The following is a 49,901-nucleotide window of genomic DNA, read 5'->3' as shown; positions in this document are numbered from 1 at the left end:
GGAGCGAGCAACTCCCACTCCCGGTCGGTGAGTTCATGGCGACGTATCACCCCACCATGATCCACCACCCGATGATCTTTGAAGACGGACCCTAGGTCAACTGGGCTAAGAACGCTCGCCAGTTCGAGTATTCTGTCGATCTCTCCCCACGCCACCACTCCGTTGGCGTTCTCTTGTCCCGAAACCGCTTCACGCGTCCGAGGCGTTCGCCAGGATGTCGCGCGAACGCCGTCTCGCGGCCCGAGCGCGACGGTACTGCGACGCAAGGAATCGCGCGTATGAGATTTTCGGACATAACGCTTGACTGGACGCTCTCGGGCGCCGCGTGCGTGGCGCTCCTCGCCGCCGCGGCGGTGTTCCTGCGCAACCGCAAGTCCCGCAAGGACGAGGCTGCCCAGGGCGACTCCTGGGAGCGCTCGGAGGAGCGGCGCCGCAAGAAGGAGGCCCTGTACGGCACGGCCTCGTACGTCCTGCTCTTCGGCTGCGCCTCGGTCGCCGCGGCCCTGTCCTTCCACGGCCTGGTGGGCTTCGGCCAGCAGAACCTGGGCCTGACCGGGGGCTGGGAGTACCTGGTGCCGTTCGGTCTCGACGGTGCCGCGATGTTCTGCTCCGTCCTCGCGGTCCGCGAGGCCAGCCACGGCGACGCGGCCCTCGGCTCGCGCATCCTGGTCTGGCTGTTCGCGGGCGCCGCGGCCTGGTTCAACTGGGTGCACGCCCCGCGCGGCGGCGACCACGCGGGCGCGCCGGAGTTCTTCGCCGGCATGTCGCTCTCCGCGGCCGTCCTGTTCGACCGGGCACTGAAGCAGACCCGCCGCGCGGCCCTGCGCGAGCAGGGGCTCATCTCCCGCCCGCTGCCGCAGATCCGCATGATCCGCTGGCTCCGCGCCCCGCGCGAGACCTACGGCGCCTGGTCCCTCATGCTGCTGGAGAACGTCCGCACCCTGGACGAGGCGGTCGAGGAGGTGCGCGACGAGCGGGTCCGCAAGGACCAGGAGGCGATGCGCCGCCGCGAGCACGAGCGGCTGGAGCGCGCGCGCATCAAGGCCATCAACCGGCAGCACCGCATCTGGAACCGCGGTGGCAGCAAGTACGAGCTGCCCAGCGCCAACCCGGCCGGCACGCAGGCCTCCGCGGAGCCTGCCATAGAGCCGGAGAAGGCAGAGCTGTCCTCGCGCTCCCGTCCGGCACTGTCGCCGGTCCGTGAAGAGGCCAGGCGCACCACGATCGACCTCACCGCCGAGGACGACACCATGGCCCTGCCCAAGCTGGACTCCCTGGAGCGCAAGCTGGCGGACCTGGAGCGTCAGTACGGCTGATCCCACCCGTGTTTCCTCGCGTCATGTCACTGCCCCGGCCCGGGACTTCCGGCCGGGGCGGTGCCGTTCCCGGCCCCCTGGGACATGACGCCCCGTCAGGAAGGCGCGGCGTCCAGCTCGAACCACACGACCTTCCCGGAGCCGTCCCCCTCGGCGCGGACGCCCCAGGCGTCGGCGAGTGACTGCACGAGTTGCAGGCCGCGCCCGCTGGTCCCGTGCGTGGAGGGGGCGCGCAGCCGGGGATGGCGGGTGGTGAAGTCCCGTACCTCCACGCGCAGTCGGGGCACAGGGGGCGTGGCCACCGTGGACACCGCGGACATTATGGACACTGTGGACAGCGTGGCGGTGAGGACGGCGCCCCGGTCGGTGTGCCGCAGGGCGTTGGTGACGAGTTCGGTGGTGAGCAGGACGGCGGTGTCGGCGAGTGCGGGAACGCCCCAGTGCGTCAAGGACTCGCGCAGCAGCCTGCGGACGTCCGCCACCGCCGGCAGGTCGGCGTGCTGGAGCGGACGGTGCAAGAGGCGCGCCTCGACGGTGTCCCCGACCTCCCGGTCGCTCGTCTGCGCAGGCTGACGTTCCATCGGCTCCGCTCCGGCAGCTCGCGCCCTTCCGGGGTCGAACATCTACGCGCAATGCATGCCCCGGCGTGGCCACTTCCAGTCATGAGCCGCGGACGCTCCGCTCTTGTATCCATTGCATGCAATGGATACAGTGGCTCCCGTGCAGCAGACGGACACCGCCCATCGGCGGCTGCGGGAACTGATCCTGGACGGGGTGTACGCCCCCGGCCAGCGCCTGACCGAGCTGGAGACGGCGGCGGCGCTGGCCATGAGCCGTACGCCGGTGCGCGAGGCGTTCCGCGCGCTGGTGGCGGACGGACTGGTGCGCTCGGCGGGGCGGGGGGTGAGCGTGGTCGAGCTCGGGCCGGAGGCGCTGCGCCACGCCTACCAGGTGCGCGGCGCCCTGGAGGCCCTGACGGCCGAACTGGCCGCCGAACGGCAGCGGCGCGGGGAGCTGGCACCCGCCCGACTGACCGCGCTGGAGCAGGTCGCGGCGCAGGCGGAGGAGGCGACGGCGGCGGGGCGGCTGGAGGAGGCGGTCCGGCACAACCGTCGCTTCCACAGCGGCATCGCCGACCTGTCCGCGAACCCGGTGGCGGCCGGCACGCTGGACCGGCTGTGGGACCAGATCCAGGTCTCCACCCGTCTCTCCCTCGCCGCCCCGGACCGCCCCGAGCAGGTCGCCGCCCAGCACCGCCGTCTGCTCGCCGCCGTCGTCGCGGGCCGCGCGGCGGAGGCCCACGCGGCCGCCCGCGAGCACGTGGCGGACACCCGCGCCGCCTCCGAGCGGAACGACACGGACGAGAGGACGCGGTAGCCGTGCCCGACATCAGCAAGCACCACACCTACACCACCGAGGTCGTCTGGAGCGGCAACCGGGGCTCGGGGACGAGCGCGTACCGGGCCTACGGCCGGGACCACGAGGTGTCCGCGCCCGGGCTGCCGGTGCCGGTGATCCCGGGCAGCTCCGACCCCGCCTTCCGCGGAGACCCGGCCCGCTGGAATCCCGAACAGCTCCAACTGGCCGCCCTGTCGCAGTGCCACATGCTCTCCTACCTGCATGTGTGCACCGTCGCGGGAGTGGTCGTCACCGCCTACACCGACCGCGCCGAGGCCACCTTGCGGGAAACCGGCGACGGCGGCGGCCACTTCACCGAGGCCGTGCTGCGGCCCCGGGTGGAGGTGGCCTCGGCCGCCATGGTGGACGCCGCCGTCGCCCTGCACGAGGACGCCCACCGGCTCTGCTTCATCGCCGGTTCGGTCAACTTCCCCGTCCGGCACGAGGCGGAGGTGGTCGTCACCGGCTGACCGGGACACCGACAGCGCGGTCAGCCCGGTCAGCGCGCTCAGCGCAGCCCGCGCAGCACGTTGCCCTCCGTGGTCAGGTAGTTGGAGGCGTAGTCGAAGCGCCGGGCCTTGGCGAACAGGAGGTAGTAGTACTTGGCGTTCTCGCTGAACCAGTACGCCGGGGTGAGGTCCGACTGCTTCATCGGCCGCGTCGTCACATCGCTGATCGCCGTGTAGCCGTTGCGGACCTTGCAGTACTTCTTCTGCCGCAGGAACATGTCGCGCGCCCGGGCGCGATAGCGCTCCTTCTTCGTGATCAGCCAGAGGAACAGGCACGAGTCGACGTACTCGGGACGCAGGGGGTACGAGGCGTCGACGGCCCGCAGGGTGGTGTAGTCGATCATCTCCGGGGGCAGGCGGTGGTCGGCGAGCACCGCGGTCCAGCTGTCGTGGTAGGCCTCCCCGTCGGCGATCCGGCCGCTCTGGGCGAGCAGTCCGGCGTAGAAGGCGGTGAGCTCCGACTGGTAGCGGCTGATGGTCCGCCCGGTGGTCATGTCCGCCTGGCGGAACCAGAGCCGGCCGTCGCGCCGCTCGGCCAAGTGGCGGAAGACGCCCGTGGTGAGCGTGTTGTACCAGGTCCGCAGGTCCGGGTCGCGGTACAGCTGCCAGCCGTCCCACAGGTACTCGTAGAAGGAGTCGACGGGCGGGTCGAGGGTGGCGGTGGTGCCGGTCCACGCGCCGGTCTCGATGTTCAGCGCCGTGCCGACCAGGTCGATCCGCGAGCGGCGGTCGTAGACGGCGCGCAGCGCCTTCTTCGCTGCGTCGTAGTAGCGCCGGTCGCCGGTGAGCCGGGACAGCTCGCCGAACTCGGTGATGCACGTGCCGATCTCGGCGAGGTTGTTCTCCTTGCCGCTCACGGCGCCGGTGGAGAGATTGACGTAACGGTAGGGGGCCCCGGTCGGCGACCGGGTGAAGGCGGGCAGCAGGCGGTCGGCGAGGTCGCGTGCGCGGTCGAGCAGGACCGGGTCCCTGGTGGCCAGGTGCCCGGAGAGCAGGCCGCCCACCAGCCGGATGATCGTCTCGAACACCTGGACAGGGGCGTCCTGGTCGAGCACGAGGTCGTTCTTGACCCACTGGACGCCCGCGGCCAGTTCGTCGTCCAGTTCCATCAGGTAGAGCGTGTCGAGCGCCTCGATGATCGTCAGGCCGAGCGTGCTGCCCTGGATGAAGAAGTCGGAGCCCGTACCGCTGAGGGGGCGCAGCTCGTCCCGGCCCCAGGCCAGGCGCCGGTAGGCGTCCCAGGCGCTGCGGAAGGCGGTGACGGCCTCCTGGCCGAGCCCCGCGTAGGGGTCGGGGGCGGCGGCAGCGGCCGTACCGGACAGAGGCAGCGACGAGGTCATCGTGGCAGGGGCGAGAGCGGCGGCGGCTCCGAGCAGCCTGCGCCGAGAGAGTCCGCCGGGACGCGCGAGTTTTCTCATGCCCCGAAAACCCCGTCCGTCTTCCGGGCGTTACGGGACAGCGCCGCATTGACGGGGAATCCATCCGGTGAGCCGACCCCTGAGGAGCTGAGATGCACGACGACCGACTGCTGGTCGAGGGACGTCTGACCAGGGCGATGGGCCAGTTCATCAGGCCCGCGATCTACGCCGACCGGGTGCCGCTCGCCCTGACGGCGTGGCATGTGGACGGCGAACCGGTGCCCGTCGGGGAGGCGCTCAAGGCGCTCTCGGACGGTGCCTTCGAGCCCTTCGCCCCGGGCACGCCCTGGGGGCCGCCCTGGTCGACCAGCTGGTTCCGTCTGGAGGGCACCGTCCCCGCCGGGTGGGCGGGCCGCCGGGTGGAGGCGGTGATCGACCCCGGCTTCGGCAGCGACGGACCGGGCTTCGTCGCCGAGGGACTGGTGTACGACGCCGAGGGCGCGCCGGTGAAGGGCGTCCATCCGCTCAACCGCCATGTCCCGGTCGCCTCGCCGGCGCGGGGCGGCGAGCAGGTGCGGCTGCTGCTGGAGGCCGCCGCGAACCCGGCGGTGCTGCGCGACTGGCGGCCGACCCCGCTCGGCGACGTGCGCACGGCGGGCCGCGAGCCGCTGTACCGCTTTGACACCGCGGAGCTGGCCGTCCTGGACGAGGACGTCTGGCACCTGGTGCTGGACATCGAGGTCCTCGAAGGGCTCATGCACGAACTGGACTTCCACGACCCCCGCCGGCACGGGATCCTGCGCTCCCTGGAGGACGCGCTCGACGCCCTCGACCTGCACGACGTGGCGGGCACCGCGGCCGCCGCCCGCGGCGAACTCGCCGAGGCGCTGTCCCGGCCCGCGCATGCCAGCGCGCACCGGGTCTCCGCGACCGGCCACGCGCACATCGACTCGGCCTGGCTGTGGCCGCTGCGCGAGACCGTGCGCAAGGCGTCGCGCACGTTCGCCAATGTCACCGCGCTCGCCCGGGACTACCCCGAGCTGGTCTTCGCCTGCTCGCAGGCCCAGCAGTACGCCTGGGTCAAGGAGCACCAGCCGGTGGTGTGGCAGCGCATCCAGCAGGCGGTGCGGGCCGGCAACTGGGCGCCGGTCGGCTCGATGTGGGTGGAGTCCGACGCCAACATGCCCGGCGGCGAGGCGCTGGCGCGGCAGCTCGTCCACGGCAAGCGCTTCTTCCTCGACGAACTGGGCGTGGAGACCGAAGAGATCTGGCTGCCGGACTCCTTCGGCTACACCGCGGCGTTCCCGCAGCTGGCCAGGCTGGCGGGGGTGCGGTGGTTCCTCACCCAGAAGCTGTCCTGGAACCAGTCGAACAGGATGCCGCACCACACCTTCTGGTGGGAGGGCATCGACGGCACCCGCGTGTTCACCCACTTCCCGCCCGTCGACACCTACAACTCCCAGCTGGACGGCCGTGAACTCGCCCACGCGGTCCGCAATTTCGCCGAGAAGGGCCGGGCCACCCGCTCACTGGTGCCGTTCGGCTGGGGCGACGGCGGCGGCGGCCCCACCCGGGAGATGCTGGAGCGGGCGCGCCGGCTGCGCTCCCTGGAGGGCTCGCCGCGGGTGGAGATCGAGAAGCCCGCCGCCTTCTTCGCCGCCGCCGAGGCCGAGTACGGGGACCGGGCCCCGGTCTGGTCCGGCGAGATGTACCTGGAGCTGCACCGCGCCACGTACACCACGCAGGCGAAGACCAAGCAGGGCAACCGGCGCAGCGAGCACCTGCTGCGGGAGGCCGAGTTGTGGTGCACGGCGGCGGCCCTGCGCGACCCGGAGGGGTACGCGTATCCGTACGAGGACCTGGACCGGTTGTGGAAGACGGTGCTGCTGCACCAGTTCCACGACATCCTGCCGGGCAGCTCGATCGCCTGGGTGCACCGCGAGGCCCGCGACACCTACGCCGGGGTCCGCGAGGAACTGGAGGGGATCGTCGCGGGTGCCGTGACCGCCCTCACCGGCGCCGGCATCACGGACGCCGGCCGCGCACCGGGCGTCCTCAACGCCTCCCCGTACGCGCGAAGCGAGGTCGTGGAGCTCACGGCACAGGCCCGGGAGGCTTTGCCGCCGGGCACCGTCACGCAGCCGCTGCCGGACGGCGGCGCCGCCGCGGCCGTCGAGGTGCCCGCGCTCGGGGGCGCCGCGGTCGGCGTGTCCGCGCCCGTCACACCGGTCACCGGCGTGCACGAGGGCGGCCTGATCGTCCTGGACAACGGGCTGCTGCGGATCGGTGTCGACGGCGACGGCCTGCTGTCCTCGGTGCGCGACCTGGCCGCGGACCGGGAGGTGCTGGCCCCGGGCGCGCGCGGCAACCTGCTCCAGCTCCACCCCGACCACCCCAACAAGTGGGACGCCTGGGACATCGACCGCCACTACCGCCGCAAGGTCACCGATCTGACGGACGCCGAGTCCGTCGAGCTCGTCGAGCAGGGCCCGCTGCGGGCCGTGGTCCGTGTCGTCCGGGCCTTCGGCGCCAGCCGGATCACGCAGGAGCTGCGGCTGACGGCCGGAAGCGGGCGGCTGGACGTCGTGACGGAGGCCGACTGGCACGAGTCGGAGAAGGTGCTCAAGGCCGCCTTCCCGCTGGACGTGCTCGCCGATCGCTCCACCGCCGAGATCCAGTTCGGCCATGTGCACCGCCCGACCCACGCCAACACGAGCTGGGACGCGGCCCGTTTCGAGATCTGCGCCCACCGCTGGCTGCACGTCGGGGAGCCCGGCTACGGGATCGCCCTGCTCAACGACTCCACGTACGGCCACGACGCGGCCCGTTCCGGCACGGACACGACGGTGCGGCTGACCCTGCTGCGTGCCCCGCACAGCCCCGACCCCGAGACCGACCAGGGCACCCACCGCTTCACCTACGCCCTGCTCCCCGGGGCCGCCGTCGGCGACGCGGTCGCCGGGGGACTCGCCCTCAACCTGCCGCTGCGTCCCGCCGCGCAGGCCGGGTCCGTCCGGCCGCCGCTACGTGTCGGCCACCCGGGGATCACGGTGGAGTCGGTCAAGCTCGCCGACGACCGCTCGGGGGACGTGGTGGTGCGCCTGTACGAGTCGCGGGGCGGCCGGGCCTCGGGCACGCTCGTGCCCGGCTTCGCCCTGGCCGGGGCACGCGTCACGGATCTGCTGGAGCGGCCGGAGCGCGACGCACCACGCGCCGGGGACGGCGTCGCGGTGAGCCTGCGCCCCTTCCAGATCCTGACGCTGCGCCTGACGCCGGCGACGCCTCAGGCGTCCCAGACGGCCACCACGGTGCGGTCGTCGGCGTAGCCCTTGACGCGGGTGCGGGCGTCGCCGAGGAAGGCCGGGAGCCCCGGCGGCTCGGCGGCGCCCCAGCGCTCCGAGAGGTGCGCGACGAGGGCCGGCTCGCCGCGCAGCGGATCGGCGAGGCCGGCGCTGCACAGCAGCAGGGTGTCCCCGGAGCGGGCGACGGAGGCGCGGAAGCGGAAGTCCACCGCCGGGCCGTCCTCGGGCTCCGGCGGCTCCCCCGACCCCAGGGGCTCCAGGTTCTGCCACTCACCGCCGCGGATGCGGAACAGCCCGCCGTCGCCGACGCCGAAGAACAGCCGGATGCGGCACTCCGGGTCGACGGGCAGCAGCAGGCAGCGCAGGCTCACGTCGTACTCGGCCGGATCCAGGCCCAGTTCCTCGCCCTTGCCGCGCAGCCGTCCGCAGCAGCGGTCGGTGAGGCGGTGCAGCCCCGACTTGAGGGAGCCGCGCCGCGAGGCGCGGATGTCCTCCGCGAGGCGGGCGTGGCTGCGGCCGACGGCGGAGGCCATCCACTGGCAGGCGTCGCGGGCGGCGCGGTGAGCGACGGCGGAGGCCCGCGGGCCCGTGGCGACGGCGAACAGCAGCAGGCCGTCGTCGCCCGCCCCGAAGCGCGCGGTCAGGACGGCGTCGCGGCGCGGTTCGCCCCGGTAGCGGGCGGAGTCGCCGCGCGTGGCGGCCGTACGCACCGTCAGCAGGCCGTACTGGGCGCCGTCCAGAACGGTGTCGGGGACGAGGTCGTCGAGCGCCCGGGGATCCGCGAGCGGCCAGGCGGTCGGCTCGGGCGCGTAGGTGGGCGGGCCGTCGCCGAGGTACGCGGTGTCGGGCACCGTGATCGCGGAAGTTGCCGAACTCGCAGGACTCGCCGAGGCGGAGGCGGCGGAGGCGGAGGCGGCTTCCGTGCCGGACGGGCCCGGTATGAGCGTGCCGGGTGCGGTACGGGCCTCCGGGACCCGGGCGGCAGGCGCGCCCTCCCCGGCCGCGGGTTCCGCGGGTGCCCAGCCCGGCGGCAGTCCCGGGGGGTCGGGCGCCGCCGGCGCCTGCGGGCCCTGCTGCTGCCAGGAGTGCGGGACGGACGCCGCGGGCGGCGGCGCCTGCCGGCGCAGCCGCAGGGTGTCCGGGGGGTCGGACTCGGTCCCCGCCGCGTCCGGGCCGGGCGGCCCCGGGTCGGGTTCCGTGTCGTCGCCCAGTGCGCCGACCGCGGACGTGTAGCGGTCGTCGAGGGTGTCGTCCTGCCCACCGGTCCCGCCGGGCCCGGGGTCGGGCCTTCCGTACAACTGCCGCCACCACTCGTCTTCCTGGTGGCGGCCGGTCTCCCCCTGCTGGCTCATGCCCCTATTGTCCACGCGGACCCGCGCCGGGAAACAGACTTCGGGCACGCCGGCGGTCCGACGGGCGGCCGGCCCCCTCCTCGGGCCGCACGCCGGACGATCCGGTGGGGACACCTTGCCAGGACAGGGGTTCGAACAGGGATGATGTCGGCGGGCGGGATTACGCCATGGCTCATTCCCGCCACTTCCGCGTGTTGTCCGTGACCGTTGCGGTGGAACTCCCGGCCGGGCTCCGGGAGCCCCGGGAGAAAGAAAGGGGTGCCCGTGCTCGGCGCCATAGGCCTGGACGATGCCCAGGAGGCGGCCTACCGCGCCCTGGTGGGGCTGGGGGCCGCCGAGGTCGTCGACCTGGCGCACCGGCTCGGGCGGTCGGACGAGGAGACCGTCGCGGTCCTGAGGCGGCTGGAGCGGCAGGGGCTGGTCGCGCAGTCCTCGGCCGGCTCCGGCCGCTGGGTGGCCGCGCCGCCCGGCGTCGCGCTCGGCGCCCTGCTGAACCAGCGGCGGCACGGTCTGGAGCAGGCGGAGATGGCCGCCGCCGTGCTCGCGCAGGAGTACCGCGCCGAGGCGGCCGAGCCGTCCGTGCACGACCTGGTGGAGGTCGTCACCGGTGCGAGCGCCGTGGCGCACCGCTTCGCGCAGCTCCAACTCGGCGCGGAGAAGGAGGTCTGCGCCCTGGTCACGGGCAGCCCGATGGTCGTCAGCGGCACGGAGAACACCGCAGAGGAACGTGCCGTCGAACGGGGCGTGCGCTTCCGCGTGGTCATCGAGCGGGAGGTGATCAGCGGGCCCCAGGGCATGGCCGGGATCACCGCCGCCCTCGGCCGTGAGGAGGAGGTGCGCGTCGTCGACCGGGTCCCGACCAAGCTCGTGGTCGCGGACCGTTCCCTGGCGATGGTTCCGCTGGGGCGCAACTCGGCGGGACCGGCGGCGCTGGTCGTGCACGGCAGCGGCCTGCTGGACTCGCTGATGGAGCTCTTCGAGAGCGTGTGGCGCGAGGCGCTGCCGATCCGCCTCGTCCCCGGCGGCACGGCGCAGGAGGAATCGCCCGACGGGCCGGACGCGATGGACCTGCGGATCCTCTCGCTCCTGCTGGCCGGGCTCACCGACGCCAGCGTCGCCAAGCAGCTCGACCTCGGCCTGCGCACGGTCCAGCGCCGCGTCAAGCGGCTGATGGAGATCGCCGATGTCACCACCCGCCTCCAACTGGGCTGGCACGCCTACGAACGCGGCTGGGTCGCCCGCACCTCCGGCTGACGGCCGCGCGGATCGTCGCCTTCTCCCCGCGGAATCGTCCGGGATCCGTAACAGGCGGATCCCGCACGGCCCGGACTCCGTCCTCCCCTGTGCACGAGCACGACGGCACGGACGACACAGGGAGTGGAGCGGACATGGTGTGGAGCGGGATACGGGGGACGAACGGGCGCCTGCTGGCGGCGGCGGTCGGCGTCGTCTCCGTGACGGCGGCGGTGTCGGCGTGGACCGCCGCCCAGGCGGGGCCCGCCGGTGACCGGGCTGCGGCCGCGACCCGCCCGACCGCGAAGCCCTCCGCGACCGCCGCGCCCCCGGCCAGGCCCCGCCCCATACCGGGGCAGACCTCCGTCCCGGATCCGCAACTCCCCGCCCCGCGCGTCAACATGGACATCGTGCACGCCTCGGACAAGGGCCCCCGCGGGGTGAACATCACCATCGACGACGGTCCCGACCCCACCTGGACCCCGCAGGTTCTCCAGGTACTGAAGGACAACGGCGTGAAGGCGACCTTCTGCATGGTCGGCACGCAGGCCCAGGCGCATCCCGATCTGGTGAAGGCCGTGGTCGCCGCCGGGCACCGGCTGTGCGACCACTCCGTCTCCCACGACACGACGATGAACACCAAGTCGCGGACCTATCAGGCCAAGGAGATCCTCGACGCCGAGCGCATGATCACCGAGGCCTCGGGCGGCGTCGCACCGCTCTACTACCGCGCCCCGGGCGGCGCCTTCACCCCGTACAGCCGTCAGCTCGCCGCGTCCCGCGGAATGCGCCCGCTGGGCTGGAACGTGGACTCCGAGGACTTCAAGCAGCCCGGCACGGCGGCGCTCGTGGGCACCGTCAAGAACGAGATAGCCAACGGCCCGACCGTGCTCTTCCACGACGCGGGCGGTGACCGCGGCCAGACCGTGGAGGCGCTGCGCCAGGTCCTGCCGTGGCTGAAGCAGCAGGGGTACGCCTTCGGCTTCCCGGTGCGCTGACATACCGTCATATCGTTGGCGGGGCCTGCGAGCTGGGGCGGAGGACACTCGGCCCTCCCAGGGGGAGGGCTAGGCTGGTGCCGTCCCGAGAGGAGCCTTCGTTGCCCGACCAGATCTCCACGCCGCGCCCCACGCTGGAAGCCGTCGCCGAACGCGCCGGCGTCTCGCGGGCCACGGTCTCGCGCGTGGTGAACGGCGGGAACGGGGTGCGAGAGGTCCTGGTCGAGAGGGTCCGCCGCGCCGTCGAGGAATTGGGGTACGTGCCCAACCAGGCAGCCCGTTCCCTGGTCACCCGGCGGACGGGGGCGGTCGCCGTCATCGTGGCCGAACCGGAGACCCGGGTCTTCGCCGACCCCTTCTTCGCCGAGCAGTTGCTCGGCATCAGCCGGGAACTGGCCGTCCACGACTCGCAGCTCGTCCTGCTGCTGGTGGAGGGCACGGCCGACTACGAGCGGGTCGGCCGCTACCTGTCGGGCGGTCACGTCGACGGCGCGCTGGTCTTCTCCCTGCACGCCGAGGACCCGCTGCCGGGCATCATCCACCGGATCGGCCTGCCCACCGTCTTCGGCGGCCGCCCCGGCTGGCCGGGGGCGGACGGCGACAGCGGGATACTGTACGTCGACTCCGACAACCGAGGCGGCGCGCGGGAGGCCGTGCGCCATCTGGTCTCGCTGGGGCGCGCGCGCATCGCGACCATCACCGGACCGCTCGACCAGACCGCGTCCGTCGACCGCCTCGACGGCTACCGCGACGTGCTGCCGGCCGCCGACCCGCACCTGGTCGCGGTGGGCGACTTCTCGGCGGGCGGCGGCGGGCGGGCCATGGCCGAACTCCTGGAACGTGCCCCGGCCCTGGACGCCGTCTTCGTCGCCTCCGACCTCATGGCCACCGGCGCGCTGCGCGTGCTGCGCGACCACGGCCGCCGGGTGCCGGAGGACGTGGCGGTCGTCGGCTTCGACGACATGGCCTCGGTGGCCGCGCTCGCCGACCCCCCTTTGACCACGGTCCGCCAGGAGATCGAGGAGATGGGCCGGCTGATGGTGCGGCTGCTGCTGCACGGCCTGGTCCGGCACCCCGAAGCGGGCAACGGCGGCCGGCCGCCCTCCTCCGTCGTCACGCCGACCCGGCTGGTGCGGCGGGCCACCGCCTGACCCGCCGCACCCGCCGGACCGGGCTCAGAACTCCCCCTGCTCCTTCATCACACGGCGCGCCTGGGCGAAGAGCATGCCCACGTTGACCGAGCGACGGCAGACGACGACCGCGACGACGTCCTCGCTGGTCGTGTTGCGCAGGAACAGGTGCGTGAGGTTCTCGCTGTTGACGAGGATCTCCTGGAAGTAGTGCTGGTCGGTGGTGACCCCGCGGCGCTCCTTGAAGACGTCCTCGATCATCACCACCGTACGGCCCTGGAACAGGTCGAGGGTCGCGGCGGCCAGCAGGTCCAGTACCTCCGGGGGATGGCTGTCGACGGTGTCGACGGACAGCAGCATGCCGGTCGCCATGTCGACCACGCCGGCGGCGAGGCACTCGGGAACCTCCTGCCGCAGGCTCTTCACCAGCATCATGATCTGATCGGCCATGTTGGTGGCCGGGCGCTTTCCGGTGGTGCTCACAGCACTCCTTCTTCGGGGGTCATCCGAGGACTCCCTCGGGGTCGGGCGCGGGCTCGACGGCGGACTCGGGGGCTGGTTCGGTGTGCAGGAGGATCGCCGCGATCCGCTCGACGGCGGTCCGGGCCTCCAGGTGGAGCTGGGGGACGTTCATCCCCTCGTCGCCCACGACGATCAGCAGGGCGGTGTCGTCCACCGCGTAAACGGCCGTGTAGCCACCGCTGCTGCTGGTCACGGTCCTGCGCAGGGAGCCGCGCAGGGCCGCGGACGCGATCCGCTGGGACAGCCCGAGACTGGCGGCGGCCAGCGCGGCCAGGCCGTTGGGGTCGATGGCGTCCTCGGTGTCGGCGGCGATCAGCAGACCGTCGACGGCCGCCACGACGGTGTCGGTGATGCCGACCACCTGGTCCCGCAGAGCACGCATCTCGGCGACCAGGGCGTCATGATTCATGCACGTGCACCTCTTTGAATTCGTTGCGGAATGGATGATGTGCCGTCAGTGCCGGGTGAATTGACGTCAGGGGGAATCCGGCCGGCCCCGTCCGCGCGGCCGGAGAAATCCCTTCCAGCCCGACGGCGGGCGGGAGGCCTCCAGCGCCTCGTGGATGCCACTGGCACCGGGGAGGCGGCGCGGCAGTCCCTCCTCGGTGACGGCCGACGGCCCGGGGCCGGGACCGCACGCGGCCGGGGGCCCCGGCGGATACGGCGGCGGGGGCGGGGACGGATCGAAGTCGGGAGCGGGGTCCTGGGCGGGAACGGGGTCCGCGTCGGGGTCCGGTTCCCGGAGGCCGTCGGTTCCGGGGGCGGGCACGGGCGCGAAAGGCCGGGGAACGGGCACGGCAGGAGGCACCGGCGCGGACACGGTCTCCACCAGGCCCTCCGCGAGCATCCGGGAGACCTCGACCGTGACGGTCCAGACCCCCCGGCCCAGCTGGAAGGCGATGTCCCTGGGGCTGCGGCGGCCGTTGGCGTACTCCAGGATGTCCCGCCGGGCGGCGGGCAGCGTCTCGTCGTTCCCGGCGCCGACGAGGGCGATCACCCGGTCGCGGTCCGGCGAGACCTGGCGGGGCAGGGCTGCCAGCGCCGCGATCCGGCGGCCCGCCTCGACCAGCAGTTCCTCGGGTTCGACGCCGCGTCCGACGGCCGGCACGAGGGCGGGCACCGGGCCCTCGGGCCGCACCGGGTCGAGGACGCAGTTCTCCAGCCGGCCGGCCAGGACGGCGAAGACCGCGTCCTGGGCGGCCATCATGTGGATCACCTGGAACTCGGCGTTCCCCAGCCGTCCGGCGCCGGCGAACGCGACTCCGGGCCAGGCGCCGGTGGCCGCCGCGTCGTGCGCGGCGCCCCATTCGGCCTCGTCGATGCGCCCGGAACGCAGCAGCAGCGTGCCCACCCCTGGAGAGCCGGGGCTCTCCACGGCGACGACCGCGCCGCCGAGCAGATGGAAGGCGCCGCCGGGGCTCCCCTGCACTCTCAGCACGCCGCTGACCCCCTCGTCCCGGCATCTGGCCAGCGCACGGCCGAGCAGATCATGGGCGGCATTCCGGGTGGGCACGGAACCGGACGGTGCCGAGGTCATCGCTCCCCTTGCTGCGCGCATGCGGGCATTCCGACAGGGCGCCGAAATGCCGTACACGTGCACGATCAATCGCGCCTGGGGGTAATTCCTATCAGCGCCCGGCGGGACCCCTCGGGGATTCCCAGGAGATGGCCGCGGAAGAGTATTTGAGTATTTTCGCTGCCACTATCGTGCGCATCCGCGACCGTTCCTGTGGCATGTGCGCGGCGCGGCCCTCCCCCGGCCCGGGATGTCAAGGTGCCTGTGAGTTCTGTGAGTTGACCCGCATCGCGTGTGGGGAGGTCCGGTCACGGGAAGGTCACGGGCAGACAGCGAAGGCAAAGGCGCGGTAAACGCGTCCCGAACGGGCTGGAGGAGCCATGGTCTACTCGATCGTCCTCGGCGTCGTGATCGTCGCGCTCGGGCTCGGCAGCATCGTCTACACCTTCTGGCACGAGGGCAGTCCGCTGACCCTGCGCCGCCGGCACCGGCACAACGGCGCCGGATGACCGCCGGCCCGGCTCCCCCTGGGGAACCGGGCCGGGTACCGGCGCACCGGGCTCCGCGCACGACCGTCAGTACACCTTGCGGTGCCCGCCGCCGCGCTTGCGTTCGTACATCTCCCGTCCCGCCGCGGAGCGTTGCTTCCATTCGCGGCGCATCTCCGCCCGCAGCCGGGCGTCGGTGCGGGAGGCGATCCACGCGTTCTCGCGCAGCAGCTTGCGGTAGCTGTCCAGCCGCCGGTACGCCAGCAAGCCGTCCTCCAGCGCCGCGAGGACCGCGCAGCCCGGTTCCGCGGTGTGCGAGCAGTCCTGGAAGCGGCACTGCCCGGCCAGGTCCTCGATGTCGGAGAAGGCCTGGGTGAGTCCGGCGTCGGCGTCCCACAGACCGACCCCGCGCAGTCCCGGGGTGTCGATGACCACCCCGCCCCCGGGCAGCGGCAGCAGGTCGCGGGTGGTCGTGGTGTGCCGCCCCTTGCCGTCGCTGTCGCGGATGGCCTGCACCTCCTGGGCCTCGCGGCCCAGCAGCGCGTTGGTCAGCGTGGACTTGCCCGCGCCCGACTGCCCGAGCAGCACGGACGTGGCGCCGGACAGCGCCCGCGCCAGCTCCGCGACGCCGTCGCCGGTCGCGGCGCTCACGACGCGCACGTCCACTCCCGGCGCGGCGGACCTGGCGTCGGCCAGCAGATAGGTGGTGTCGGGGACGAGGTCGGCCTTGGTGAGGACGACCATCGGCTGCGCGCCGCTGGTCCACGCCAGCGACACGAAGCGCTCCAGCCGGCCGAGGTCCAGTTCCGCCGCGATCGACACCGCGATCACCGCGAAGTCGACGTTGGCGGCCAGGACCTGGCCCTCGGACCTCTTGGAGGAGGTGGAGCGGACGAAGGTGGTACGGCGCGGCAGCAGGGCCCGTACCGCCGGTCCGGTGACCGGAGCGGTGTCGACGGCGGCCCAGTCGCCGGTGCAGGCGACCCGCATCGGGTCGCGGGTGAAGACGTCCTCGGTGTCGGCGCGCACGGTCCGCGTGCCGTGCGTGCCGCCGGTGCCCGCGGGGACGACGACGTCGCACAGTCCGCGGTCGACGCGCACCACGCGACCGGGGACCAGGCCCCGTTCCGCGTACGCCGCGAAGGCGGAGTCGAGCAGGGAGTCCCAGCCGTAGGCGGCGAGCGCGGAGTACGGCTGCGGGACGGTTCCGTTCTTCAACGGGGAAAGCCCTTCGGGAGGGCGGTCGCACGCGGCGCCGCGCCGTCAGGGCGTACGGGACGCCGGGACGGGCAGGGTCAGCCGGGGACCGCCGAGGTGGTGGGGGTGACGCTCTTCTGGATGCGGGCAGTGCCCGGCACAGTGACAGTCATCGCTCCAACACCTCCTCGATCGCTCGCGGTCCGACGGCGAAACCATAGCCCGGCCCCCCGACAGGCACGCAACTCCTTTTCCGGGGGCCGCTCAGACCGTCTCGGCGTAGCGCTCCCCCGCGTACGCCCGCAGGACCGGGACGACCGCCTCCGCGCCGCCGGGCAGGCGGTCCAGCCGGACCAGCGCGAAGGCCTGGTGGCCGTCGACCAGGTACGTGGGGTTGGCGCCCGGCGTGGTGCCCGGCAGCGGCCACACCACGAGCCAGGGCCGCTTGTCGCTGGTCGCCTCCGATTTGCCGACGGTGACGGCCGCGATTTCCGGCCAGGGGAAGTGCTGTTCGTCCTCGGTGACCTCGCGCATGCTGATCCCGTTGGGGCCGATCCGCAGCCGCAGCGGCTTCCGCCAGCGGCGGTAGGAGCGGAAGGTGAGGTAGGAGCAGCCCATGGCGCCCAGCGGCCCGAACGCGCCGAAGGCCTCCGGGCCCATGAAGTCGCCGTTGATCAGTTGCCAGAACGAGTAGGCGCAGATCACGGCAGCCGCCGCCCAGATCAGCGCCCAGATGCCGGACCGCTGTGCGTCGACGAAGACGCGTTCCCCTCCCGGCACGCTCAGTTCGGGCCCCGACACGCTCACCGGGATCGGCGGGCGCACCGCGCGCGGCGCCGTCTCGAAACGGTCGCCGGCGTTCGCGGCGAGGGCGTTCGACATCTCGGCGACGGACTGGTCCAGGTCCTCGCAGTCCAGGAGGGTGTAGCGGCTCCGGCCGTCCCAGGTGCGGTCGGCCCTGCGCGGCAGCGTCACGCCGGACACCGTCCACAGCGTCAGCCGCGGCTTCGGCGGCGTCAGATTCTCGCTGTCCTCACCGGTGCTGGGGAGGTGCCACAGGGAGACGGCGTCGATCTGCTCCCACGCGACCTCCGCGTCGTGCAGCGTGATCCCGAACCCGTCGATCCGCAGCCGGAACGGCCGATCCGCCTTGCGCAGGTCCTGCCAGCCCCGGTACGTCGCCACCAGCGACAGGAACATGAGGATCAGCGGCACCTGGACACTGCCGGCGCCCCCCACGGCGACGACCAGCCAGACCAGGGCTCCCGCCGTCACGACGGCCCCTCCCGTGACCCACCGCCGGCCGCGTCGTCTCAGCGTCCGCTCAACCGTGAATTCCACTGCTCCGTACCCCCCTTTTGTCATCCCCGCCCAGCACTCATCATGCGGCTCGGCCGACCCGGCTCCCAGCCCCTCCGGCGCGGTGGTTGCCCAACCGTGACGCCAGTGGGACAACACCGCCCGGGGGCCGCCCGGCCGCCCCCGGCCGTTCACCCGCGCGCCCCCGACCGGTGGGTTTCCCCGGAACCGGGCGCACGGTCGTCCGGGCGTCTTCCCGGTGCGGCGGTGCGGTCCCACCATGGCGTCATGACCGATGTCTGGGACGCGATGAGCGCGGTGGGCACATGCGGGGCAACCGTCGTCGCACTGGCGATCGCCCTCCGCGACGCCGGCCGCAGCCGCCGGCTGGAGCGCGAGCGGTCGCTGCTGGAGGCCGACCGGCACAAGGAGAAGGCCCGCACCGTGGTGTCGGAGGTGGCATCGGACCTGCGGACTGTGGTCGTTCACAACTTCGGCGGCCATCCCGCGCTGAACGTGGAGGTGCTCGGCGTCCACATCACCGTCACACGGGAGAACGGCGACCAGGAGCGCCTCTGGTGCCCCCGTTCCGAGAGCGAACCATTCGGCTGGCAGGTGCTCGCGCCCGGGGCGTCGGCGCGGGCCGGCGCGGACATCAGGGGGCTCGTGCGCGTGGCGCCCGGGCCGGAGGGTCCACGAGGTCATGCCAAGACCGTGCGCACGGACATCGACGGCCGGGTCCGGAGGCGCGTCGGGGACCGGCAGCCCGAGCGGGTCACGGATGCGGCACGGCAGGTGCCGGGGGCCGTGGGGTACCGGGGGGGCGCAGACGTCCGATTCGTTCAAGACCGCGCGCGGGAGGGCTGCGTACGGTGGCGGCATGACAGTGCGTATCGGATTGATCGAGATCGTGGTGGCCGACATGGGGGCGTCGCTGGCGTTCTACCGGCGCCTGGGACTGGAGATCGCGGAGGGGGTGGAGGGGGAGCCGCACGTGGAGGCCGAGTTGCCGGGGGGCTTGCGGATGGCCTGGGACACCCGGGAGACGGTGCGGTCCTTCGACCCGGCGTGGACGCCGCCGGGGCCCGGCGGCCACGGCACGGCGCTGGCGTTCGCCTGCGACGACCCGGCAGAGGTGGACGCGGTGTTCGCGGAGCTGACGGCGGCCGGGTACGAGGGGCACCTGAAGCCCTTCGACGCGGTGTGGGGCATGCGGTACGCCACCGTGCGCGACCCGGACGGCAACGCGGTGGACCTGTACGCGCTGCTGTCCTAGGGGTGTTGCGAAGGCACCGCCCCCCCACTGCCTTCCGGGTGCGGTGCGGTCGGCGTGGTCGGGCTCCTCGGGCGATGCGACGCCCCCGGGCCGAAGACCCGGGGGCGTGCCGTGCCTGGGGACACCTCCCAGCGGCGCCAGGAGCCGGTGAGGGCGCGCACGTCCCGGGCGAGGTGAGCCTGGTCCGCGTACCCGGCACGCCCGGCGAGTTCGGCGAAGGACAGGCCGCCGCGGGCCGGCCGCAAGGCACGCTGAAGGCGCAGGACATCGGGGCCGTAGCCGAAGGCCCTCCCGGCGGAGCCGGGGACACGCCCTCGGGGTTACGGCCCCAGGAGCCGGCGGAGCGGCACGCCGGCGAGGGCGCGCACGTCCCGCGCGAGGTGAGCCTGGTCCGCGTACCCGGCGCGCCCGGCGAGTTCGGCGAACGGCAGGCCGCCGCGGGCCAGCCGCAGGGCACGCTGAAGGCGCAGGATCCGGGCGAGGGTCTTGGGGCCGTAGCCGAAGGCGTCGAGGCAGCGGCGGTGCAGTTGGCGCTCGCTGACGCCGAGGTCCGCGGCGACGTCAGCCACGCGCGCGCCGGCGGCCAGGCCCGCGGCGGTCTCCGCGGCGTAGCGGACGGGGGGCCGCGGCGGGCGGCCGAGGACGGCGGCCTCCAGGGCGGCGCCGGGGTCGGCGGCGGACGCCACGCGCTCGGTCAGGCGGCGTGCCTCGGCGCCGGGCCAGAGCGCGTCCAGCGGCACGCGGCGGTCCCGCAGTTCGTGCGCGGCGACCGCGAGCACGGCCGGGCCGGTCCCGGGCGCGAAGCGCAGCCCCGCGTAACGGGTGCCGGGCGGGCTCGCGGTGAGATGGGCGCGGGTGTCGGGCCCCGCGGCGAAGAGCCCGGTGCCCTCGCCCCAGATGAGGTCGACGCAGCCGTCGGGCAGCACCCGGGCCGCCTCGGCGCCCGCTGTCCTGGTCCACAGCACGGCGCCATGGACGACAGAGGCGCGTTCCCGGTACATGCCCCCAGGATGGCACCGTCCTGCGACAGCGGGCTCACTCCGCCGGCGGCGGCCCGCTCTTCCCGCGGAGGCGGCGGCCGCGCAGCCGGCCCCTGACGTCGTCGGGCGGCAGGAAGCCCGCCCAGCGCTCGGGGAATTCGGCGGGCGGGTCCTCGGGGCCCACCTCGTCGTCGGGGGCGTCGTCGAAGGCGGCCCGGCGCGCGGCGGCCTCGGCCAGCCGGTCGGCGGCCTGGAGCTGGCGCACCCGGGCGTTCTTCTCGCGGGCCGCGGCGGTCTCGATGGACGGCCAGACCCGGTCGATCGCGGCATTGACGGCCGCGCCGACCAGTACCGCGAAGGCGGAGACGAAGATCCACAACAGGACGGCGACGGGCGCGGCCAGGGATCCGTAGATGGTCGGTCCCTCGACGGTGTGGGTGAGGTAGATGCGCAGCAGGAAGCTGCCCAGGACCCACATCAGCAGGGCGACGGCGGCTCCGGGCATGTCCTCGTACCAGGGCGACCGCACCGGCACGGACACGTGGTAGAGCGTGGTGAGGAAGGTGATCGACAGCAGCAGCACCACGGGCCAGTACAGGATGCGGATGACCCACTCGCTCCACGGCAGGAACGACACGACCGCGTCCGGCCCGACGACCAGCAGCGGCATCACGACGGCGCCGATGACCAGGGCGACCACGTAGAGGAGCAGGGCCAGCAGCCGGGTCTTGACGATGCCCCGTATGCCCTCCAGCCCGTACATGATCGTGATGGTGTCGACGAAGACGTTCAGGGCCCGCGAGCCCGACCACAGGGCGATGACGAAGCCGATGGAGATCACGTCGGGCCGGCCGCCGCCGAAGACGTCGTCGACCAGCGGCCGCATCAACTGGTCGACGCCCTTGTCCGACAGGACGGTGGCCGCCGCGGTGAGGATGTTGCGGCGGATGTTGTCGATGGTGTCGGTGCCGATGACCTCGTCCACGTAGCCGATGGCACCGACGAGGCCGAGCAGCAGGGGCGGCAGGGACAGCAGCACGAAGAAGGCGGCCTCGGCGGCGAGACCCGTGACGCGGTACTCCAGGCAGGAGTTGACCGTGTCCTTGAGCAGCAGCCATCCGACCTTGCGTTTGGAGACGTTCCGGTAGAGGGACCGCGCCTGGAGAAGCCGGCCTTTCCGGGGCCGCTCGGGTGTTTCGTCTGCTGCCTGCACGCGCCTACGGTAGCTGTCATGAGCGCCCCTACACACACCGTGACCAACCAGCCCCCGCCGCTGGTCGGGTATGACGTGTACGCCGCCGACGACGCCCTCGTGGAGGGGGTCGCCCGGCACGCCGCGCCCGAGCGCCGGCAGGAGATCGACGTGGAGCTGGGCGAGATCGGCCGGTCGGCCGGCTCGGTCCAGGCACAGGCGTGGGGGCAGGAGGCGAACACGCACTCCCCCGTGCTGCGCACCCATGACCGCTACGGCCACCGCCTCGACGAGGTGGAGTTCCATCCGTCCTACCACCGGCTGCTGGGCCGGGCGGTCTCGTCGGGACTGACCGACGCCTGGTCGCGCCCCGACGGCCACCTGCGGCGCGCGGCGGGCTTCCTGGTGTGGTCGCAGGTCGAGCAGGGGCACGGCTGCCCGGTCTCGATGACGCACGCCGCGGTGCCCGCCCTGCGGGCCGATCCGCAGCTGGCGGCGGAGTGGGAGCCGCGGCTGGGGTCGCGGGTCTACGACCCGCGGCTGGTGGCGCCGGGGCAGAAGCCGGGCGCGCTGTTCGGGATGGGCATGACCGAGAAGCAAGGCGGCTCGGACGTGCGCGCGAACACCACGCGGGCGGAGCCGCTCGCGGAGGAGGGCGCGTATCTGCTCACCGGGCACAAGTGGTTCTGCTCGGCGCCGATGTCGGACGGCTTCCTGGTGCTCGCGCAGGCGACGGGGCCGGCCGGCGGCGGCCTGACCTGCTTCCTGCTGCCGCGCGTCCTGCCGGACGGCACCCGCAACGTGTTCCGCATCCAGCGGCTGAAGGACAAGCTGGGCAACCGCTCCAACGCCTCGTCCGAGGTCGAGTTCGACGGCACCTGGGCGCGCCGGGTCGGCGAGGAGGGGCGGGGGGTGGCGACCATCATCGAGATGGTGGCGGCCACCCGGCTGGACTGCGCGACCGGTTCGGCGGCGGTCATGCGGCAGGCGGTGGCGCAGGCGGTCCACCACACCGCGCACCGCAGCGCCTTCGGCGGCCCGTTGATCGACAAGCCGCTGATGCGCAACGTCCTGGCCGACATGGCGCTGGAGTCGGAGGCGGCGACCACAACCGTGCTGCGGCTCGCGGCGGCGTACGACGCGGACACCGAGCAGGAGCGGCACTTCCGGCGGCTGGCGGTGGCGGTGTCCAAGTTCTGGATCACCAAGCGCACTCCCGCGGTGGCGGCCGAGGCGCTGGAGTGCCTGGGCGGCAACGGCTATGTGGAGGAGTCGGGCATGCCGCGGCTGTTCCGCGAGTCGCCGCTGAACTCGGTGTGGGAGGGCTCCGGCAACGTCCAGGCGCTGGACGTGCTGCGGGCGCTGCAGCGCGAGCCGCAGGCGCTGAACGCGTTCCTCGGGGAGATCGGCCTGGCGCGCGGCGCGGACCACCGGCTGGACGGGGCGATCAAGTCGCTGCTGACCGAACTCGCCGACCTGGAGGGCATCGAGGCGCGTGCGCGGCGGGTCGTGGAGCGGATGGCGCTGGTGCTGCAGGGGTCGCTGCTGGTGCGCTTCGCGCCGGCGGAGGTGTCGGACGCCTTCTGCGCCTCCCGGCTCGGCGGCGACTGGGGGGCCACCTTCGGCACGCTGCCGCGCGGGCTGGACCTGGAGGCCGTGGTGGAGCGGGCGCGCCCGGTGGCGTGAAGCGTCGGCGCGACGGCGGTCCCCCGTGCCCCCGAGGAAGGACCGGGATCACCGGAGAAACGATCCGCCGCCGCGCCGCGCGGAAGGTGGTGCCGCGCCGACTCGGCACCACCCCCGGTCTCCAACCCCACCGTCGCACGGATGGTGTTCCGTACGAGTAGCGTGATGCGCCGTCACTGTCCGTCGGGGGCGTGCATATTCGCAACCGTTGCAGACCGTTGCAAGCTATTGGCCGGATATGCCGCCGGAACCCGCTCCGCGGCGGCACCATATGCACAGGGTGTGGTCGCCAATGCGCCGTCGCGATCACTGCCGGGCGCACAGCGCAGACCAGCGCACACGCACGCGGGGAGAACCATGAGCCAGGTTCCGTTCGACTCCCGGTCGTTGTCGGCACAGTCGGCCCAGGAGACACGCCGCTCGGCACGCCTGCTGGGCGGGATGAGGGAGGCCGCACTCGGCGGTGGCGGCAAGGCCGCCGCGACGGTCCCCCGGCCGATCATCCAGGACTCCTGGCGGCGCGCCCTGGACCTCGGCGTCGACCCCGACAACGGCAGCCACAACGCGATGCTGACGGCGGACGAGATCGAGCAGCGCCGGCGCCGCACCCCGCTGGTCGAGGTGATGCCCGCCCTGCGCGACGGGCTGGTCTCGGTGGCCGACGAGGCCCGGCACATCATGGTCGTCACCGATCCCGAGGGACGGGTGCTGTGGCGCGACGGCAGTGTCGCCGTCCGCAAGAGCGCGGACCGGCTGGGCTTCGCCGAGGGCGCCTCGTGGGCCGAGGACACCGTCGGCACCAACGCGATCGGCACCGCCCTGGTCGCCGGGCGCCCCGTCCAGGTGCACCAGGCCGAGCACTTCGTGCGGGAGCTGCACCAGTGGACGTGCGCGGCGGCACCGCTGCACGACCCGCGCGACGGACGGCTGCTCGGCGCGGTCGACGTCAGCGGGCCGGCCGCCACCGTGCACCCGGCGATGCTGTCGCTGGTCACGGCGGTCACCAAGGTCGCCGAGGGCGAACTGCGCTCCCGCCACTGGGCGGCCGTCGGCCGGCTGCGCTCGGTCGCGGCCCCGCTGCTGGCCCGGATGTCCGGCCGGGCGGCGGTCGTCGACCCCAACGGCTGGACCGCCGCCGTCACCGGCATGCCGGCGGTCGAGCGCATCACCCTGCCCGCCGCGCCGGCCGCCGGGCCCACCTGGGTGCCCTCGCTCGGGCTGTGCACACTGGAACCGCTGCCCGGCGGCTGGCTGGTGCGGGTCCGCGACGAGCGGGAGGAGCGGACGCCCGCGGGCCGGGTCGTGCTCGACGTGAGCCGCCCGCGCACCTGGAACGTCACGGTCTCCGGCGGAGCGGGCGCCTGGTCGCAGGAGCTCAGCCCGCGCCATGCCGAGCTGCTGTTCGTCCTCGCCCTGCACCGGGCCGGGCGCAGTGCCGCCGAACTGGCGGACGACCTGTTCGGCGACCCCACCCGTACGGTCACCGTCCGCGCGGAGATGTCCCGGCTGCGCCGTACGCTCTCCGGCGTCCTCGACCACCGGCCGTACCGTTTCGCCGACGGCGTCGAGGTCGAACTCCTGCGTCCGGCGCGGCCCGCGGACCTGCTGCCGCACTCGACGGCCCCGGCGGTCCGCAGGGCGCGTTCCGCGTGACCGCGGGGCGACCGGCCCGTCCGGCCCGTCCGACAAGGAACCGCCCCGTGGATTCGGCCCCATGCGAACGAAAGGATCCACTGCCCGCGGCCGGCGCGAGGTCCCGGCGCCGCGTACGCGCCCCGGCACCCGGGGCACGCTCCGCGTGAGCGCGGGAACGTACGCCTGCTCCCATGCCGCGCGTGACCGCGGGGCACCCCGCCGCAGGGTCCGCCGGCGTGGTTGGCTGGGCCCCATGAGCAACACCGTCACCGTGACCACCTGGTCGCTGGAGCAGACCTCGCCGGCCGATCTGCGGCCGTCGGCGCCCGCCATGGAGCCCGATCCCGCGGCCGGCGGGGTCAGGATCGTCCGGGCCGAGGTGCCCTCCCCGGAGTTCAGCCGCTTCCTGTACGCCTCGGTCGGCGCGGACTGCGCGTGGACCGACCGGCTGCCGTGGACGTACGAGCAGTGGCGCGCCTGCCTGGACCGCCCCGGCACGGAGACCTGGGTGGCCTGGGACCAGGGCACGCCCGCCGGCTACATCGAGCTCGACGCGCAGGACGAGGGCCAGGTCGAGATCGCGTACTTCGGGTTGCTGCCCGCCTTCCGGGGACGCCGGATCGGCGGGCAACTGCTCTCGTTCGGGATCGCGCGCGCCTGGGACCTTGCGGAGCGCTGGCCGGAGCGGACGCCGACGAAGCGGGTGTGGGTGCACACCTGCAGCCTGGACGGGCCGCACGCGCTGGCCAACTACGAGAGGCGCGGCTTCCGCATCTTCCGCACCGAGACGGGGGAAGAGGAGAAGAGGCCGATCGACGGCCCCTGGCCCGGGGCGCACTGAGCCCGCGGGCGGCGCGTGCGGCGTGGACGCGCCGTGAAAGGGGAGGTATGGACGTCGTCGGGGTCGGGGCGCTCAATCTGGACCTGATCACGGGGGCCTCCGCCGTGGGCGGCAGCCCGCTGCTGGCCCGGATCGACGCGTACACGGGGCTGCGCCCCCCGTTGGAGAGCGGTTCCGAGCGGCTGGTGGAGGAGCCGGCCGTGCGCGCCGCCCTGGAGTGCCTGCGCGCGGAGGGCGTGCCGCTCACACCCGAACTGGGCGGCTCGGCCTTCAACGCGCTGCACGCCCTCGCCCGGCTCGGCCGGGGCCTGCGGCTGGGGTACGTGAGCGTCGCGGGCAGCAGCCCGCTGGAGGCGGTCGATCCGCTGGCCGTGCTCGACGGGCTCGGCATCGACCGCTCCCTGGTGCTGCCGGACCCGGAGCGGCTGTGCGGGATCTGCCTGTCGGTGCACGACGGGGGCGAGCGCACCCTGCTCACCCACACCGGCGCCAACACCGGTATCGCCGGGCATGTGCGGCGGAACTTCGAGGAGATCGCCGGCACCCTGGCGGGGGCCCGGGTGGTGCACGTGACGTCCTTCCTGGACCCCGACGGGGGCGCGGCGCTGCGCCGGTTGCTCGACGCGGTCCGGGAACGGTCGCCGCGCACGATCGTCACCTTCGACCCGGGTCACGCGTGGTCCACCGCGCCGAGCGACGACGTGCTGGCGATGGCGGCGGCGAGCGACTACCTGCTGCTCAACGAGCGGGAGTTCACCGACCTGGCGCCGCTGCTGCCCGGGCTGCGCGGCACGGCGGTGGTGAAGTACCCGGACCGGGTGGAGGTACGCCGGCCGGGTTCGGTGGAGCGCTGGACCCACCGTCCGCTCCGGGACGGCGAGATCGAGGACGCGACGGGGGCGGGTGACGTCTTCGCTGCCGGGGTGCTCGCGGCCCTGGCCGCGAACCGCGCGCTGCTCGGCGCCGGGGTGCGGCTCGGCATGGCGCTGGCGGCCCACAAGCTGCGGCATGTCGGCGCCCGGGGGCACGACGGGTTCCGAGCGATCACGGGCGATTTCCTGAGGCATCCGAGCAGGGTGCGGTGATCCGTCCGCCGACGGCACCGCATCCGTATCACCATGCGAGATGATCGAGTCCAGATAGCGGATAATGGTGGACTGGCCCGAGACCCGCGTGACACGCTTTCGACATGTCGCGCTCCGGAATCGCCTTGGTAGGTCGGCTGCACGTCGACCTCGGACGCATGTCCAGCGCCATCTGTCGGGCCTACTGAGCCCGCACGCCGTCACGCCCCGGACTGACCCCGCCGTCCCCGACGTCGCGGACGCGCACCGACCCCCGCTTCCAGGACCGCCGCCGAGTGCGACGTGTTTCCGCAGGCCGCAGGGGTCCTTCGCCGTACGATCCCCACTTGCCGAACCTCCTCAGCCTGCCAGAAGGACTGCATCGCCATGGCTTCCACCCCCGATCAGCAGGGCGCCGCCGCACGCCGCAAGGTGAGCCGTCACCGCGGCGAGGGCCAGTGGGCGGTCGGCCACATGACGCCGCTCAACGCCAACGAGCAGTTCAAGCGCGACGACGACGGTCTCAATGTGCGGACGCGCATTGAGACGATCTACCAGTACCGCGGTTTCGACGCGATCGACGGGGCGGACCTGCGCGGCCGCATGCGCTGGTGGGGGCTGTACACCCAGCGCAAGCCCGGGATCGACGGCGGCAAGACCGCGATCCTGGAGCCGGAGGAGCTGGACGACAAGTACTTCATGCTGCGGGTCCGCGTCGACGGCGGCCGGCTCACCACCCAGCAGCTGCGGGTCATCGGCGAGGTCTCGCAGGAGTTCGCCCGCGGCACCGCCGACATCACCGACCGGCAGAACATCCAGCTGCACTGGATCCGCATCGAGGACGTGCCGGAGATCTGGCGCCGGCTGGAGGGCGTGGGGCTGTCCACCACCGAGGCGTGCGGCGACACCCCGCGCGTCATCCTCGGCTCGCCGGTGGCCGGCATCGCCGAGGACGAGATCATCGACGGCACGTGGGCCGTGGACGAGGCCCACCGCCGGATCATCGGCAACAAGGAGTTCTCCAACCTCCCCCGCAAGTTCAAGTCGGCGATCTCCGGCTCCCCGCTGCTGGACGTGGCCCACGAGATCAACGACGTCGCCTTCGTCGGGGTCCGCCACCCCGAGTACGGACCGGGCTTCGACGTGTGGGTCGGCGGCGGCCTGTCCACCAACCCCAGGATCGGCGTGCGGCTGGGCGCGTGGGTGCCGCTGGACGAGGTCCCGGACGTCTTCGAGGGCGTCATCTCGGTCTTCCGCGACTACGGCTACCGGCGGCTGCGCACCCGCGCCCGGCTGAAGTTCCTGGTCGCCGACTGGGGCGCGGAGAAGTTCCGGCAGGTGCTGGAGGACGAGTACCTGCTGCGCAAGCTGGCCGACGGCCCCGCGCCCGAGCAGCCCGTCGAGCAGTGGCGTGACCACGTCGGGGTGCACCGGCAGCGGGACGGCCGCTTCTACGTCGGCTTCGCGCCCCGGGTCGGCCGGGTCGACGGCACGACCCTCAGCAAGATCGCGGAGCTGGCCGAGGCGCACGGCTCCGGCCGGCTGCGCACCACCGTCGAGCAGAAGATGATCGTGCTCGACGTCGAGCAGGACCGTGTCGACTCCCTCGTCGCGGGCCTGGAGGCGCTGGACCTCCAGGTGCGGCCCTCGCCGTTCCGGCGCGGCACCATGGCGTGCACCGGCATCGAGTTCTGCAAGCTGGCCATCGTCGAGACCAAGGCGCGCGGCGCCTCCCTCATCGACGAACTGGAGCGCCGCCTGCCCGGGTTCGACGAACCGGTCACCATCAACGTCAACGGCTGCCCGAACGCCTGCGCCCGCATCCAGGTGGCGGACATCGGTCTCAAGGGCCAGCTGGTCCTGGACGACGAGGGCAACCAGGTCGAGGGCTTCCAGGTGCACCTGGGCGGCGCGCTGGGCCTGGAGGCCGGCTTCGGCCGCAAGGTCCGCGGCCTGAAGGTGACCTCGGAGGAACTGCCCGACTACGTGGAGCGCGTCCTGCGGCGCTTCCAGGCGGGGCGCACGGACGGCGAACGGTTCGCGCAGTGGGTCGCGCGCGCGTCGGAGGAGGACCTGTCGTGAGCGAGCGTGCCGCACCGTTCTACTGCCCGTACTGCGGGGACGAGGACCTGCACCCCGCGGAGCAGGGACACGGCGCCTGGGAGTGCCGCGCCTGCAACCGGGCCTTCCAGCTCAAGTTCCTCGGTCTGCTGGCCCGCGGCCTGCGGACCTCGGCCCCCGAGGGAGGCGGTTCGTGACCACCGCGCGGCAGCACTCCGCCGACGAGTTCCGACTGCTGGCCGAACGGGCGGGACGCGACCTGGAGGACGCCCCCGCCGAGGAGATCCTGCGCTGGGCGGCCGGCACCTTCGGGGCGCGCTTCTGCGTGACCTCGTCCATGGAGGACGCGGTCGTGGCGCACCTGGCCTCCCGCGTGGCGCCCGGTGTCGACGTGGTCTTCCTGGACACCGGCTACCACTTCCCCGAGACCATCGGCACCCGCGACGCCGTCGCCGCCGTGATGGACGTCAACGTCATCACGCTGACGCCCCGTCAGACCGTTGCCGAGCAGGACGCCGAGTACGGGCCGCGGCTGCACGACCGCGACCCCGACCTGTGCTGCGCGCTGCGGAAGGTGAAACCGCTGGAGCAGGGCCTGACGGCGTACGACGCGTGGGCGACGGGACTGCGCCGCGACGAGTCCCCGACCAGGGCGAACACCCCGGTCGTCGGGTGGGACGCCCGGCGCGGAAAGATCAAAGTTTCCCCCATCGCCCGCTGGACGCAAGACGACGTGGACTCCTATGTCGCCGATCACGGGGTACTCACGAATCCGTTGCTCATGGACGGCTACGCCTCGGTCGGCTGCGCCCCCTGCACCCGCCGGGTGCTGGAGGGCGAGGACGCCCGGGCCGGCCGGTGGGCGGGCCGGGCGAAGACCGAATGCGGTCTGCACGGCTGATGACGACGGAACGGACCTCCCGGGAGGGGCGGATGAGCGGGACGGACGCGGGCGCCACGGTGTGGCTCACCGGTCTGCCGAGTGCGGGCAAGACGACGATCGCCCGGTCGCTGGCGGCGCGGCTGCGCGGCGACGGGCACCGCGTGGAGGTACTGGACGGCGACGAGATCCGCGAGTTCCTCTCCGCGGGCCTCGGCTTCGGCCGCGAGGACCGGCACACCAATGTGCAGCGCATCGGCTTCGTCGCCGAACTGCTGGCCTCCCACGGGGTCACCGTGCTGGTCCCGGTCATCGCGCCGTACGCCGACAGCCGGGAGGCCGTCCGCAAGCGCCACGAGGCGCGCGGCACGACCTACCTGGAGGTGCACGTCGCCACCCCTGTGGAGGTCTGCTCCACGCGCGACGTGAAGGGCCTGTACGCCAAGCAGGCCGCGGGCGAGATATCCGGGCTGACCGGTGTCGACGACCCGTACGAGGCGCCCGGGAACCCCGACCTGCGGATCGAGACCCAGCACCACACCGTCGAGGACTCGGCGGCGCTCCTGGTGGCGCTGCTGGTGGAAAAGGGGCTGGCGTGAGCGGCGGCCCGTCTCGCGTCACTCGTCCGAAAGCTCACGAAGCTCGAGAAAGGGGCGCGGTGTGACCACGGTAGTCGCGATCGGCGAGAGCACGGAGAACCCCTTCGCGCTGTCGCACCTGGACGCGCTGGAGTCGGAGGCGGTGCACATCTTCCGCGAGGTGGCGGGGGAGTTCGAGCGCCCGGTGATCCTCTTCTCGGGCGGCAAGGACTCCATCGTCATGCTCCACCTGGCGCTGAAGGCGTTCGCCCCGGCGGGGGTGCCCTTCTCGCTGCTGCACGTCGACACCGGCCACAACTTCCCCGAGGTGCTGGATTACCGCGACCGCACGGTCGCCCGGCACGGGCTGCGGCTGCACGTCGCGTCCGTGCAGGACTACATCGACGACGGGCGGCTGCGCGAGCGCCCCGACGGCACCCGCAACCCGCTGCAGACCGTGCCGCTGACCGAGGCCATCCAGGAGCACCGCTTCGACGCGGTCTTCGGCGGCGGCCGCCGGGACGAGGAGAAGGCCCGCGCCAAGGAGCGCGTCTTCTCGCTGCGCGACGAGTTCTCGCAGTGGGACCCGCGCCGCCAGCGCCCGGAGCTGTGGCAGCTCTACAACGGCCGGCACGCCCCCGGCGAGCACGTGCGGGTCTTCCCGCTGTCCAACTGGACCGAGCTGGACGTGTGGCAGTACATCGCCCGCGAGGGCATCGAACTGCCGGAGATCTACTACGCCCACGAGCGCGAGGTGTTCCGCCGCGCCGGGATGTGGCTGACCGCCGGCGACTGGGGCGGCCCCAAGGACGGCGAGTCCGTGGAGACGCGGCTGATCCGCTACCGCACGGTCGGCGACATGTCCTGCACCGGCGCGGTGGACTCCGCCGCCGCCACCATCGACGCGGTGATCACCGAGATCGCCGCCTCCCGGCTCACCGAGCGCGGGGCCACCCGGGCCGACGACAAGCTCTCCGAGGCCGCGATGGAAGACCGCAAGCGCGAGGGGTACTTCTAGCCATGACCGCCGGCATCACCAGCGCCGAACATCTCGCGGCCACCTCGCTGCTGCGCTTCGCCACCGCGGGCTCCGTCGACGACGGCAAGTCCACCCTGGTCGGGCGGCTGCTGCACGACTCCAAGTCGGTACTCGCCGACCAACTGGAGGCCGTGGAGCTCGCCTCCGCCCGCCGCGGCCAGGACGCGCCCGACCTGGCACTGCTCACCGACGGCCTGCGGGCCGAGCGCGAGCAGGGCATCACCATCGACGTGGCCTACCGCTACTTCGCCACGCCCCGGCGCCGGTTCATCCTGGCCGACACCCCCGGGCACGTGCAGTACACGCGCAACATGGTCACCGGCGCCTCGACCGCCGAGCTGACCGTGATCCTGGTGGACGCGCGCAACGGCGTGGTCGAGCAGACCCGCCGGCACGCGGCCGTCGCGGCCCTGCTGCGCGTCCCGCACGTCGTGCTCGCCGTGAACAAGATGGACCTGGTGGACTGGTCGGAGCAGGTGTTCGCGGCCATCGCGGAGGAGTTCACCGCCTACGCCGCCTCGATCGGCGTCCCGGAGATCACCGCCATCCCGATCTCGGCGCTCACCGGGGACAACGTGGTGACCGCCTCGGCCGGCATGGACTGGTACGGCGGCCCGACGGTGCTGGAGCACCTGGAGACCGTCGCGGTCGGCACCGACCCGGCCGCGCACCCGGCGCGCTTCCCGGTCCAGTACGTCATCCGCCCGCAGACCGCCGAACACCCCGACTACCGCGGCTACGCCGGGCAGATCTCCTCCGGTGTACTGCGCGTCGGCGACCGGGTCACGGTGCTGCCGTCCGGTCTGACCAGCACGATCACCGGGATCGACGCCCTGGGCACCGCGGTCGGCGTGGCCTGGGCGCCGCAGTCGGTGACGCTGCTGCTCGGTGACGACCTCGACATCTCCCGCGGCGATCTGATCGCGCCGACCGCAGCCGCCCCCGCGACCACGCAGGACGTCGAGGCCACCGTGTGCCATCTGCACGAGCGCCCGCTGACGGTCGGGGCCCGCGTGCTGCTGAAGCACACCACGCGCACGGTCAAGGCGGTCGTCAAGCGGCTCCCGTACAAGATCGACCTGACCCACGGCCTGGAACACCGGGACGACCCGGGCGAGTTCGGCGTCAACGACATCGGCACGGTCGTGCTGCGCACCTCCGAGCCGCTGCCGCTGGACGCCTACGCGGACTCCCGGCTCACCGGCTCCTTCCTGCTGATCGACCCGGCGGACGGCACCACGCTGACCGCCGGCATGGCGGGCGAGGCCTTCGCGGCCCGTACCGCCCCGGCCGCGGGAGACGCGGCCACTGACGAGGGGTGGGACTTCTGATGGCAGGCCTCAGCGCCTTGGACGCGTTCTCCGGATTCGCCAAGGAGGGCGGCCGCGTCGGCAGCGGCTGTCTGGGCAGCGGCACGGGCGGTGTGACGCGATGTGCGCGCTGACACCCCCCGGGCACCGCACCACCCACCGCACCGCGGCCGCGCACGCGGCACGGCACCCCCGAGAACCAGACAGCCACTACTCCGGCGCGCCCTAGAGGGCGCGACCCGGAGCCTTCGAGAGGACCACCTCCCGTGACTGCCGATCGCACCACCGCCCCGAGAACGACCACCCGCCGCCGCATCGTCGCCGGCGCCGCCCTTCTGCCGCTGCTGGCCCTGGCCGCCTGCGGTTACGGCTCCGAGAAGAAGGACGACACCTCCAACGCGGCCGCGACCAGTGGCACCAGCGCCGGCGCCGACACCGGCAAGAAGCTGTCCGCCTCCACGGTGAAGATCGGCTACTTCGCGAACCTCACGCACGCCACCCCGCTGGTGGGCCTGAAGGAGGGCTTCTTCGCGCAGGAGCTCGGCTCCGGCACCACGATCAAGGAGTCGGTCTTCAACGCGGGCCCCGCCGAGATCGAGGCCCTCAACGCCGGTTCCATCGACATCGGCTGGATCGGCCCCTCCCCCGCCGTCAACGGCTGGACCAAGTCGGGCGGCAAGAGCCTGAAGATCATCTCCGGCTCGGCCTCCGGCGGCGTGAAGCTGGTCGTCAACCCCAAGAAGATCACGTCCCTGAAGGACGTCAAGGGCAAGCGGATCGCCACCCCGCAGCTCGGCAACACCCAGGACGTGGCCCTGCTCAACTGGATAGCCGGGCAGGGCTGGAAGGTCGACGCGACCAGCGGCAAGGGTGATGTCTCCGTCATCCGCACGGACAACAAGATCACCCCGGACGCCTACAAGTCCGGCTCCATCGACGGCGCCTGGGTCCCCGAGCCCACCGCGTCCAAGCTGGTCGCCGAGGGCGCCAAGGTGCTGCTGGACGAGAGCAGCCTGTGGAAGGACGGCAAGTTCGTCATCACGAACGTGATCGTCTCCCAGAAGTTCCTCAGCGAGCACCCGGACGTCGTCGAGGCCGTGCTGCGCGGCTCGGTGAAGACCAACGCGTGGATCACCGCGAACCCGGACAAGGCCAAGGCCGACGCCAACGCCCAGCTGGAGAAGCTGTCCGGCAAGCCGCTGCCGGCCGACGTCATCGACCCGGCGTGGAAGAGCATCCAGGTCACCGACGACCCGCTGGCGTCCACGCTGCAGAGCGAGGCCGACCACGCCGTCACAGCGGGCCTGCTGGAGAAGCCCGACCTGAAGGGCATCTACGACCTCACGATCCTCAACAAGATCCTCACCGCCGAGGGCAGGACCGAACTCGGCAACGCCGGTCTCGGCAGCTGACCCGCCCGCACGCCCAGCCCCCAGGAGGTGACGTTCCATGGCCACCGCACTCAGCACCCAGCCCGCCGTGACGGACGGGACGGCGTCCTACGCCGCCCGGCTCGCGCACGTCTCGAAGTCCTTCGGCCGCTCCGGCGCGCAGGCGCAGGTGCTGGACGACATCAGCATCGATGTCGCGCCCGGTGAGTTCGTCTGCCTCCTGGGGGCCTCCGGCTGCGGCAAGTCCACCCTGCTCAACCTGGTCGCCGGACTCGACCTGCCGTCCGCCGGGGAGATCGACACCCCCGGCGGGCGGCCGGCCCTGATGTTCCAGGAGCACGCCCTGTTCCCGTGGCTGACCGCGGGCAAGAACATCGAACTCGCCCTGCGCATGCGCGGGGTGCCGCGCGCCGAACGGCGGCCGGAGGCCGAACGGCTGCTGGAGCTGGTCCGCCTGGGCGGCTCGCACGGCAAGCGGGTGCACGAACTCTCCGGCGGCATGCGGCAGCGCGTCGCGCTCGCCCGCGCCCTGGCGCAGGACAGCCAACTGCTGCTGATGGACGAGCCGTTCGCGGCCCTGGACGCCATCACCAGGGACGTCCTGCACGAGGAGCTCACCCGCATCTGGGCGGAGAACTCGCTGTCCGTGCTCTTCGTGACCCACAACGTGCGGGAGGCAGTACGGCTCGCGCAGCGCGTCGTGCTGATGTCGTCGCGGCCCGGCAGGATCGCCCGCGAGTGGCGGATCGACATCCCGCAGCCCCGCCGCATCGAGGACGCCGCCGTCGCCGAACTGTCCGTCGAGATCACCGAGCACCTCCGTGGGGAGATCCGCCGTCATGGCCAGCACTGAGACCAAGGCAGACAGCTCCGCCGGCGCGGCCGGGTCCGCGACGGACCTGGCGGGCCTCGGGGCCGGCCTGGACGCCCTGGAGACACCCTCCGAGCCCCGGGTCCCGCTCGGCCGCCTCCTGCGCGAGAAGGCCCTGCCGCCCGTGCTGGCCGTGGCGCTGGTGCTCGTGGTCTGGCAGCTCGCCTACCACTTCGAGGTCAAACCGCACTACCAGCTGCCCAGCCCGGCGGACGTCGGCCGCGCCCTGCGGGACAAGTGGCTCGACGGCACGCTGCTCGGCTACGTGTGGACGAGCCTGTCGCGCGGCGCGCTGGGCTTCCTCGCCTCCGTCGTCATCGGCACGCCGCTCGGCCTGCTCGTGGCGCGCGTCAAGCCCGTGCGCGCGGCAATCGGGCCGATCCTGTCCGGGCTCCAGTCGCTGCCCTCGGTGGCATGGGTGCCCGCGGCCATCATCTGGTTCGGGCTCACCGACGCCACGATCTACTGCGTGGTGCTGCTCGGCGCGGTGCCCTCGATCGCCAACGGCCTGGTCGCGGGCGTCGACCAGATCCCACCGCTGTTCCTGCGGGCGGGGCGGACACTGGGCGCGGGCGGCCTGCACTCCGTACGCCACGTCCTGCTGCCCGCGGCCCTGCCCGGCTACCTAGCCGGCCTCAAACAGGGCTGGGCCTTCTCCTGGCGCTCCCTGATGGCCGCCGAGCTCATCGCCACCTCGCCCGATCTCGGCATCGGCCTCGGCCAGTTGCTGGAACAGGGCCGGGAACTGTCCGACATGCCCACCGTGCTCGCCGCGATCCTGCTCATCCTCATCGTGGGCATCGGCATCGAACTGCTCGTGTTCGCCCCGCTGGAGCGGCAGGTGCTGCGCAGCCGCGGCCTGTTCGCGCGGGGGTGACGCGATGGCCTCCGCTTCCCCCGTCCTGCTCGTCATCGCCCACGGCAGCCGCGACCCGCGGCACGCCGCGACCGTGCACGCGCTCACCGGACGGGTCCGGGCGGCCCGCCCCGGTCTGCGGGTCGAGACCGCCTTCCTCGACCACTGCGCGCCCAGCGTGCCGCAGGTCGTGGACCGCCTCGCCGCGGACGGCGTACGCGAGACGGTGGCCCTGCCGCTGCTGCTGACCCGGGCCTTCCACGCCAAGGCCGACATCCCGGCCGTACTGCGCGAGGCGTCGGCCCGGCACCCGCGGCTGCGGATGCACCAGGCCGGGGTCCTCGGTCCCGCACCGCTGCTCGTCACCGCTCTGGAGCGCCGGCTGTCCGAGGCCGGGCTCGGCCGCGGCGAACGCGGCCGGACCGGGATCGTCCTGGCGTCTGCGGGGTCCTCGGACCCCGAGGCGATCGCGGTGATCGCGGACATCGCCCGGGAGTGGCGGCGCACCGGCTGGCAGGCCGTACGTCCCGCGTTCGCCGCGACGGTCCCCGGGGGACCGCCCGGCACCGCCGACGCGGTGCGCGCCCTGCGCGCCGAGGGCGTCCGCCGCATCGCGGTCGCCCCGTACGTGATCGCCCCCGGCCGCCTCCCCGACCGCATCGCGCGCGGTGCGCGCGAGGCCGGCGCGGACGTCCTCGGCGATGTGCTGGGCGACGCCCCGGAGATGGCGCGGCTCCTGCTGCGCCGCTTCGACGAGGCCCTGATCCCGCGCCTGGCCCTGGCCCTGGCCTGAGGCACCGCGCCCCCGGGGGCCGGGCGCACGGGGCCGGTGCGTAAAGTCCCGTGCCGTGACCAAGGAGTTCAGCGAGGCGTTCCTCGACGAGGCGGAGCGGCATGCCGCGTGGGGCGCGGAACAGCTCGGCGCCCTGACGGCCTTCCTGCCCGAGGGACCGTGGACGGCGGACCTGCCCTCCTGCGTCTACCGGCAGGGGGACGTGGAACTGCGCGTCGCCGTGCTGGGCACGTACGACGAACAGGAACGCTCCTGGATGTGGGGCTGGGCCGACCCGGGACTGCGCGGCACCCCGGTGGTCTCGCTCACCGAGGAGGCCGAGCGCTTCGGACGGGCCCACGGGATCGGCGAGTTCACGTCCGGCGTCCTGGACCTGTCCGGCTTCGCCGACCCGCGCCGCGGAGACCCTTGCCTTCGCGGGGATGGGCGTCGTCCGCGCCGCCGGCTACATCGGGGTGTCCGCGGGGCCGGGCACGCGGGTCTACTTCCTGCCCGACGACCCGCGGGTCCCCCGGACCGCACTCGACCCCGTCGCGCTGGCCAGGACACTGCTGTCGGCCACCGGGCTCATCGGCCGCTCCCCGCGCCGCCTGGTGACCGGCTACTTCGAGCACCACGGCGCACCGTGCCGGGAGAGCGAGCACCAGGTCGTCGCCGGGCTGCCCGGCGGCGACGCGGCGGAGGTCGACTTCGACAGCCTGGGCCGGATAGCGGCCGTCCGCGTCACCGCACGGCGCTGACGTATCGGGACGAGACCGTGCCCCGCCGGCCCCGCACCAGGCCTCGGCCGCCGAAAGCAGCTGCCTACGAGCCGGACACAGGGCGACGGCCCGGACGCCGGGGGTCCAGGCGTGCAGCGACGTGGCGGGGGTCCACTTCGACGGCGCGGGCGAAATGCGGCCCGTACGCTGCCGCCGCGCTCGGTGAGCGTGCTGACGGCGGGCCGGGGCCACGGCCCGGACCCCGGGTCCACACGCGTCATACCCGCCCGGCGCCGACGCGGCCGAGGTCGACGTGGACCGCGCGAGCCGGACAGCCGCCCGCGTCACCGCATGCCGCTGACGAGCACGGCCGGCCGGGCCCGATGCTGCGACCCGCGTACGGACCCCCAGGTCAGGCCATCGGGCCACGCCGCCCCGGGACGACGCCGTGCGCCGCCAGGCTGCGGGCGCAGTCGGTGAGCGTGCTGACGGCTGACCGGGTCCGCCAGCCCAGGACGCGTTCGGCCTTCGCCGCCGAGTGCAGATGCCTGCGGCCCAGGTACGGGGCCACGGCCCGGACCCCCGGGTCCACGCGTGCCATGAGGCGGACCGCGAGGTCGGGCAGCGCACGGGTGGGCACCTTGCGGGCGGCGTCGCCGAGTTCGTCGCGCAGCACCCGGGCGATCTGCGCCATCCACAGGAACTCGCCCGTCGCGATGAACCGTTGACCGGCCGCCTCGGGTGCGGTCATGGCCCGGATGTGCAGGTCCGCGAGGTCGCGCACGTCGACGACCTCGAAGCCGATACGCGGTGTGCCGGGCATGCGCCCGGCGAGCAGGCGCTCGACCACCTGGACCGAACCCCGGTCGGCCGGACCGAGGACCGGGCCGAACACGGCCCCGGGAAGGATCGTGGTCAGGGCCGCCGCCCCGGCACCGCCCGCCTCGGCGAAGCGCCAGGCGGCCCGTTCCGCGACGGCCTTGGACCTGCGGTAGCCGGTCAGCGCCGGGTCGTCGGTGTCGGTCCACCGGGACTCGTCGCTGACGCTGTCGGCAGTGGCGAGCGGGGGCGACGCGGCCGCGCACGCGGAGGTCGTCACCACCCGCTTCACGCCCGCGCCGGCCGCCGCGCGCAGCACCCGCAGGGTGCCGTCACGGGCCGGGCCGATCAGGGCGTCCTGGTCGCGCCCGGTCTCCGTGCCCAGGGGGGAGGCCACGTGCAGGACGCGGTCGCAGCCCGCGACCGCCTCGTCCCAGCCGGCGTCGGAGGTGAGGTCCGCGACGGCGAACGTGAGGCGGCCGCCCGGTTCCACGGCCGTGGTGACGGCCTCCAGCACGGCGTCGCGGCGGGACGGGGAACGGACCGTGGTGCGCACCTCGTAGCCGCGCCGCAGCAGTTCGACGACGCACCAGCCGGCCACGAAGCCCGTTCCGCCGGTGACCAGGATCGACTCCGTCATGCCTTCTCCCCCTCCGCGGCAGCCGTGTTGATGTCCGCGCTCGTGAGCACCCGGGGGCCGCTGCCGCCCCGCCGGGTGACCGCGAGCGCGGCGCGGCCGATGGCGTCCGTCGTGGTGGTGTGGCGCGGGAACAGCCGCCGCAGGACGGGGTAGGTCCACGAGGTGGCCCCGTAGAGCAGCCGGCTGGTCCGCGACCTCGGGCGGGCGCCGTGGCGGGGCCGGATGTAGCCCGGGCGGAAGACGTAGGTGCGCAGGGGCAGCGCCAGGAGCTCGTCCTCCGCGCGGCCCTTGACCCGCGCCCACATGGTCCTGCTCGCGCTGTCGGCGCTCGCGCCCGAGACGTAGACGAAGGTCAGGTCCTCGGTGCGCGGCAGCAGCACGCGGGCGGCGGCCAGGGCGTAGTCGCGGGTCACGCGGGTGTACTCGGCCTCGGTCCGCCCGGCGGAGGGAACTCCGAGGCAGAAGAAGCAGGCACCGGCGCCCGCGAGTTCGTCCGCGACGTCGGTGAGATCGGCGAAGTCGGCGGGAGTGACCTCGCGGAGTTCGGGGTGCCGGGTGCCCAGCGGCCGCCGCACCACGGCGACGACGCTCTCCACCTCGTCGTCCAGAAGACAGGCCCGCAGGACGCCGGTGCCCACCATGCCCCCGGCGCCGAACACGACGACCTTCACGTTGCTCCCTCACGGAATGGGGTCGGATAAACGGAGGATTCCTCCGGATGAGAGTACGGAGGAATCCTCCGTTTAGCAACGGGGTAGGTTGACCCGGTCGAAGGAGGCCACAGGAGGCACGATGAGCGAAGCCCGACCGATGCGCGCGGACGCCCGCCGCAAGCGGGAGGCCGTCCTCGCCGCGGCCGGCGAGGTCTTCCTCGAACGCGGCATCGACGTCGCACTCGACGAGATCGCCCGGCGGGCGGGCGTGGGGATCGGCACGCTCTACCGGCACTTCCCGACCCGCGAGGCACTGGTGGTCGGCGCCTACGTGCGCCACATGGACCTGCTCTGCGACGAGGTCGACGGCCTGCTCTCCGAACTGCCGCCGGACGAGGCACTCGTGACCTGGATGCAGCGCTTCATCGGCCACGCGGCCGAACAGCCCGGCATGGCCGTCGCACTCAAGGCCGTCGTCCACGCGGCCGACTCCGAGGCCGTCCGCGCGGGCCACGAACGCGTCTTCGCCGCCCTGCGCACACTTCTCGACGCGGCCGAACGCGCCGGCACCGTCCGTCCCGGCGTCTCCGCCGACGACCTCGCCGGCGCCCTGAGCGGCTTCAGCCTCATCACCGGCCGCCCCGGTTCCCGCGAGCGCTCCGACCGCCTCGTCGCCCTCCTCGTCGACGGCCTCCGGCTCGGCGCCCCCGGCCCGGGCTGACGGGGGTCGCGTGGACACCACCGGCACACGTCTCTGACCGCTTCCTGACATCGCCTCACTACCGTCCCGCGCATGCGCACGCCTCATTACCGCTCACGCGGTCACCAAGACAGCTCCGCCGGGAGCCTCCGGCACGCGATCGGCATGTCCGTCGCGATATCGGCGGCCGTCGCCGCACTGGTCGCGCCCGCCGCGGCCGCGAACGCCGTACCGCACGACCCCGCGTTCACCAGCGGCGCCCGGGTGACGGCGGGACCCGACACCATCACCACCCATGCCGGTGCCACAACCCCGCGCGAGCGCCACCGGATCAGCGCCTACTGGACCCCCGAGCGGATGAAGCTGGCGGGCGCCATGGTCCCCGAGATCACCCCCGTGCCCGAGGACGACAACACGCCGGACAACCCGCGGCCGCTCCCCGCGAACACGCCGGACCCGGGGGCCGTGTGGACCCACGGCGGGGCGGTGGAGAGGAACATCGGCCGCCTGTTCTTCACCTTCTCCGACGGCTACGACGGCAGTTGCTCCGCGACGGTCGTCGCCGGCGCCAACCGCAGTACGGTCATCACCGCGGCACACTGCCTGCGAAGCGTCGGATCGCCTTCCGCCGACGACACCTGGAACCACAACTTCTGGTTCGTGCCCGGCTACCGCAACGGCACGAAACCGCTCGGCGGCTTCAGCGTCAAGGCCATGGCCACCTCCTCCCGCTGGAACGTCGATCCGGACACCACGGACTCGTCGGACGTCGCGGCCGCCGGCTACGACACGGGGCTCCTCGTGGCGAACCCCGCTGCCGGCGGGCGCCCGATCGCGGACGTCACCGGAACCCAGCGCATCGGGTTCGACCGACCCGTCGAGGACGCGTTCATCCACGCTTTCGGGTACCCGAACAACGGACTCAACGTGCCCGGGGACACATACGTGGGATCCCGCATGATCCACTGCGCGGGTACGAGCCACCCCGGCCCCAAGGCCCCTCTGCTGTGGGGTGAGACCTGCGACATGTCGGCGGGTTCGAGCGGAGGCCCCCACCTGGCCGACTTCGACACCGGCACGGGCACGGGCACCGTGGTGGGCGTCACCACCACCGACGAGGAACTCGCGGGTGGTCAGGCACCCACGCTCTACGCCACGCGTCTCGGCGACAGCGCGCACCGTCTCTACACCTGGGCGCAGTCGCGATAGAACCCCCGACCGCTGCACGCCGGTGCCCCCGGCGTACAGCGGGGATCCGCTACTCGGCGCGCCACCGTGCGGCCAGCGCCGGCCCCACCTGATCGAGGTAGGCGGCTGTCAGGGCGCGGATCGCCTCGACGCTGCTGTCCTGACCGGTGGCCCACGTCCGACTCGTCACCCGCAGGACCCCGCCGAACATGGCCACGGCGACACGCGGTCTCGGGTCCGTCTCCATGTCGACCCCTTCCCGCTCGGCGATGACCCGGGCGAGTTCGTCCTCCAGGTCGGCGGACCGCCGTAGATGGGCGGCGAGCAGTGAAGGTGTCGACTCGATCATGTGGAAGGTGCGCATGTGCAGGTCGGCAGGGATGACCTCGACCGACTCCCCGAGGGCCTCCCAGCCGGCCAGCACGGCCTGCCGCAACGCGTCCATGGGGCCTTCATGAGGCGGGCGTTCGCGCACGGCCGCGAGGAAGCGGGCCTCCGCGAGGTCCTGGGTGAACAGGGCCACGTCCTCCTTGCCCGCGAAGTAGCGGAAGAAGGTGCGCTGGGAGACGTCGACGGAACGGACGATCTCGTCCACCGTCGTGGGCTCGTACCCCTGGGTGGCGAAGAGCTCGAGTGCGGCCCGTACCAGCGCGTCCCGGGTCTGCTGCTTCTTCCGCTCACGCAAGCCGGACACAGGTGCGGCCGATGCGGGCTCGGTGATCTCCATGGGCTCCCTCTGCTGAACCGGCAGGCCGAATCGGCCTGCCCCGGGAACAGTGTGGCAGACTCTGCCTCATGTCAGCGATTGCCAACTGGCAGTGGCTGACATAATCTTGCGGGTGGTCGGACACAACAGAAGGACACAACGTGCTGATTGCCGGTTTTCCCGCTGCCTGGGGCACCAACTGCTACGTGGTGGCGCCCGCTTCGGGGGAGGAATGCATCGTCGTCGACCCGGGCCACGAAGCGACCGAAGGTGTCGAGCACCTCCTTTCCGAGCACCGTCTCAAGCCGGTGGCCGTCGTTCTGACCCACGGCCACATGGATCACGTCGCTTCGGTCGTCCCTGTCTGCGGAGCGCACGGCGTACCGGCGTGGCTGCATCCCCGTGATCGCTACATGCTGACCGATCCGGAGAAGGCCCTCGGCTTCTCCATCGGCGCCCGCTTGCTCGGCGAACTCGCCATCGGCGAGCCGGACGACGTGAAGGAGCTCACCGACGGCACCACCCTTCACCTTGCCGGCCTCGACCTGTCGGTCAGTCACACGCCGGGTCACACCAAAGGTTCCGTGATCTTCACGCTCCCGGAGTCGGAGCAGATCCCCCAGGTCGCCTTCACCGGCGACACGTTGTTCGCCGGAGCGGTCGGACGTACCGACATGCCCGGTGGCGACACGGAGGAGCTGGCCGAGTCACTGAACCGGGTGTGCCTGCCTCTGGACGACTCGACGGTGGTACTGCCGGGTCACGGGCCCCGGACCACCATCGGACGTGAGCGAGCGACCAATCCGTACTTCTCGAAGAACACAGCCAGGCTTCCACGGCGCACCATGTGACGGACGCACGTCCGGCACTTTCCGGACCGGATCGCCCGAAACCCACGGGCGGAAGGTGGCGTCACCATTCTGTGCGCCTGCGTGTCCACCGTGCTCGGATGAATGAACAGCGTTTCGAGGGTTCGGCAGAGCTTTTCGTAAGGGCCGTCAAAGTGACGGCGAAAGACGCCCCAGAACCTCGGAGCACCACGTGAGAAGAGCACTCCCCACCGCCGCGATACTCGTCACATTTGTCGCCGGCGCTGCTGGGTTCGTCCCGTCCGCCCTCACAGCACACACCGGGGAGCAGCACAGAACACCGGCGCCTGCTCAGCAATTCCGCGTAGGCGCCGTCTGCGCCTTCGACTTCGGCTTTTCCACCGAGGTGTCCTGCGGGCTGGTGGGTTTCGGGGACGTGCGCCACCACTGCCCGGGCGCCACCGACGCCGCCATGTGCCCGAGCACCCGTGGCCTCACGCTCAAGAACACGGGAAGCGTGCCGATCCAACTGATCGCCGTGAGCGGCTCCCGCCCCGGCGACCGGCAGGAAGCCGCACCCCGCACCGTGCGAGTCGGCGCCGACACGGTGGTGCGCCCCCGTGCAGGTGACGCGTTCCTGTACGACATCGTCCTGCGGTGCAACGGCGGCCACGCGAAAGCCGCGGTGGTGGCAATGGCTTGATCTGCCGGCACAAGGGCACGGCGATGAATGCGAAGGGAACGAGAGCGCCAGAATGCCATTTCAGCGCCACGTGGCGCCCGTCACCTCGAGTTGCCAACTCACCGCGAATACCCGCCGAGTGAAGGTCCGCACGCCGAACCATGGAGATTTCTTCACCGTCTCCGGAACGACGGAAATGGCACCGGAATCCTTTGAGGACGTCCGGCGACCTCTGCTGGCGTCCCCGATCGTCCTCAGGTCGATTGCGAGCGAACACCGTACGTTCTTCGGCTTCGCCGGACGACATCGACGGCTACGTACGCCGCGTCAACGAGGACCTGCAGCGCTGGCAGCAGATCAAGACCTTCCGCGTCCCGCCCCGCGACCTCGACGTGGAACACGGCGACCTCACACCCCGCCGGCCCGTCGTGGAACGCGAGTTCAAGGACCTCATCGACGACATGTACTCCGGCACGAGGGAGGAGTGAGCGGGCGGACCGGGAGGCGAGGGTCCGGGCCGCTCGCGGGGCGGCCTCACCAGGGCGCTACGTCGCGCGGCGATCGCCGGGTTCGGCCCCCGATGGATCCGTGGGGACCGCGGCCAGCTCACGCCAGAAGTCGATGATCATTCGCTCGAAACGCAGCCCCACCTCCAGCGTGGCCCGCTGGGGCGAGCCCTCCTCGGTCTTGCCGGAGGACACCAGCCTCCGGTACTCCGCGAGCCGGTCCTCATGGGCCTGGATCTGCTCTGCGGCGAGCCGGGCCACAGCGTCGCCCGCGTCGCCGGCGCCGGCCGCGCCGATGTCCCGAAGCCGGTCAGTGGGCTGGAAGTAGAGCCGCAGCAGCCCCTCGTCGTGGATCTCGGTTATCGCCTGCGTGGGCGTCGTGAGCCACCGGTGGAGTGCCCGTCGCCCTTCGCCGGTGAGGGACAGCGTTCGGCGACGACGCCCGCCCTCCTCCTGACGTTCGACCACCAGGCCGCGCCGCACCAGTCGGCCGGTCTGCTCGTAGAGCTGCGAGCGGGGGAAGGACCAGAAGTAGCCGATGCTCTCCCGGATGCGCTGGTCGAGCTGGTAGGGGGTGGCCCCGTCGTACCTGCTCAGCAGGCCGAGCACGACGTACGCGCTCATCGGGAGGTCACTGGGCATGGCTGTCTCCTGGTCCGGATGGTCTGAACCTCAATATTCCGATCTGGAACGTCCACACCGTACCGTGGGTTTGTACGGTCGGAAGGGAATCAGTGTGACCAGTGTGAATTTCACCAACCGGTACCTCGTCTCGGGCAACTACGCCCCTGTCGCCGAGGAGGTGAGCGCCTCCGACCTCCCGGTCACCGGCGAGTTGCCGCGTGAGCTGAACGGCCGCTACCTGCGAAACGGGCCGAACCCGCGGGGCGACGTGGACCCGGCGACCCACCATTGGTTCAACGGAGCCGGGATGGTGCACGGCATCCGGCTCCGGGACGGCAGGGCCGAGTGGTACCGCAGCCGCTTCGTCGAGAGCGAGCAGGGCGCGCCGAACACCAACGTCCTCAGCCACGGCGGCCGCATCCTCACCCTCATCGAGGCCGGGAGACCGCCGGTGGAGATCAGCCCCGACCTCGCCCGCATGGCGATCTGGGACTGTGACGGCGCGCTCAGCCGGGGCTTCACGGCGCATCCGAAGGTGGATCCGACCACCGGCGACATGCACGCCATCACCTACAACCTGCGGCACAGCTCTCTTCGGTACGTCGTGCTCGGGGCCGACGGCAAGGCCAGACACAGCAGTGACATCGAGGTGGACGACGGCCCGATGATCCACGACATGGCGCTGACCGAGACCCGCGTCGTCGTGCTCGACCTCCCGGTCACCCTGGCCGCCGCCAAGCGGCTCGCACAGGCCGGCGGCCCCATGACCAGGTTGCCCCTCGTCTGGGACGACCGTCACGCGGCGAGGCTGGGGATCCTGCCGATCGGCGGGACCGCTGATCAAGTGCGGTGGATCGAGGCGCCGCGCAGCTTCGTCTTCCACGTCCTCAACGCCTTCGACAACGCCGACGGCTCGCTGACGATGGATGTCGTCCGGTACGACCGCATGTTCGTCCGCGACGTGTGGGGGCCCGGTGACGCCGAGCCGACGCTGGTGCGCTGGACGGTGAACCCGGCCCTGGGCACCGTGAAGGAGGAGGTGATCAGCGAGTACCGCGTCGAGTTCCCGCGGATCGACCCGGCACTGACCGGCCGGGCACACCGCTACGGATGGTTCGCCGGCTTCGGCGCGCACGGCCTGATGATCACTGACGACGTGAAGCGCGATCCCACCGACGGTTTCGGCGCCGGCCCCCTGGTCAAGGTCGACACCCGTACCGGCAGCACCACCGTGCACGACCACGGCCCCGGACGCGTCACGATGGAGCCCGCGTTCGTACCGCGGCCCGACGCCGTGAGTGAGGACGACGGGTGGATCCTCTCGGTCGTCCACGACGCGAACATCAACCGTGCCGAACTGGTCGTCCTGGACGCCGCCGACCTTGCGGCCGCTCCGATCGCGCGGGTGCACCTGCCCAGCCGTGTGCCGTTCGGCTTCCACGGCAACTGGATCGACGACAACGAGATCACGAACCGTTCCTGACAGGTTCCTGATATCGCTCGACCACAGTCGACCGGCATGGCCCGGTCAGAAGTGGCGCGAGCAGTCCCCGGGGGCGACCGTGGGCCGGCGAAGTCCGGAACGGTCCGGGCGGGCGTCGCCCGCCGGCCGCACGGCCCCTCATGGCATCCGTTGCCGGGGCACATTTTCGGAGAAGGCCGCGAGCCGCGTTCGCCCGGTCCGGTGGCGCGCTGTGCGGAGCGCCTGGCGGCGCCCGCAATGAGGCCGATTTTCCCGGCATCTTCACCCGAGATATCGGGTTTCACCGCAAAGGGATCGTCCCGCACGAAGAGAGCGAGTGGACAAGTGCAGTCTTCGGTTCTCAGGGACGACCCCTTGGTTTTTGCAGGAGGGTACTCATGAATGTCAGCCGAGTCGACCGGCGTGCAGGTTCGGCACAAGGCCACCGCACTGCTATTGAGTACGAGAACTCCCTGAGCTTGACCGCCATGCAGACTCACCATGCCGAGCAGTTTTTCACGGCATGGTCGCGCGGCCCGTTTTCGCACCTCTCGAAACTTGCCATACCTTCCGCTCCCGCACCTCGCGGGTTCAACCTCAAGGCACGCGGTCACCTTGTCGACGGCATGCTGTCGGCACGCGTGTACAGCGATGCCCTGACAGGGACCTCCGGAAGCCATCTGGACGAAGACCCGATCGTCGCCAACGTCGTCACCTCAGGGTGGGCCGAATTCGAGTCGGGCCGGCAGAAGCACCTCGTCGGACCTGGGCAGATCTGCATTCGCGACACGAAGGCATCATGGAGTTTCTCGTGCGCGCCGGCGACGATCGGGCATGTCGTCTCGCTTCCGCGGCGTCTTGTGATTCCGCACATCAGTTCGCCCAGGGTGCTCAACCAAGGGCACATGGCCGAAGCGGACACGCCGGAGGTCCGGCTCCTCACATGCTTCCTCCAGGGCATCGCGAACAACACCGACGATTTCGCGGAGTCGGCTGCCACGCGCACCATGGCGCGGGACGCCTGCGCCATGCTGCTGGCAGGCATTGTTTCTCAACGCCCCGGACAGGCGAGCGAGCACCGAAGCGTTCTCCTGCGGGCCGCGAAGGAAGTGGTGGAGAACAACCTGGAGAATCCCGACCTTTCTCCCCGATTCATAGCCCGAAAGGTCGGGGTTTCCCTCCGGACCCTTCACCGCTATTTCGCGGAGGCGAACGAATCCGCCATGGAGTTCGTTCGGCTCCGGCGTGTGCAAAAGGCTCACGACGAGCTGCTGGGTCACGGCGACGTGATCAGGCTGTCCGACATCTCTGCGCGCATGTGCTATTCCGACGTGAGTCACTTCATCAGGCACTTCAAATCGGTCTACGGTGCCACACCCGCCGCATATGTGAAAGAATTCCGGAAAGCCGGTTCCGCGTGATGCCGCACCGCCGCACCCAGTGCGCTTCGCAGGAGGCTCGGGCCTGGACCCGCGACGGCAGGCCCGGGTGACCTTGGGCCGGTTAGAATGCCATGGGATGGGCTGACATGGGTGATTCTGCGAACGTTCCTTCCGTCGCGGAAGGCAGCCTCTGGGGTCCGGCGACGGCCGTGATCGTGATCGACGGCGCCGGGGTGGTCCGGGCATGGGACGAAGGGGCCACGGCCCTTCTCGGGTACCCGGCTGGGGAGGCGATCGGCAGACTCCTGGCAGACGTCCTCCCACCTGTGGGAATGGGGAGCCCTGAACCGAGTGGGCCCGGCCTCGCCGGGCACCTCGGACCGGGAGGGGAGGGCCGGCAGCTCCTCAGGCGCAGGGACGGCTCCCGCCTCGACCTGGACGTCAAGGTTCTGCCCGTCCACAACCCGAGCGGGCCGGCAATGAGCCTGATCCTGCTGGCCGACACGACACGCGTGTGGCCGACCCTTGCCGGCCGTTCGCTGCTGGAAGGGCTCGACCGCACAGCGCCGGTGGGCATGGCCGTGCTCGACACCGAACTGCGCTTCACGTGGGTGAACGACGCCATGCAGGAGATGTGCGGTGTTCCCCGGCAAGGGTTCCTCGGCCGGCGTCCGGCAGACGTCCTGCCGGGACTGGACGTGGCGCGCACCCAGGCCGAGATATCCGAGGTCATCACGACCGGAACGCCCTCCCTGGGCCGTGCCTACGCCGGACGGGTCCGGGCGGACGCCGCGCACGTGACCTACTCCACCTCGTGCTTTCGCCTGGAGACCGAGGACGGGCGGGCGATCGGCGCCTGCTACATCGTCCTGTCCACCACCGACCACTACCGCGCCCAGCAGAAGCTCACGCTGCTGAACGAGGCCCGCAAGCGCATGGGCAACACGCTCGATGTCGTCGGCGCCGCGCAGGAGTTGGCCGATGCCGCTGTCCCCGGGCTCGCCGACCGCGCCACCGTCGACCTCCTCGCCGCGGTGCTCCGCGGCGAGGAGCCGCAGCCTGGCCCGGCCGACGCGGCCACCCTGGCCGACCTGCGGTCGGCCGGATACCGTTCGACCCGCGGAGACGTCCCGCCGCCCATCCCGCGAGGCGAGCCCAGCGTGTATCCCGGGCGCTCGCCGACCGCCCGCGCGATCGCCGGCGGTGCTCCGTTGCTCATCCCCCACGTCGACCCCACCGACCCGGACCGCGACACGCATGGATGCCGCCTCGGCATCCACTCCCTGATGGCCGTTCCCATCCGCTCGCGGGACACGACCCTGGGAGCGGCCACTTTCGGGCGCTCACGGGACTCCGGACCGTTCACGCCGGACGACCTCGACCTCGCCGAGGAGATGGCCGCGCACGCCGCGGTGTGCATCGACAACGCCCGCCGCTACACCCACGAGCACGCCGCGGCACTGACCCTCCAACGCAGCCTGCTCCCGGTGGATCTGCCGGCGCAGAACGCCGTCGAGGCCACCTACCGCTACCTGCCCGCGGACGCGGAAGCCGGTGTGGGCGGCGACTGGTTCGACGTCATACCGCTCTCCGGAGCCCGGGTCGCCCTCGTCGTCGGGGACGTCGTCGGCCACGGCATCCACGCCGCCGCCACCATGGGACGCCTCCGTGCCGCCGTGCAGACCCTCGCGGACATCGACCTCGCCCCGGACGAGGTGCTCGCCCACTTGGACGACATGGTCAGCCGCATCGCCCTGGAAGCGCGGGATCCCAGCGGAGTCATCGGAGCGACCTGCCTCTACGCCACCTACGACCCGGTCACCCGGCACTGCACGCTCGCGCGCGCCGGGCATCCGCCACCTGTGCTCGTCGCCCCGGACGGCAGCGCCCGGCTCGTCGACCTCCCCAGCGGCCCGCCGCTCGGACTCGGGGGGCTGCCCTTCGAATCCGTCTGCTTCCCCGTACCCGAAGGCAGCGTCCTCGCCCTCTACACCGACGGCCTGATCCACACCCCCTCGCTCGACACCGACCGCGGCCTGCAGAACCTGACCGACGCCCTCGCGGCACCCTGGACCCCCCTGGAGGAACAGTGCCAGGCCGCCGTCACCGGCCTCGCCGACGACCGGCCGACCGACGACGTGGCGCTGCTCCTCGCACGGACAGGCGTCCTGGGGAAGGACCACGTCGCGTGCTGGGACATCCCCAAGGAGCCCGCGGCCGTTGCGGCGGCCCGGGCGAATGCGGCCCGTCAACTGGGCGCATGGGGGCTGGAGGACCTCGCCTTCACCACTGAACTGGTCGTCAGCGAGCTCGTCACCAACGCCGTCCGCTACGGCTCGGACCCCGTCACGCTCCGGCTCATCCGCGACCGCACGCTCATCTGCGAGGTCTTCGACGGCAGCAGCACCTCACCCCACATGCGGCACGCCCGGACGACCGACGAGGGCGGCCGCGGCCTTTTCATGATCGCCCAGATCACCGAACGGTGGGGTGCCCGCTATGCGAAGGACGGGAAGACGGTCTGGTCCGAACAAGCTCTCCGGCGGCAGATGCGGTGAATGGTCGACCGGCCACCACGCGCGGCATTCTCCGGGCTTCAGGGCATTGTTCGGCACACGTGAGTGACGTTGCTCTCAGTAGTTCCGGCCGGCCAGGCGCGCGGATTCCGGAACCGGCGCTCAGGTTCCATTCGTTCAGGGCGATATGGAGTGCTGTGGGCGCCTTGTTCGCCGCCCATGTCCAATGCCGCCGCCGAACGGCGTTGGACGAAAATGTGTACATCGACTTTGATGGCCACAACGCGGGTGCCCGGGGTGGAAATTGCCCGTACACAATTGACGTTCCACCGTCATCAAGGAGAGATCCGAAGTGGCCGAGCTGTTCTACGACGACGATGCCGACCTGTCCATCATCCAGGGCCGCAAGGTCGCGGTCATCGGCTACGGAAGCCAGGGCCAC

46 protein-coding genes and 3 pseudogenes are annotated in these 49,901 nt (G+C 72.4%); 34 read left to right on the top strand and 15 right to left on the bottom strand.

Going from position 1 to position 49,901, the window contains the following annotated elements; genetic code table 11:
• Nucleotides 1-278 precede the first annotated feature (278 nt).
• Nucleotides 279-1,316 (top strand): DUF2637 domain-containing protein, encoded by a 1,038-nt coding sequence (locus tag ACIP64_RS39555; RefSeq protein ID WP_401597156.1) that lies wholly within the window; start codon nt 279-281, stop codon nt 1,314-1,316.
• Nucleotides 1,317-1,411: 95 nt separating this feature from the next.
• Here the strand turns inward: ACIP64_RS39555 and ACIP64_RS39550 are convergent, their stop codons facing one another.
• Entirely contained in the window at nt 1,412-1,897 is a 486-nt protein-coding gene (locus tag ACIP64_RS39550; protein ID WP_401597153.1) for an ATP-binding protein, read from the bottom strand.
• 139 nt (nt 1,898-2,036) lie between these two features.
• Here ACIP64_RS39550 and ACIP64_RS39545 point away from each other — a divergent pair, with 139 nt between their 5' ends.
• Complete coding sequence (locus tag ACIP64_RS39545) at nt 2,037-2,693, top strand: GntR family transcriptional regulator (RefSeq protein ID WP_401597150.1); 657 nt, start codon at nt 2,037-2,039, stop codon at nt 2,691-2,693.
• A gap of 2 nt (nt 2,694-2,695) precedes the next feature.
• A complete protein-coding gene (locus ACIP64_RS39540; RefSeq protein WP_401597147.1) occupies nt 2,696-3,184 on the top strand; it encodes an OsmC family protein in 489 nt (162 codons plus the stop codon).
• A 38-nt stretch (nt 3,185-3,222) separates the two neighbouring features.
• Here ACIP64_RS39540 and ACIP64_RS39535 read toward each other — a convergent pair whose 3' ends face one another.
• Nucleotides 3,223-4,641, bottom strand: a complete 1,419-nt coding sequence (locus ACIP64_RS39535) for a glycoside hydrolase family 47 protein (protein ID WP_401597144.1) — start codon at nt 4,639-4,641, stop codon at nt 3,223-3,225.
• 92 nt (nt 4,642-4,733) lie between these two features.
• Between ACIP64_RS39535 and ACIP64_RS39530 the strand changes: the two genes are divergently transcribed.
• Nucleotides 4,734-7,907, top strand: a complete 3,174-nt coding sequence (locus ACIP64_RS39530; protein ID WP_401597141.1) for an alpha-mannosidase — start codon at nt 4,734-4,736, stop codon at nt 7,905-7,907.
• Here the strand turns inward: ACIP64_RS39530 and ACIP64_RS39525 are convergent.
• A complete protein-coding gene (locus tag ACIP64_RS39525; RefSeq protein ID WP_401597138.1) occupies nt 7,865-9,235 on the bottom strand; it encodes a protein phosphatase 2C domain-containing protein in 1,371 nt (456 codons plus the stop codon). The two genes, ACIP64_RS39530 and ACIP64_RS39525, sit on opposite strands and share 43 nt — an antisense overlap.
• Nucleotides 9,236-9,499: 264 nt before the next feature.
• Between ACIP64_RS39525 and ACIP64_RS39520 the strand changes: the two genes are divergently transcribed.
• From ACIP64_RS39520 to ACIP64_RS39510, 3 genes are all read left to right on the top strand, one after another.
• Nucleotides 9,500-10,489: a helix-turn-helix domain-containing protein gene (locus ACIP64_RS39520; RefSeq protein ID WP_401597135.1), complete on the top strand. Its 990-nt coding sequence runs from the start codon at nt 9,500-9,502 to the stop codon at nt 10,487-10,489.
• Nucleotides 10,490-10,623: 134 nt separating this feature from the next.
• Entirely contained in the window at nt 10,624-11,466 is an 843-nt protein-coding gene (locus ACIP64_RS39515; protein WP_401597133.1) for a polysaccharide deacetylase family protein, read from the top strand.
• A gap of 101 nt (nt 11,467-11,567) precedes the next feature.
• The gene (locus ACIP64_RS39510; protein WP_401597130.1) at nt 11,568-12,617 is read left to right on the top strand and encodes a LacI family DNA-binding transcriptional regulator; all 1,050 of its coding nucleotides are present in this window, start codon (nt 11,568-11,570) and stop codon (nt 12,615-12,617) included.
• Nucleotides 12,618-12,641: 24 nt separating this feature from the next.
• Here ACIP64_RS39510 and ACIP64_RS39505 read toward each other — a convergent pair whose 3' ends face one another.
• The 3 genes from ACIP64_RS39505 to ACIP64_RS39495 all read right to left on the bottom strand — a co-directional run bounded on the left by ACIP64_RS39505 (nt 12,642) and on the right by ACIP64_RS39495 (nt 14,631).
• Nucleotides 12,642-13,031, bottom strand: coding sequence for a hypothetical protein (locus ACIP64_RS39505; protein ID WP_360909197.1), 390 nt, complete (start codon nt 13,029-13,031; stop codon nt 12,642-12,644).
• A gap of 67 nt (nt 13,032-13,098) precedes the next feature.
• Nucleotides 13,099-13,527 (bottom strand): roadblock/LC7 domain-containing protein, encoded by a 429-nt coding sequence (locus tag ACIP64_RS39500; RefSeq protein WP_401597128.1) that lies wholly within the window; start codon nt 13,525-13,527, stop codon nt 13,099-13,101.
• A 66-nt stretch (nt 13,528-13,593) separates the two neighbouring features.
• Complete coding sequence (locus tag ACIP64_RS39495) at nt 13,594-14,631, bottom strand: MarR family transcriptional regulator (RefSeq protein WP_401597125.1); 1,038 nt, start codon at nt 14,629-14,631, stop codon at nt 13,594-13,596.
• 383 nt (nt 14,632-15,014) lie between these two features.
• On the opposite strand from ACIP64_RS39495, the gene ACIP64_RS39490 reads away from it, so the two are divergent.
• Complete coding sequence (locus tag ACIP64_RS39490) at nt 15,015-15,143, top strand: hypothetical protein (protein ID WP_360909129.1); 129 nt, start codon at nt 15,015-15,017, stop codon at nt 15,141-15,143.
• 66 nt (nt 15,144-15,209) lie between these two features.
• Here the strand turns inward: ACIP64_RS39490 and rsgA are convergent, their stop codons facing one another.
• Complete coding sequence (gene rsgA, locus ACIP64_RS39485) at nt 15,210-16,340, bottom strand: ribosome small subunit-dependent GTPase A (RefSeq protein WP_401597122.1); 1,131 nt, start codon at nt 16,338-16,340, stop codon at nt 15,210-15,212.
• A 243-nt stretch (nt 16,341-16,583) separates the two neighbouring features.
• On the bottom strand, nt 16,584-17,594 hold the full coding sequence (locus ACIP64_RS39480; RefSeq protein ID WP_401597119.1) for a hypothetical protein: 1,011 nt from the start codon (nt 17,592-17,594) through the stop codon (nt 16,584-16,586).
• 904 nt (nt 17,595-18,498) lie between these two features.
• Here ACIP64_RS39480 and ACIP64_RS39475 point away from each other — a divergent pair.
• On the top strand, nt 18,499-18,894 hold the full coding sequence (locus tag ACIP64_RS39475) for a VOC family protein (protein ID WP_401597116.1): 396 nt from the start codon (nt 18,499-18,501) through the stop codon (nt 18,892-18,894).
• Between the two features lie 143 nt (nt 18,895-19,037).
• On the opposite strand, the pseudogene ACIP64_RS39470 reads toward ACIP64_RS39475, so the two are convergent.
• The 3 genes and pseudogenes from ACIP64_RS39470 to ACIP64_RS39460 form a co-directional block, all read right to left on the bottom strand.
• Nucleotides 19,038-19,112 (bottom strand): annotated as a pseudogene (locus tag ACIP64_RS39470) (AraC family transcriptional regulator); the annotation flags it as partial.
• 102 nt (nt 19,113-19,214) lie between these two features.
• Nucleotides 19,215-19,895: a helix-turn-helix domain-containing protein gene (locus ACIP64_RS39465; RefSeq protein WP_401597114.1), complete on the bottom strand. Its 681-nt coding sequence runs from the start codon at nt 19,893-19,895 to the stop codon at nt 19,215-19,217.
• Nucleotides 19,896-19,929: 34 nt separating this feature from the next.
• Complete coding sequence (locus tag ACIP64_RS39460; protein ID WP_401597111.1) at nt 19,930-21,087, bottom strand: YihY/virulence factor BrkB family protein; 1,158 nt, start codon at nt 21,085-21,087, stop codon at nt 19,930-19,932.
• Between the two features lie 18 nt (nt 21,088-21,105).
• Between ACIP64_RS39460 and ACIP64_RS39455 the strand changes: the two genes are divergently transcribed.
• The 17 genes and pseudogenes from ACIP64_RS39455 (at nt 21,106) to ACIP64_RS39375 (ending at nt 36,811) form a co-directional block, all read left to right on the top strand.
• Nucleotides 21,106-22,752, top strand: coding sequence for an acyl-CoA dehydrogenase family protein (locus ACIP64_RS39455; protein WP_401597109.1), 1,647 nt, complete (start codon nt 21,106-21,108; stop codon nt 22,750-22,752).
• 357 nt (nt 22,753-23,109) lie between these two features.
• Entirely contained in the window at nt 23,110-24,405 is a 1,296-nt protein-coding gene (locus tag ACIP64_RS39450) for a GAF domain-containing protein (RefSeq protein ID WP_401597106.1), read from the top strand.
• Nucleotides 24,406-24,640: 235 nt separating this feature from the next.
• Nucleotides 24,641-25,228, top strand: coding sequence for a GNAT family N-acetyltransferase (locus tag ACIP64_RS39445; protein ID WP_401597103.1), 588 nt, complete (start codon nt 24,641-24,643; stop codon nt 25,226-25,228).
• A 47-nt stretch (nt 25,229-25,275) separates the two neighbouring features.
• Nucleotides 25,276-26,313: a carbohydrate kinase family protein gene (locus ACIP64_RS39440; protein WP_401597100.1), complete on the top strand. Its 1,038-nt coding sequence runs from the start codon at nt 25,276-25,278 to the stop codon at nt 26,311-26,313.
• A 104-nt stretch (nt 26,314-26,417) separates the two neighbouring features.
• Entirely contained in the window at nt 26,418-26,501 is an 84-nt protein-coding gene (locus ACIP64_RS39435) for a putative leader peptide (RefSeq protein WP_360909198.1), read from the top strand.
• 178 nt (nt 26,502-26,679) lie between these two features.
• Nucleotides 26,680-28,374: a nitrite/sulfite reductase gene (locus ACIP64_RS39430; RefSeq protein WP_401597097.1), complete on the top strand. Its 1,695-nt coding sequence runs from the start codon at nt 26,680-26,682 to the stop codon at nt 28,372-28,374.
• Nucleotides 28,371-28,550, top strand: a complete 180-nt coding sequence (locus ACIP64_RS39425; RefSeq protein ID WP_401597095.1) for a hypothetical protein — start codon at nt 28,371-28,373, stop codon at nt 28,548-28,550. The genes ACIP64_RS39430 and ACIP64_RS39425 overlap by 4 nt, the downstream gene beginning before the upstream one ends.
• Nucleotides 28,547-29,254, top strand: a complete 708-nt coding sequence (locus ACIP64_RS39420; protein ID WP_401597092.1) for a phosphoadenylyl-sulfate reductase — start codon at nt 28,547-28,549, stop codon at nt 29,252-29,254. The genes ACIP64_RS39425 and ACIP64_RS39420 overlap by 4 nt, the downstream gene beginning before the upstream one ends.
• Nucleotides 29,255-29,286: 32 nt before the next feature.
• Entirely contained in the window at nt 29,287-29,832 is a 546-nt protein-coding gene (gene cysC, locus ACIP64_RS39415) for an adenylyl-sulfate kinase (protein ID WP_401597089.1), read from the top strand.
• Nucleotides 29,833-29,893: 61 nt separating this feature from the next.
• Complete coding sequence (gene cysD / locus ACIP64_RS39410; protein ID WP_401597086.1) at nt 29,894-30,829, top strand: sulfate adenylyltransferase subunit CysD; 936 nt, start codon at nt 29,894-29,896, stop codon at nt 30,827-30,829.
• Between the two features lie 2 nt (nt 30,830-30,831).
• Entirely contained in the window at nt 30,832-32,181 is a 1,350-nt protein-coding gene (locus tag ACIP64_RS39405; RefSeq protein ID WP_401597083.1) for a sulfate adenylyltransferase subunit 1, read from the top strand.
• Between the two features lie 245 nt (nt 32,182-32,426).
• A complete protein-coding gene (locus ACIP64_RS39400; RefSeq protein WP_401597080.1) occupies nt 32,427-33,572 on the top strand; it encodes an aliphatic sulfonate ABC transporter substrate-binding protein in 1,146 nt (381 codons plus the stop codon).
• A 37-nt stretch (nt 33,573-33,609) separates the two neighbouring features.
• On the top strand, nt 33,610-34,404 hold the full coding sequence (locus ACIP64_RS39395; RefSeq protein ID WP_401597077.1) for an ABC transporter ATP-binding protein: 795 nt from the start codon (nt 33,610-33,612) through the stop codon (nt 34,402-34,404).
• Complete coding sequence (locus ACIP64_RS39390; protein ID WP_401597074.1) at nt 34,391-35,299, top strand: ABC transporter permease; 909 nt, start codon at nt 34,391-34,393, stop codon at nt 35,297-35,299. Before ACIP64_RS39395 ends, ACIP64_RS39390 begins: the two co-directional genes overlap by 14 nt.
• Nucleotides 35,300-35,303: 4 nt before the next feature.
• Nucleotides 35,304-36,071, top strand: a complete 768-nt coding sequence (locus tag ACIP64_RS39385; RefSeq protein WP_401597072.1) for a sirohydrochlorin chelatase — start codon at nt 35,304-35,306, stop codon at nt 36,069-36,071.
• A 55-nt stretch (nt 36,072-36,126) separates the two neighbouring features.
• A pseudogene (locus ACIP64_RS39380) lies at nt 36,127-36,381 on the top strand (DUF6882 domain-containing protein); the annotation flags it as partial.
• A 112-nt stretch (nt 36,382-36,493) separates the two neighbouring features.
• A complete protein-coding gene (locus ACIP64_RS39375) occupies nt 36,494-36,811 on the top strand; it encodes a hypothetical protein (protein ID WP_401597070.1) in 318 nt (105 codons plus the stop codon).
• Nucleotides 36,812-37,184: 373 nt separating this feature from the next.
• Here ACIP64_RS39375 and ACIP64_RS39370 read toward each other — a convergent pair whose 3' ends face one another.
• A complete protein-coding gene (locus ACIP64_RS39370) occupies nt 37,185-38,231 on the bottom strand; it encodes an NAD-dependent epimerase/dehydratase family protein (RefSeq protein WP_401597068.1) in 1,047 nt (348 codons plus the stop codon).
• Nucleotides 38,228-38,902, bottom strand: a complete 675-nt coding sequence (locus ACIP64_RS39365) for an epimerase (RefSeq protein ID WP_401597065.1) — start codon at nt 38,900-38,902, stop codon at nt 38,228-38,230. The genes ACIP64_RS39370 and ACIP64_RS39365 overlap by 4 nt, the downstream gene beginning before the upstream one ends.
• Before the next feature lie 121 nt (nt 38,903-39,023).
• Here ACIP64_RS39365 and ACIP64_RS39360 point away from each other — a divergent pair, with 121 nt between their 5' ends.
• Nucleotides 39,024-39,605 carry a TetR/AcrR family transcriptional regulator gene (locus tag ACIP64_RS39360; protein WP_401597063.1) on the top strand — a complete coding sequence of 194 codons (582 nt, stop codon included), beginning with the start codon at nt 39,024-39,026 and terminating at the stop codon, nt 39,603-39,605.
• Nucleotides 39,606-39,677: 72 nt separating this feature from the next.
• Complete coding sequence (locus ACIP64_RS39355; RefSeq protein WP_401597060.1) at nt 39,678-40,793, top strand: trypsin-like serine peptidase; 1,116 nt, start codon at nt 39,678-39,680, stop codon at nt 40,791-40,793.
• Nucleotides 40,794-40,842: 49 nt separating this feature from the next.
• Here ACIP64_RS39355 and ACIP64_RS39350 read toward each other — a convergent pair whose 3' ends face one another.
• A complete protein-coding gene (locus ACIP64_RS39350) occupies nt 40,843-41,499 on the bottom strand; it encodes a TetR family transcriptional regulator (protein ID WP_401597057.1) in 657 nt (218 codons plus the stop codon).
• Nucleotides 41,500-41,639: 140 nt separating this feature from the next.
• Between ACIP64_RS39350 and ACIP64_RS39345 the strand changes: the two genes are divergently transcribed.
• The 3 genes and pseudogenes from ACIP64_RS39345 to ACIP64_RS39335 form a co-directional block, all read left to right on the top strand.
• Nucleotides 41,640-42,329, top strand: coding sequence for an MBL fold metallo-hydrolase (locus tag ACIP64_RS39345; protein WP_401597055.1), 690 nt, complete (start codon nt 41,640-41,642; stop codon nt 42,327-42,329).
• A gap of 379 nt (nt 42,330-42,708) precedes the next feature.
• Nucleotides 42,709-42,990: a hypothetical protein gene (locus tag ACIP64_RS39340; protein WP_401597053.1), complete on the top strand. Its 282-nt coding sequence runs from the start codon at nt 42,709-42,711 to the stop codon at nt 42,988-42,990.
• Nucleotides 42,991-43,274: 284 nt separating this feature from the next.
• Nucleotides 43,275-43,457 (top strand): annotated as a pseudogene (locus ACIP64_RS39335) (hypothetical protein); the annotation flags it as partial.
• A gap of 57 nt (nt 43,458-43,514) precedes the next feature.
• Here the strand turns inward: ACIP64_RS39335 and ACIP64_RS39330 are convergent.
• Nucleotides 43,515-44,117 carry a helix-turn-helix transcriptional regulator gene (locus ACIP64_RS39330; RefSeq protein ID WP_401597050.1) on the bottom strand — a complete coding sequence of 201 codons (603 nt, stop codon included), beginning with the start codon at nt 44,115-44,117 and terminating at the stop codon, nt 43,515-43,517.
• Between the two features lie 94 nt (nt 44,118-44,211).
• On the opposite strand from ACIP64_RS39330, the gene ACIP64_RS39325 reads away from it, so the two are divergent.
• The 3 genes from ACIP64_RS39325 to ACIP64_RS39315 all read left to right on the top strand — a co-directional run bounded on the left by ACIP64_RS39325 (nt 44,212) and on the right by ACIP64_RS39315 (nt 49,501).
• Nucleotides 44,212-45,582 carry a carotenoid oxygenase family protein gene (locus ACIP64_RS39325; protein WP_401597047.1) on the top strand — a complete coding sequence of 457 codons (1,371 nt, stop codon included), beginning with the start codon at nt 44,212-44,214 and terminating at the stop codon, nt 45,580-45,582.
• 377 nt (nt 45,583-45,959) lie between these two features.
• On the top strand, nt 45,960-46,982 hold the full coding sequence (locus ACIP64_RS39320) for a helix-turn-helix domain-containing protein (RefSeq protein WP_401597044.1): 1,023 nt from the start codon (nt 45,960-45,962) through the stop codon (nt 46,980-46,982).
• 92 nt (nt 46,983-47,074) lie between these two features.
• A complete protein-coding gene (locus ACIP64_RS39315) occupies nt 47,075-49,501 on the top strand; it encodes a SpoIIE family protein phosphatase (RefSeq protein ID WP_401597041.1) in 2,427 nt (808 codons plus the stop codon).
• The last annotated feature ends 400 nt before the right edge of the window (nt 49,502-49,901 follow it).

Source organism: Streptomyces sp. NPDC088733, assembly GCF_044751185.1.
Classification (GTDB): domain Bacteria; phylum Actinomycetota; class Actinomycetes; order Streptomycetales; family Streptomycetaceae; genus Actinacidiphila.
This window is presented reverse-complemented; position numbering and strand designations above follow the sequence as displayed.

What these genes read in the sequence shown, in the direction of transcription:
- ACIP64_RS39555 (WP_401597156.1), top strand. Translation starts at nt 279, where the DNA reads ATGAGATTTTCGGACATAACGCTTGACTGGACGCTCTCGGGCGCCGCG.
- ACIP64_RS39550 (WP_401597153.1), bottom strand. Translation starts at nt 1,897, where the DNA reads ATGGAACGTCAGCCTGCGCAGACGAGCGACCGGGAGGTCGGGGACACC.
- ACIP64_RS39535 (WP_401597144.1), bottom strand. Translation starts at nt 4,641, where the DNA reads ATGAGAAAACTCGCGCGTCCCGGCGGACTCTCTCGGCGCAGGCTGCTC.
- ACIP64_RS39530 (WP_401597141.1), top strand. Translation starts at nt 4,734, where the DNA reads ATGCACGACGACCGACTGCTGGTCGAGGGACGTCTGACCAGGGCGATG.
- ACIP64_RS39525 (WP_401597138.1), bottom strand. Translation starts at nt 9,235, where the DNA reads ATGAGCCAGCAGGGGGAGACCGGCCGCCACCAGGAAGACGAGTGGTGG.
- ACIP64_RS39515 (WP_401597133.1), top strand. Translation starts at nt 10,624, where the DNA reads ATGGTGTGGAGCGGGATACGGGGGACGAACGGGCGCCTGCTGGCGGCG.
- ACIP64_RS39505 (WP_360909197.1), bottom strand. Translation starts at nt 13,031, where the DNA reads ATGATGCTGGTGAAGAGCCTGCGGCAGGAGGTTCCCGAGTGCCTCGCC.
- ACIP64_RS39500 (WP_401597128.1), bottom strand. Translation starts at nt 13,527, where the DNA reads ATGAATCATGACGCCCTGGTCGCCGAGATGCGTGCTCTGCGGGACCAG.
- ACIP64_RS39490 (WP_360909129.1), top strand. Translation starts at nt 15,015, where the DNA reads ATGGTCTACTCGATCGTCCTCGGCGTCGTGATCGTCGCGCTCGGGCTC.
- ACIP64_RS39475 (WP_401597116.1), top strand. Translation starts at nt 18,499, where the DNA reads ATGACAGTGCGTATCGGATTGATCGAGATCGTGGTGGCCGACATGGGG.
- ACIP64_RS39465 (WP_401597114.1), bottom strand. Translation starts at nt 19,895, where the DNA reads ATGTACCGGGAACGCGCCTCTGTCGTCCATGGCGCCGTGCTGTGGACC.
- ACIP64_RS39455 (WP_401597109.1), top strand. Translation starts at nt 21,106, where the DNA reads ATGAGCGCCCCTACACACACCGTGACCAACCAGCCCCCGCCGCTGGTC.
- ACIP64_RS39450 (WP_401597106.1), top strand. Translation starts at nt 23,110, where the DNA reads ATGAGCCAGGTTCCGTTCGACTCCCGGTCGTTGTCGGCACAGTCGGCC.
- ACIP64_RS39445 (WP_401597103.1), top strand. Translation starts at nt 24,641, where the DNA reads ATGAGCAACACCGTCACCGTGACCACCTGGTCGCTGGAGCAGACCTCG.
- ACIP64_RS39440 (WP_401597100.1), top strand. Translation starts at nt 25,276, where the DNA reads ATGGACGTCGTCGGGGTCGGGGCGCTCAATCTGGACCTGATCACGGGG.
- ACIP64_RS39435 (WP_360909198.1), top strand. Translation starts at nt 26,418, where the DNA reads ATGTCGCGCTCCGGAATCGCCTTGGTAGGTCGGCTGCACGTCGACCTC.
- ACIP64_RS39430 (WP_401597097.1), top strand. Translation starts at nt 26,680, where the DNA reads ATGGCTTCCACCCCCGATCAGCAGGGCGCCGCCGCACGCCGCAAGGTG.
- cysC (WP_401597089.1), top strand. Translation starts at nt 29,287, where the DNA reads ATGAGCGGGACGGACGCGGGCGCCACGGTGTGGCTCACCGGTCTGCCG.
- ACIP64_RS39405 (WP_401597083.1), top strand. Translation starts at nt 30,832, where the DNA reads ATGACCGCCGGCATCACCAGCGCCGAACATCTCGCGGCCACCTCGCTG.
- ACIP64_RS39395 (WP_401597077.1), top strand. Translation starts at nt 33,610, where the DNA reads ATGGCCACCGCACTCAGCACCCAGCCCGCCGTGACGGACGGGACGGCG.
- ACIP64_RS39390 (WP_401597074.1), top strand. Translation starts at nt 34,391, where the DNA reads ATGGCCAGCACTGAGACCAAGGCAGACAGCTCCGCCGGCGCGGCCGGG.
- ACIP64_RS39385 (WP_401597072.1), top strand. Translation starts at nt 35,304, where the DNA reads ATGGCCTCCGCTTCCCCCGTCCTGCTCGTCATCGCCCACGGCAGCCGC.
- ACIP64_RS39375 (WP_401597070.1), top strand. Translation starts at nt 36,494, where the DNA reads ATGGGCGTCGTCCGCGCCGCCGGCTACATCGGGGTGTCCGCGGGGCCG.
- ACIP64_RS39370 (WP_401597068.1), bottom strand. Translation starts at nt 38,231, where the DNA reads ATGACGGAGTCGATCCTGGTCACCGGCGGAACGGGCTTCGTGGCCGGC.
- ACIP64_RS39360 (WP_401597063.1), top strand. Translation starts at nt 39,024, where the DNA reads ATGAGCGAAGCCCGACCGATGCGCGCGGACGCCCGCCGCAAGCGGGAG.
- ACIP64_RS39355 (WP_401597060.1), top strand. Translation starts at nt 39,678, where the DNA reads ATGCGCACGCCTCATTACCGCTCACGCGGTCACCAAGACAGCTCCGCC.
- ACIP64_RS39350 (WP_401597057.1), bottom strand. Translation starts at nt 41,499, where the DNA reads ATGGAGATCACCGAGCCCGCATCGGCCGCACCTGTGTCCGGCTTGCGT.
- ACIP64_RS39330 (WP_401597050.1), bottom strand. Translation starts at nt 44,117, where the DNA reads ATGCCCAGTGACCTCCCGATGAGCGCGTACGTCGTGCTCGGCCTGCTG.
- ACIP64_RS39320 (WP_401597044.1), top strand. Translation starts at nt 45,960, where the DNA reads ATGAATGTCAGCCGAGTCGACCGGCGTGCAGGTTCGGCACAAGGCCAC.
- ACIP64_RS39315 (WP_401597041.1), top strand. Translation starts at nt 47,075, where the DNA reads ATGGGATGGGCTGACATGGGTGATTCTGCGAACGTTCCTTCCGTCGCG.